The 56,652-nt window shown below is 69.2% G+C and carries 48 protein-coding genes (1 of these 48 running past the window's edge); 27 read left to right on the top strand and 21 right to left on the bottom strand.

Annotated features, from left to right (window positions below):
* The 3 genes from LZ199_RS13025 to LZ199_RS13015 form a co-directional block, all read right to left on the bottom strand.
* On the bottom strand, positions 1-70 hold the beginning of the coding sequence (locus tag LZ199_RS13025) for a ParB/RepB/Spo0J family partition protein (RefSeq protein ID WP_253993995.1). The gene continues 956 nt to the left of window position 1, outside the view; the window shows 70 of its 1,026 coding nt (coding positions 1-70); its start codon is at positions 68-70; its stop codon lies off the left edge, out of view.
* A 123-nt stretch (positions 71-193) separates the two neighbouring features.
* Positions 194-1,540, bottom strand: a complete 1,347-nt coding sequence (locus tag LZ199_RS13020; RefSeq protein WP_253993994.1) for a TldD/PmbA family protein — start codon at positions 1,538-1,540, stop codon at positions 194-196.
* A gap of 18 nt (positions 1,541-1,558) precedes the next feature.
* Complete coding sequence (locus tag LZ199_RS13015; RefSeq protein WP_253993993.1) at positions 1,559-3,040, bottom strand: TldD/PmbA family protein; 1,482 nt, start codon at positions 3,038-3,040, stop codon at positions 1,559-1,561.
* Positions 3,041-3,213: 173 nt separating this feature from the next.
* On the opposite strand from LZ199_RS13015, the gene LZ199_RS13010 reads away from it, so the two are divergent.
* From LZ199_RS13010 to LZ199_RS13000, 3 genes are read left to right on the top strand one after another with little or no spacing between them, the layout of a single operon-like run.
* Positions 3,214-5,334, top strand: a complete 2,121-nt coding sequence (locus LZ199_RS13010; RefSeq protein WP_253993992.1) for an FHA domain-containing protein — start codon at positions 3,214-3,216, stop codon at positions 5,332-5,334.
* A gap of 40 nt (positions 5,335-5,374) precedes the next feature.
* Positions 5,375-6,706: a cyclic nucleotide-binding domain-containing protein gene (locus LZ199_RS13005; protein ID WP_253993991.1), complete on the top strand. Its 1,332-nt coding sequence runs from the start codon at positions 5,375-5,377 to the stop codon at positions 6,704-6,706.
* A 7-nt stretch (positions 6,707-6,713) separates the two neighbouring features.
* On the top strand, positions 6,714-7,208 hold the full coding sequence (locus LZ199_RS13000) for a hypothetical protein (protein ID WP_253993990.1): 495 nt from the start codon (positions 6,714-6,716) through the stop codon (positions 7,206-7,208).
* 12 nt (positions 7,209-7,220) lie between these two features.
* Here LZ199_RS13000 and LZ199_RS12995 read toward each other — a convergent pair whose 3' ends face one another.
* Positions 7,221-8,801, bottom strand: a complete 1,581-nt coding sequence (locus LZ199_RS12995) for a tetratricopeptide repeat protein (protein ID WP_253993989.1) — start codon at positions 8,799-8,801, stop codon at positions 7,221-7,223.
* 92 nt (positions 8,802-8,893) lie between these two features.
* Here LZ199_RS12995 and LZ199_RS12990 point away from each other — a divergent pair, with 92 nt between their 5' ends.
* Complete coding sequence (locus LZ199_RS12990) at positions 8,894-9,865, top strand: homoserine kinase (protein WP_253993988.1); 972 nt, start codon at positions 8,894-8,896, stop codon at positions 9,863-9,865.
* Positions 9,866-9,917: 52 nt separating this feature from the next.
* Here LZ199_RS12990 and LZ199_RS12985 read toward each other — a convergent pair whose 3' ends face one another.
* The 3 genes from LZ199_RS12985 to LZ199_RS12975 form a co-directional block, all read right to left on the bottom strand.
* Entirely contained in the window at positions 9,918-10,385 is a 468-nt protein-coding gene (locus tag LZ199_RS12985; protein WP_253993987.1) for a DUF4440 domain-containing protein, read from the bottom strand.
* Positions 10,386-10,456: 71 nt separating this feature from the next.
* Positions 10,457-10,984, bottom strand: a complete 528-nt coding sequence (locus tag LZ199_RS12980; protein ID WP_253993986.1) for a DUF2505 domain-containing protein — start codon at positions 10,982-10,984, stop codon at positions 10,457-10,459.
* Between the two features lie 65 nt (positions 10,985-11,049).
* On the bottom strand, positions 11,050-13,410 hold the full coding sequence (locus LZ199_RS12975; protein ID WP_253993985.1) for a tetratricopeptide repeat protein: 2,361 nt from the start codon (positions 13,408-13,410) through the stop codon (positions 11,050-11,052).
* Positions 13,411-13,435: 25 nt separating this feature from the next.
* On the opposite strand from LZ199_RS12975, the gene plpQ reads away from it, so the two are divergent.
* The 6 genes from plpQ to LZ199_RS12945 all read left to right on the top strand — a co-directional run bounded on the left by plpQ (position 13,436) and on the right by LZ199_RS12945 (position 20,034).
* Entirely contained in the window at positions 13,436-13,837 is a 402-nt protein-coding gene (gene plpQ / locus LZ199_RS12970) for a motility regulator PlpA (protein WP_141647970.1), read from the top strand.
* Entirely contained in the window at positions 13,834-14,385 is a 552-nt protein-coding gene (locus LZ199_RS12965) for a DUF192 domain-containing protein (protein ID WP_253993984.1), read from the top strand. The genes plpQ and LZ199_RS12965 overlap by 4 nt, the downstream gene beginning before the upstream one ends.
* A gap of 32 nt (positions 14,386-14,417) precedes the next feature.
* A complete protein-coding gene (gene sitA6 / locus LZ199_RS12960) occupies positions 14,418-15,086 on the top strand; it encodes a SitA6 family polymorphic toxin lipoprotein (RefSeq protein ID WP_253993983.1) in 669 nt (222 codons plus the stop codon).
* A gap of 6 nt (positions 15,087-15,092) precedes the next feature.
* Positions 15,093-15,821: a SitI6 family double-CXXCG motif immunity protein gene (gene sitI6 / locus LZ199_RS12955; protein ID WP_253993982.1), complete on the top strand. Its 729-nt coding sequence runs from the start codon at positions 15,093-15,095 to the stop codon at positions 15,819-15,821.
* A 157-nt stretch (positions 15,822-15,978) separates the two neighbouring features.
* Positions 15,979-18,336, top strand: a complete 2,358-nt coding sequence (locus tag LZ199_RS12950; protein ID WP_267145145.1) for an alkaline phosphatase PhoX — start codon at positions 15,979-15,981, stop codon at positions 18,334-18,336.
* A 30-nt stretch (positions 18,337-18,366) separates the two neighbouring features.
* Positions 18,367-20,034, top strand: coding sequence for a hypothetical protein (locus tag LZ199_RS12945; RefSeq protein ID WP_253993981.1), 1,668 nt, complete (start codon positions 18,367-18,369; stop codon positions 20,032-20,034).
* 7 nt (positions 20,035-20,041) lie between these two features.
* Here the strand turns inward: LZ199_RS12945 and LZ199_RS12940 are convergent, their stop codons facing one another.
* Positions 20,042-21,235 carry an EAL domain-containing protein gene (locus tag LZ199_RS12940; RefSeq protein WP_253993980.1) on the bottom strand — a complete coding sequence of 398 codons (1,194 nt, stop codon included), beginning with the start codon at positions 21,233-21,235 and terminating at the stop codon, positions 20,042-20,044.
* A gap of 134 nt (positions 21,236-21,369) precedes the next feature.
* Positions 21,370-22,584: a hypothetical protein gene (locus tag LZ199_RS12935; RefSeq protein WP_253993979.1), complete on the bottom strand. Its 1,215-nt coding sequence runs from the start codon at positions 22,582-22,584 to the stop codon at positions 21,370-21,372.
* A gap of 73 nt (positions 22,585-22,657) precedes the next feature.
* Here LZ199_RS12935 and LZ199_RS12930 point away from each other — a divergent pair, with 73 nt between their 5' ends.
* Positions 22,658-23,686: a zinc-binding dehydrogenase gene (locus LZ199_RS12930; RefSeq protein WP_253993978.1), complete on the top strand. Its 1,029-nt coding sequence runs from the start codon at positions 22,658-22,660 to the stop codon at positions 23,684-23,686.
* A gap of 7 nt (positions 23,687-23,693) precedes the next feature.
* Here LZ199_RS12930 and ybaK read toward each other — a convergent pair whose 3' ends face one another.
* The 3 genes from ybaK to purE are packed head-to-tail and all read right to left on the bottom strand — an operon-like array spanning position 23,694 to position 25,811.
* Complete coding sequence (gene ybaK / locus LZ199_RS12925) at positions 23,694-24,170, bottom strand: Cys-tRNA(Pro) deacylase (RefSeq protein ID WP_253993977.1); 477 nt, start codon at positions 24,168-24,170, stop codon at positions 23,694-23,696.
* A gap of 4 nt (positions 24,171-24,174) precedes the next feature.
* Complete coding sequence (purK, locus tag LZ199_RS12920; protein ID WP_253993976.1) at positions 24,175-25,317, bottom strand: 5-(carboxyamino)imidazole ribonucleotide synthase; 1,143 nt, start codon at positions 25,315-25,317, stop codon at positions 24,175-24,177.
* Positions 25,314-25,811, bottom strand: coding sequence for a 5-(carboxyamino)imidazole ribonucleotide mutase (purE, locus tag LZ199_RS12915; RefSeq protein ID WP_141647982.1), 498 nt, complete (start codon positions 25,809-25,811; stop codon positions 25,314-25,316). The genes purK and purE overlap by 4 nt, the downstream gene beginning before the upstream one ends.
* Before the next feature lie 217 nt (positions 25,812-26,028).
* Here purE and LZ199_RS12910 point away from each other — a divergent pair, with 217 nt between their 5' ends.
* Positions 26,029-27,195, top strand: coding sequence for a hypothetical protein (locus tag LZ199_RS12910; protein WP_253993975.1), 1,167 nt, complete (start codon positions 26,029-26,031; stop codon positions 27,193-27,195).
* 108 nt (positions 27,196-27,303) lie between these two features.
* Here the strand turns inward: LZ199_RS12910 and LZ199_RS12905 are convergent, their stop codons facing one another.
* On the bottom strand, positions 27,304-28,725 hold the full coding sequence (locus LZ199_RS12905; RefSeq protein ID WP_253993974.1) for a vWA domain-containing protein: 1,422 nt from the start codon (positions 28,723-28,725) through the stop codon (positions 27,304-27,306).
* A 102-nt stretch (positions 28,726-28,827) separates the two neighbouring features.
* Positions 28,828-29,328 carry an adventurous gliding motility lipoprotein CglC gene (gene cglC / locus LZ199_RS12900; protein ID WP_253993973.1) on the bottom strand — a complete coding sequence of 167 codons (501 nt, stop codon included), beginning with the start codon at positions 29,326-29,328 and terminating at the stop codon, positions 28,828-28,830.
* Positions 29,329-29,586: 258 nt separating this feature from the next.
* Here cglC and LZ199_RS12895 point away from each other — a divergent pair, with 258 nt between their 5' ends.
* The 8 genes from LZ199_RS12895 to LZ199_RS12860 all read left to right on the top strand — a co-directional run bounded on the left by LZ199_RS12895 (position 29,587) and on the right by LZ199_RS12860 (position 39,982).
* Positions 29,587-30,411, top strand: a complete 825-nt coding sequence (locus LZ199_RS12895; protein WP_163868044.1) for an outer membrane beta-barrel domain-containing protein — start codon at positions 29,587-29,589, stop codon at positions 30,409-30,411.
* Complete coding sequence (locus tag LZ199_RS12890; protein WP_253993972.1) at positions 30,408-31,196, top strand: outer membrane beta-barrel domain-containing protein; 789 nt, start codon at positions 30,408-30,410, stop codon at positions 31,194-31,196. Before LZ199_RS12895 ends, LZ199_RS12890 begins: the two co-directional genes overlap by 4 nt.
* Entirely contained in the window at positions 31,196-33,244 is a 2,049-nt protein-coding gene (gene gltC / locus LZ199_RS12885; RefSeq protein ID WP_253994193.1) for an adventurous gliding motility protein GltC, read from the top strand. Before LZ199_RS12890 ends, gltC begins: the two co-directional genes overlap by 1 nt.
* A 109-nt stretch (positions 33,245-33,353) precedes the next feature.
* On the top strand, positions 33,354-34,634 hold the full coding sequence (locus LZ199_RS12880; RefSeq protein ID WP_253993971.1) for an MFS transporter: 1,281 nt from the start codon (positions 33,354-33,356) through the stop codon (positions 34,632-34,634).
* Between the two features lies 1 nt (position 34,635).
* On the top strand, positions 34,636-35,682 hold the full coding sequence (gene plsX, locus LZ199_RS12875; RefSeq protein ID WP_407667194.1) for a phosphate acyltransferase PlsX: 1,047 nt from the start codon (positions 34,636-34,638) through the stop codon (positions 35,680-35,682).
* On the top strand, positions 35,679-36,716 hold the full coding sequence (locus LZ199_RS12870; protein ID WP_253993969.1) for a phosphatase domain-containing protein: 1,038 nt from the start codon (positions 35,679-35,681) through the stop codon (positions 36,714-36,716). Before plsX ends, LZ199_RS12870 begins: the two co-directional genes overlap by 4 nt.
* 618 nt (positions 36,717-37,334) lie before the next feature.
* On the top strand, positions 37,335-39,056 hold the full coding sequence (gene pcnB / locus LZ199_RS12865) for a polynucleotide adenylyltransferase PcnB (protein ID WP_253993968.1): 1,722 nt from the start codon (positions 37,335-37,337) through the stop codon (positions 39,054-39,056).
* On the top strand, positions 39,053-39,982 hold the full coding sequence (locus LZ199_RS12860; RefSeq protein WP_253993967.1) for a DMT family transporter: 930 nt from the start codon (positions 39,053-39,055) through the stop codon (positions 39,980-39,982). Before pcnB ends, LZ199_RS12860 begins: the two co-directional genes overlap by 4 nt.
* 7 nt (positions 39,983-39,989) lie before the next feature.
* On the opposite strand, the gene dinB is transcribed toward LZ199_RS12860, so the two are convergent.
* Together dinB and LZ199_RS12850 are read right to left on the bottom strand one after the other, a co-directional pair.
* Complete coding sequence (gene dinB, locus LZ199_RS12855; RefSeq protein WP_253993966.1) at positions 39,990-41,198, bottom strand: DNA polymerase IV; 1,209 nt, start codon at positions 41,196-41,198, stop codon at positions 39,990-39,992.
* Between the two features lie 59 nt (positions 41,199-41,257).
* Positions 41,258-42,259, bottom strand: a complete 1,002-nt coding sequence (locus tag LZ199_RS12850) for an aldo/keto reductase (protein WP_253993965.1) — start codon at positions 42,257-42,259, stop codon at positions 41,258-41,260.
* Between the two features lie 83 nt (positions 42,260-42,342).
* Between LZ199_RS12850 and LZ199_RS12845 the strand changes: the two genes are divergently transcribed.
* Complete coding sequence (locus LZ199_RS12845; RefSeq protein ID WP_253993964.1) at positions 42,343-43,251, top strand: LysR family transcriptional regulator; 909 nt, start codon at positions 42,343-42,345, stop codon at positions 43,249-43,251.
* Between the two features lie 24 nt (positions 43,252-43,275).
* Positions 43,276-43,923: an HAD hydrolase-like protein gene (locus LZ199_RS12840; protein ID WP_253993963.1), complete on the top strand. Its 648-nt coding sequence runs from the start codon at positions 43,276-43,278 to the stop codon at positions 43,921-43,923.
* Positions 43,924-44,004: 81 nt separating this feature from the next.
* Here LZ199_RS12840 and rpsD read toward each other — a convergent pair whose 3' ends face one another.
* Positions 44,005-44,637: a 30S ribosomal protein S4 gene (rpsD, locus tag LZ199_RS12835; protein WP_163868293.1), complete on the bottom strand. Its 633-nt coding sequence runs from the start codon at positions 44,635-44,637 to the stop codon at positions 44,005-44,007.
* 529 nt (positions 44,638-45,166) lie between these two features.
* Here rpsD and LZ199_RS12830 point away from each other — a divergent pair.
* Together LZ199_RS12830 and LZ199_RS12825 are read left to right on the top strand one after the other, a co-directional pair.
* Positions 45,167-45,454, top strand: a complete 288-nt coding sequence (locus LZ199_RS12830) for a hypothetical protein (protein ID WP_253993962.1) — start codon at positions 45,167-45,169, stop codon at positions 45,452-45,454.
* Between the two features lie 223 nt (positions 45,455-45,677).
* Positions 45,678-46,286: a hypothetical protein gene (locus LZ199_RS12825; RefSeq protein WP_253993961.1), complete on the top strand. Its 609-nt coding sequence runs from the start codon at positions 45,678-45,680 to the stop codon at positions 46,284-46,286.
* An 83-nt stretch (positions 46,287-46,369) separates the two neighbouring features.
* Here LZ199_RS12825 and LZ199_RS12820 read toward each other — a convergent pair whose 3' ends face one another.
* Both LZ199_RS12820 and LZ199_RS12815 read right to left on the bottom strand, forming a co-directional pair.
* Positions 46,370-48,175 (bottom strand): M23 family metallopeptidase, encoded by a 1,806-nt coding sequence (locus LZ199_RS12820; protein ID WP_253993960.1) that lies wholly within the window; start codon positions 48,173-48,175, stop codon positions 46,370-46,372.
* A gap of 32 nt (positions 48,176-48,207) precedes the next feature.
* Complete coding sequence (locus LZ199_RS12815) at positions 48,208-49,218, bottom strand: terpene synthase family protein (protein ID WP_253993959.1); 1,011 nt, start codon at positions 49,216-49,218, stop codon at positions 48,208-48,210.
* 244 nt (positions 49,219-49,462) lie between these two features.
* Between LZ199_RS12815 and LZ199_RS12810 the strand changes: the two genes are divergently transcribed.
* Both LZ199_RS12810 and LZ199_RS12805 read left to right on the top strand, forming a co-directional pair.
* Complete coding sequence (locus LZ199_RS12810) at positions 49,463-49,876, top strand: secondary thiamine-phosphate synthase enzyme YjbQ (RefSeq protein WP_163868296.1); 414 nt, start codon at positions 49,463-49,465, stop codon at positions 49,874-49,876.
* Positions 49,877-49,997: 121 nt separating this feature from the next.
* Positions 49,998-52,031, top strand: a complete 2,034-nt coding sequence (locus LZ199_RS12805; RefSeq protein ID WP_253993958.1) for a hypothetical protein — start codon at positions 49,998-50,000, stop codon at positions 52,029-52,031.
* 249 nt (positions 52,032-52,280) lie between these two features.
* Here the strand turns inward: LZ199_RS12805 and LZ199_RS12800 are convergent, their stop codons facing one another.
* A complete protein-coding gene (locus tag LZ199_RS12800; protein ID WP_253993957.1) occupies positions 52,281-53,240 on the bottom strand; it encodes an RluA family pseudouridine synthase in 960 nt (319 codons plus the stop codon).
* The gene (locus tag LZ199_RS12795; protein WP_253993956.1) at positions 53,237-54,376 is read right to left on the bottom strand and encodes a serine/threonine-protein kinase; all 1,140 of its coding nucleotides are present in this window, start codon (positions 54,374-54,376) and stop codon (positions 53,237-53,239) included. The genes LZ199_RS12800 and LZ199_RS12795 overlap by 4 nt, the downstream gene beginning before the upstream one ends.
* A gap of 131 nt (positions 54,377-54,507) precedes the next feature.
* On the opposite strand from LZ199_RS12795, the gene LZ199_RS12790 reads away from it, so the two are divergent.
* Entirely contained in the window at positions 54,508-56,547 is a 2,040-nt protein-coding gene (locus LZ199_RS12790) for a protein kinase domain-containing protein (RefSeq protein WP_253993955.1), read from the top strand.
* Positions 56,548-56,652: the final 105 nt, after the last annotated feature.

Genomic DNA, 56,652 nt, shown 5'->3' with positions numbered 1-56,652 from the left:
GGGTGCTGGGGGTGGCCGGCTTCGCCTTCGGGGCGGCGGCCGTCTTCTTCCGTGCGGACTTCGCTGCCATGGGTGCGCCCTCCTGCGCTGCGGACGAAAGGTGTAGCCGGAGGCCCTGACATGCGCCTCCCCCACCGAGTGGGGGAGGGTGGCCTCCCGCGTCGTCCACGCTAGGGGGACGCGGGAGGTAGGGCTACTCTCCCGAGAGGGTGAGCTGCCGGAAGCGGACAGTGGGGGCGCCCACCGTGCCGCTGCGGAACTGCAAGTCGTTGCCGACGCCGTCCATGTCCTGGAGCATCTTCAGGACGTTGCCGGCCACCGTGACTTCCTGCACCGCGTGCGTCAGCTCGCCGTTCTCAATCCAGAGGCCGTTGGCGCCCGCGGACAGCTCGCCCGTGACGGGGTTGGCGCCGTGGCCGAGCAGCGACGTGACATAGAAGCCCCGGTCCACCTCGCGGATGAGCTGCTCGGGCGGGGTGGTACCCGCCTCCAGATAGAGGTTGCTGGTGCCGATGGAGGGCAGCGCGCTGTAGCCGCGCTTGGCGTTGCCCGTGGGCCGCGCCTTCGCCTTGCGCGCGGTGAAGGCGTCGTAGAGGAAGTTCGACATGACGCCCCGGTCGATGATGGGGGTGCGCCGCGTGGGCACTCCCTCTCCGTCGAAGGGCGCGGTGGCCAGGCCCCGGGGCAACAGGCCGTTGTCCACCAGCGTGACGTGCTCGCTCGCGAGCCGCTTGCCCTGGAGCGATGCCAGCATGCTGGCCTGCTGGTGCACGGCGTTGCCGCTGGCCGCCCTGGCCACGCCCGACATGAAGGACGCGGTGACGAGCGGGTCGAAGAGCACCGGCACCTGCTGTGTCTTCACGCGCTTCGCACCCAGCATCCGCACCGCGCGCCGCGTCGCCTCGCGGCCGATGGACTCCGGCGACGCCAGGTCCGAGAGGAAGCGCTTGTAGTCCAGCCAGTAGCCCTTCTGGAGCTGGCCCTCCGCGGCGGCCACCGGCAGCGCGTACAGGTACACGTACGTGCCCGAGTAGCCCCCGGTCATCCCCTCCGACGACGCGACGTACACCTCGGACACGAAGTCCCCGGCGCCCACCGCGTTGAACGTCGTCACGCGCGAGTCCTCATCACGCCCCGCCTTCTCCATCTCCAGCGCGGCCTTCACCTTCCAGTCGCCGGGGAGACTCGCCACGGCCGGGTCATACAGCTCGCCCGTGTCGCCGAAGCGGCCCAGCTCCTTCACGCCGGGCAGGCCGTTGAGCTTGTTGGGCGCGGCGGCCTCGGCCAGCTTCAGCGCCTGGTCCACGAGGAGGTCCAGGCCCGAGGGCTCGAAGTCCGACGTGAAGGCGAAGCCGAGCCGGTCCTTCACCACCACGCGCAGGCCCACGCCCTTGGACGTGGACTGGGTGAGGTCTTCAATCTGTCCCTCGCGCACGCTCACCTTGCTCTGGCGGCTCACCTCCAGGAACGCTTCGGCCTGACGGGCGCCCTTCTTCACGGCGCGCTGGACAATCTTCTTCGCGAGCTTCTGGTAGTCCATGGTGTCTGGCGCTCTCTCTCAACCGACCTGGGTTCCGCCGACGGTGACGTTGTCGATGCGCACCGTGGGCAGCCCCACGCCCACCGGCATCGACTGCCCGTTCTTCCCACACACGCCCATGCCCGGATCCGGCTGTGGATCATTCCCCACGCGGGACACGTTCTTCATCGCCTCTGGCCCCACGCCGATGAGGATGGCGTTCTTCACCGGACGACCCAGCTTGCCGTCTTCAATCTGGTACGCCTCGCTCACCTCGAAGACGAAGTTGCCGTTGCTGATGTCCACCTGCCCGCCGCCGAAGGTCGCGCAGTACAGGCCGCGCTTCACCTCCTTGAGGATGTCGTCGGGGTGGTGGTTGCCCGGCGCGAGGAACGTGTTCGTCATGCGAGGAATCGGCAGGTGCCGGAAGGACTCGCGCCGCCCGCTGCCCGTGGAGCGCTGCCCCATCAGCTTCGCGTTGAGGCTGTCGTAGAGGTAGCCCTTGAGCACGCCGTTCTCGATGAGGACCTTGCGCTCGCCCGGGGTGCCCTCGTCGTCGATGTTGATGGAGCCGCGCCCGCTGGACACCGTGCCGTCGTCGATGACGGTGACGAGCTCGGAGGCGACCTTCTGCCCCAGCTTGCCGGCGAACAGCGACGTGCCCTTGCGGATGAAGTCCGCCTCCAGGCCGTGGCCCACCGCCTCGTGCAGGAGGATGCCGCTCCAGCCGGGCGCCAGCACCACCGTCTGCGGGCCCGCCGCGCAGTCCACCGCGCCGATGGTCGCCACCGCCTGCCGCGCCGCCTCACGCCCCACGTCCTCCGGCGGGAAGGTGGCCCAGTGGGTGAACGGCACCCGGCCGCCGCCGCCGTACGAGCCCGTGCGCCGCTCGTTCTTCTTGCCCTGCGCCACCACCTGGATGGACATGCGGCACAAATCCTGGGTGTCCTCGGAGTAGCGGCCCTCCGTGTTGGCCACGGCGATTCGCCGCGTCTGGTCCACGTAGCCGCCGTTGACCTGCGTCACCCGCGAGTCGAAGGCCCGCGCCGCCTGGTCCGCGCGCGTCAGCAGGGACGCCTTGAGTGACACCTCCACGTCCGACAGCGGGGTGGGGACGCGGTAGTGGCTGGGCACCGCGACGCGGGAGACGGGGAACGCGCGCTCGGAGCCCTGGCCCTGGGCAATCATCGCCGCCGTGGAGGCAGCCCGCAGCAGCGCGGGCTCGTCCCAGTCGTCGGAGAAGGCGTAGCCGACCTTGCCGCCGGAGATGACCCGCACGCCCACGCCCTGCACCAGGCCCGTCTGGGCGCTTTTGATGCGCGACTCCTCCAGCACCACGCTGGTGCTGTGGGTGCGCTCCACGTAGACCTCCGCGAAGTCACCCCCGCGCTCCATGGCCACCGAAAGCAGCCGCTCGAGCAGCGCCTGGGGCAGCAGGGGGGCAGGCGAGGGCTGCCGGACCGCCGGGGGGGCGAGCTGGGAAGAAGGGGCGCGTCGGGTCGGCGCGGACGCTCGGGGCATTCGGGAACTCCCTCGGTGAAGCGTTGGGGGTGTGGAAACCTACATAGGAGGGGAAATCTCCCGGAGCAACGGACAATGGCCCCCGTTCTTTCCCCAGAGGCGGGCCTGTCGCATTCCCACCGTGGGTGCGCCGCTTTAAGATGCCGAGCGTTTCGGAACCTGGACCCCACCCCATGCCTGCTCGTCCTCCATCCTCTCCTCGCGCTGGCGCCGGCCGTTCCGGCGGTGACGCGGGGGCGGACTCTCCATCGGCGAAGCCGTCAGCCCAGGCTCGCCCTCCGCGCGAGGCGTCCCCCGCCGACGAGGATTTCGCCGCACCTCCTTCCGGGGATGATGGCCCCGATGGCCCCGCCAACCCGGAGCTGTACGGTGACGCGCAGCCTCCGCGCTCCCGCACGGACGAGACGCGCGTGGGCGCCGTGCCCGAGTCGCGCGAGGAGGAGTCGCGCCGCGACGACGATGACGACAACTCCGAGTCCACGCGCGCCGGGCCGCCGGTGCAGATGCTGGTGCTGGCCGGGCCGGACCGGGGGCGCAAGAAGCGCTTCCAGGGCGTGCGGATGGTGGTGGGGCGCGGCAAGGACTGCGACTTCGTGCTCGACGACCAGTCGGTGTCGCGCCGGCACCTGGAGCTCGTCTACGGCCAGGCCGGCGTGGCGATGCGGGATTTGGGCAGCATCTCCGGCACCCAGGTGAATGACCAGCGCGTGGACGAGTGCCTCCTCAAGCACGGCGACGAAATCGCCATGGGGAAGACGCGCCTGCGCTTCGTGGACGAGGCGGAGCAGATCAAGGAGATGCGCGCCCAGGCGGAGGCGCGCGAGGCGGAGGAGAAGCGCGAGCGCGAGGAGGCCGCCAAGGAGAAGGATGAAGCCCGGAAGGCGGCGGGCGCGGCGCGGGGTACGGACGTGGATCCGAATGATCCCCGGCTGAACGAGATGACCAACGCCAACTACCGGGTGCCGGAGTCCCTCCAGGACAAGGGGGCGAACAACAAGGGGAAGGGCGCCATCGCCATCCCCCGTCCCAGGCCGCCTCCCCGGAGCGCCGTCACGGGCGGTGGTGGGGCGAACTCGAAGACGAAGCTGCTCATCGGCGTGGGCGGTGGCCTGGTGGTGCTGCTGATGATGGGCCTCTTGTTGACGCCCTCGGCGCCTCCGCCTCCTCCTCCAGTCGACCCGAACATCGAGCGCGCGAAGCTCTTGATGCAGAAGGCGCGCGAGGCGGTGCGGGCGGACGACTACGCCAACGCGGTTCGGCTGGTCGAAGAGGCGGAGAAGCTGCGGCCGGGCGCGGACGAGGAAGGCCTGGGCCGGGCGGCGAGCAAGCAGCTGGAAGTCATCCAAGCCTTTGACTCCGTGCGCGCGCTGATGACGGCCAACCAGTTCGACGAGGCTCGCGCGAAGCTGGAGGCCGCGCCGCAGGGCACGGCCAAGATGGACGACATCCGTCGCAAGCTGGAGACGGAGCTGGAGGAGAAGGACGCCGCGTTTCGCATCCAGCAGATGGAGGAGGCGCTCGCGGCCAGAGACCCGGAGGCGGCCCGGCCGCTGCTGGCGAAGGTGCCGGACCTGAACCGGCCCGCCTACTCGCAGAAGCTCCTGGACCTGGAGGCGGAGCTGGCGAAGGAGTCCGCGGACGGCGCGCGCAGAGACCGCGCCAACCGCGAGCGCGCCGCGATGAACGCCAAGGAGCAGCGCAAGCTCTTCCTCGAGGAGGCCTTCACGGATGTGGAGCGCCGCTTCAACGGCGGGGACTACACGCGCGCGGTGCTCGAGTGCGACCGCGTCGTGGAGAAGTACAAGGCGGAGAAGGACGTGAAGGAGCGGGCGCGCCAGTTGAAGACGCTCATCCCCCAGTTCCAGCGCTCGCTGGATGACGCGCAGAAGAAGCTGGCGTCCAACGCGCTGGAGTCCGCGTCCAAGCCCCTGCGTCGGGCGGCGGAGCTGTACCGGCAGATTGGCTTCCAGGGCTCGCTGGGCAACACGCTGGATGAGCAGCTCGCGTCGGCGGCCCTGGCGGCGGGACAGGCCGCGCTGAAGAAGGGCGACCTGTCCGGCGCGGGGATGAACTTCCGCGAGGCCCTGCGCCTCAACCCCGGGGACCGGCGGGCCCGCGACGGCCTGGACGAGCTGCAGAAGAAGGTGGAGGAGCTCTACATGCGCGCGTATATCGAGCGCGACAGGGACCCCGCGTCCGCGGCGGTGAAGTTCAAGATTGTCATCGAGACAGCGCCCGACGGCTCGGATACGAAGCGCAAGGCCGAGATGTACCTGAGCGAGATGCAGCCGTGAGCGGCCCTGCCTCAACAACGAAGGTTCGTGGAGAGATGGGATGAGCGAGTCGTCGCTGCGTGAACTCGGAATGGACCTCATCGAGGAGCGCCAGTTCGAGCGCGCCCTCGCCGTGTTCGCGGAGGCCGTACGTCGCGTCCCCGCGGACCACCGCTCGCGGATGATGGCGGCCCGGTGTCTGGCGGAGCTGGGCGAGCGTGAGCGCGCCGTCACGTCGTACCACGCGTGCGCGGAGGGCCTGTTGCGCCGCGACTACCTGCTGTCCGCCATGGCCGCGTGCAAGCAGGCCCTGGACCTGGCTCCCAACGAGCGGCGCCTGAAGGACACGTTGATTCGCGTCCACTCGCGCGCGGTGCGCAGCGCCCCGGGCCGCGCCGCCGTGCCCCCGCCGCTGCCGCCGGAGACGCTGTACGACGGCAAGGTGGAGACGGACCTGATGGGCCTCGTCGGCGAGGAGCTGTCCAACCGCGCCATCGAGGTGCTGGCCGCGCCGGACCCGGGCGGCTCGGCGGACCCCAACAGCCGGCCCCCGCTGCCGCTGTTCGCGGACCTGGACCGCGAGGCCTTCATCGACCTGGTGGGCCGCATGGCCTGGCGCCGGGTGCGGCCCGAGGAAGTCGTGAGCCGCGAGGGCGAGCCGACCGACCACCTCTACGTGCTCGTCGCGGGCAAGGCGGAGGTGACGCGGCAGATGGACGGCGAGGCGAGGACGCTGGGCTTCCTCGGCGGCGGCTCCATCTTCGGCGAGATTGCGCTGCTGACGGGCGCGACTCCCACCGCGACGGTGGCCGCGGTGTCGGACACGGAGGTCTTCGAGATTCGCCGCGAGCACCTCAACGCGGTGGCCAAGACTCACCCGGCCGTCCCGCAGATTCTGGCGGACTTCGCGCAGCAGCGCATGGCGCGAAACCTGATGGCGACCTCGCCCATGTTCCAGACGCTGCCGGAGTCCGAGCGCGGGGCGATGCTCCAGCGCTTCGCCTTCCGCGCGCTCCAGCCGAACGAGAAGGTGCTGGTGGAGGGCGAGCACTCGCCGGGCCTGTTCCTCGTCCTGGCCGGCGAGCTGGTGGTGCAGAAGGAGGACCCGGCGGGCGGCACGGTGACGCTGGGTGTGCTGCGCGAGGGCGATGTTGCGGGGGAGATCTCCCTGCTGTCGGGCCTGCGCGCGTCCGCCACCGTGGCGGCCACGCGCAAGACGGCGGCGGCCTTCCTGGAGCGCAACGCGTTCCACGAGCTGGTCCGGACCTTCCCGCACATCCGCACGTACCTGGAGCAGCTGTCGGAGCGCCGCCTGAAGCAGATTGGCGAGGCGCTCCGGCCGCTGGAGATCATCGACGCGGACGAGCTGGTGCTCGAGCCCGAGGCGGCGTGAGGAGCACATGGTGATGTTGTCGCGTTCGAAGGTGGTGGGGGTGGCGCTGGCGCTCGTCGCGGCCGGCGCGGTGCTCTTCTTCTGGCCGCGCCGGGAGCCGGGCGTCCCGGAGGCCATCACCCGGCAGGTCATCACCATGACGCGCGCCGCGGAGCAGAAGGACATCTCCGGGGTGATGGAGGGCGTGTCCGAGCGCTTCAAGACGGACGGTGGTTGGGACAACCGGCAGGTCCGGGGCGTGCTCACGGGCCAGGTGCTGCGCGGCCAGTGGGTCCGCATCTTCACGACGAACCTGGAGGTGCACGAAGTCTCGCCCTCGCAGGGCGACTTCCAGGCCCGCTTCATCTTCGGGCGCTCCCAGGCGGACAACCTGAAGGACCTGGCGGCGGACAGCGTGCTCAACGCCTACCTCATCGAAGGCACGTTCGAGAAGGAGACGGACGGTGAGTGGCGCATCGTCCGCGCCAAGTACCGTCCGCTGGAGGCGTCGGAGTTGCTGTAGTCGAGAGCGGCGCTACTGGAGCAGGACGCCCGTCTCGTTCATCCACGCCTTGGCCATGGCGCCCTGGCCGGACGACTCCAGGCCCTTCTTCACGGTGTCGATGCGCGAGGCCAGCTCCTCGCGCGTCGCGCCTTGTGAGCGGGCGCGCACGAGGCCGAAGTAGTAGTGCTGGCAGCCCGCCGCGTACGCGTTCTGCGCGAAGAGCAGGTCACCCATGGCGGTGTACGCCTCCGGCAGCGTGCCCGCGCCCGTGTCCGGCGCCACCGTGGCCAAGAGCGCCTTCGCACCCTCGTAGTCCTTGCGCTGCACCAGCAGCGCGCCCTTGGCGTACTGCGCTCGCGCCAGGCCCACGCCCTTCGCGGCGATGGCCTTGTCATAGGCCCCGAGCGCGTCGTCCTGCCGGCCCGCGGCCTCCAGCAGTCCACCGCGCGCCAGCCAGTAGCGGCCGTCCTGCTCCAAGAGGCCCACCTTCTTGCCGTCCGCGGAGGCCACCTGGATGGCGCCGAAGGTGCCCTCGTACGCGTCGAGCAGGGCCAGCGCGCCGGTGGCGTCTCCGGAGGCCTGGAGGCTGCGCGCGCCATCCAGGTAGAGCAGGGGAGCGGTGCGTCGCTTCGCCACCGCGGCCTCGAAGGCGGCTCGCGCCTCGGGGACCTTCCGCGCCGACAGGGCCCGCGCCCGCGCGAAGAGGGCGTAGACGTCATCCGGCACCGCCTTCAGCGCGGTGTCCGCTTCCTGGAGCGCCTCGTCCGCCGCGCCTCGCGTCAGCGCCAGCTCCGCCTTCAGCGCGCCCAGTCGCGAGCGCAGCGAGGGCGTCAGCTCGACTTCCTTCTCCGACGCGGTGGTGAGCGCGCGCTGCGCCTCCTCCAGCTTCTTGCCCTGGTACACGTACGCGAGGCCGGTGCCGAGCCGCGCCATCAGGTGGTCCGGGTTGACGCTGGTGGTCTTCTCGAAGACCTCCACAGCCTGGGCGTACTGGCCCTCGTCGAGCAGGGCCTCCGCGTACGCGGTGGTGAAGCGCGTGTCCCGGTAGGCGCCCTCCGCGGCGCGAGCGAAGGCCTGCCGCGCGCCGGGCAGGTCGCCCTTCGCCTGGAGCGTGAGGGCCAGGGCCAGCGTCAGCCGGGGGCTGCTCGCGCCCTGGGTCTGGAGGTCCGCGAGGTACTTCTCGGCCTCGGCCGTCTTTCCTGCCGCGAGCAGGTGGAGGGCGCGCGCGCTGTAGCGCTCGCCGGAGCGGGAGTCGAGCTCCTCCGCGCGGGCGAGGTACTCACGCGCCTTGGTGTCGGCGCCGGGCTGGTGGTGCTCCAGCCACAGCACCGTCTGGATGTCGGCGGCCAGGGCCTGGCCGTCGCGGGCCTGGGCGTCCACCTGGAAGAGCGTCTCCAGCTCCGCCATGGCGCGAGCGAGGTCGGCGGGGTTGCCCCGGAGGGCGGCGGAGCGGGCCGCGCGCATGCGCTCCTCCGTCTCCTTTCGGACGGAGCCCCGGTGGACGAAGTAGGTGACGGCGCCCGCGAGCACCACGGCCACCACGGCCACCTGCGTCAGCGCGCTCTTCCAACCTTCGCGCCGCTTCCAGTCGCCCTGAACGTCGGTGCCCATGGACCCATCTCCCCGCGCTGGAGTTGGATGCTATTAGGTACGCCCCTCCCAGGTGTCAATGGAGCGGGCCCCGAGCATGGGAGGAGTGAGCAATGGCGGTCCACACGGCGCTGTCCCCCGACGTCTTCACTCGTGTCGCCGACACCTTCGGGCTGGGGAGTGTGCGGAGCGTGACGCCCATCCCCCAGGGCTCCATCAACACCAACCACCGGTTGGAGACGGACTCCGGCCGCTACTTCGTTCGCCACACGACGGTGCGCTCCCCGGACGACCTGCGCTTCGAGTCCGCGCTGCTCGCCCACCTGGCCGCCCACCACTTCCCCTCGCCCGTGCAGCTCCCCACCCGCGACGGAGAGACCTTCGTCGAGTTGGAGGGCGGGCGTGTCAGCGTCTTCCGCTGGCTGGCCGGTGAGGAGCTGCGCCACCCGAACCTCACCGCCGAGCACCTGGAGCGGTTGGGCACGGAGCTGGGCAAGCTGCACCGCGACACGCAGTCCTTCGGCGGCGCGCGCGCAAACCCCTACTCGCCAGACGTGGTGCGCGGGTGGCTGGCGGAGCTGTCGCGTCACCCGGACGCGACGCTGGTCGCGATTGCAGGAGAGCTGGAGCGCCTGCTCGCCACCGCCGAGTCCCAGCGCCAGGGCCTGGAGCCGCTCGGCGTCATCCACGCGGACCTCTTCACCGACAACGTGAAGTGGCTGGGCGCGAGCGTGGGCTCGTTCTTCGACTTCGAGATGGCCTGCCGGGAAGCCTACGGACTGGACGTGGTCATCACCCTGAACGCCTGGTGCTTCGACGGCGGCGCGTACCTTCCGGACCTGTGCCAGGCGCTGGTGCGCGGCTACCAGGACATCCGGCCGCTGGCGCCCGTGGAGCGGGCCAACCTCTTCGGCCACGCGCTCTTCGGGGCGGTGCGCTTCACGGCCAGCCGCATCCGCGACTACCACCTGTCCCCGCTGCCGGCGGACAAGCTGGTGCGCAAGGACTACCGGACCTACCTCACCCGGGCGCGCGCGCTGTCGACGATGGGCCCCGCGGGCTACGCGAAGCTGCTGGGGCTGTGAGCTCTCGGGGCGCAAGGCGCGCGCCCCGAAGAGCCTGGATGCCTCGGACGACTCAGATGCCGGAGAGGATCCTCCAGCGGCCATCCTCCAGCCGGAACACCATCTGCTCCAGCTCCGCCTCCTTCTGGGGGCGGGGGGTGAGGCTGGGCATGCGCCAGCTCACCTTCCAGTAGTAGATGGCGGTGGCCACGTCCTTGCCCACCTGCACGCGGCGCACGTCAATCTCCACCTTGGGCGACTGGAGCTGCGGGAAGAGCGCCTCCAGGTAGGGCACCAGGTTGGTCGCGTTCAGGTCATCCTCGGGGTCGCCGGGCGTGCCGCCGTCCTCGCGGAAGTCCTTGGACACGAGGGCCTGGATGGCGTTCGCGTCGCGTGCCTCGATGGCAGACCGGTACTGCTCCATCACTGACAAAATGGCCCGCGTATCGGAGGTGTCGTCGATTTCAGTGCCGGGGATGCGCTTCGGAGCGCAGGCGGCCAGGAGGGTCAGGGCGCAGACAGCGAGGAAGCGGATGAGCATGGCGGGGCCTTACGAAGACAATGGATGAGAAGTCAACCCATTCCCCGGGCCCCACCTGCACTCCGCGTGCCTCAGCCCTTTCGGATGACTTCGGAGATGAACCGGTTGAGCACCGGAATCTCGTTGTCGAGAATCTTGAGGCCCTCGCCCTGGATGATCTTCTCGCCGATGAGCGCCAGCGGCTTCATCAGGAAGGGCAGCTTGAGGGAGATTTCGCCGTCCATCGACCGCTCGGTCTGCCCGGCGCCCAAGTCACGGAAGCGCATGGTGCCGGTGTTCACCAGCATCTTGGAGATGGTGCCCGACGTGGGCGTGTTGGTGAACGTGAGCTCCTTGCGGCGCTTGTCGTAGGTGGACGTCTCGATGAAGGCGAACCACTCGGGCGGCACGCGCTTGGGGCCGATGCTCTCGATGACCGGCTTGGGGCGGTAGCGCACCTTGCGCTTCACCAGGTCCCCCTCCGTCTTCACTTCAATCGGCGCCAGCTCCAGCAACACGCCGTGGTGCTTGAGGAGGAACTCGAAGTACCGCTCGTCGAGGAGCGCGCGCTCCACCTCGTCCACCGTCCCCTGGATTCGCTGCCTCGTCTCGAACCGCATCGCTTCCCTCCTGATGGCCTGGCTCGTCGCCGCTGTGTGGGCTGCCTGCCTAGCGGAAAGCGCGGCTAGCGGAAAGCCTGTCGTGGCACCAGGGCTCCCCGGAAGGTCTTCTCTTCGAAATCACACCGCTCCTGCCACTCCTGGGCGGTGGCCTTGAAGGCCGTCCCGAAGTCCGGAAGGACCCCGACCTCGTGGCGCACCGCGCCGCAGTCTCCCGAGAGATAGGAAGCCTCCACCTTCACGCGCAAGGCCTCCCGGCGGAGGGCCTCCGGAAGTGAATCGTCCGCCAGCGCACGTTGCAGGTACTCGCCGGCGAGCACGGGCGAGCCGACCTGCTGGAGCCGGCGGCCCAGGAGGTAGTTGAGGTACGCGTCATGGGGCACGGCCTGGAGCGCGCGCGTCAGCATCAGCAGGCGCAGCTCCTCGCGCGTCGACTGGAAGTAGGCGTTGATGGCCTCGCGTCGCGCGGTGGAGTCCAGCGCGGCGAGCTTCACCTGGGCGGTGCGCGTCAGCTCGGGCGTGGCGTCCAGGGAGAGGACCTCGTCCAGGTACTTGCGCGCCTGCTCGGGCTGCTGGCGTCGCGCCTCCACGTCCGCGCGGGCCATGGCGACCTCGGCCGCGGTGACGGCCTGGGCCTTCACCTGATGGGCGAGCGTGGAGAGCACGGCGGTGGCCTCGTCGTAGCGCTCCAGTGAGGAGAGCGCGGCGGCTTCGCCCAGGCGGAACGAGGGCTCCTCGGGCTGGAGCGAGGCGGCGCGGGTGTAGCGCTCCAACGCGTCCTCGGGGTCACCCACGAGGGACGCGCGCGCGGACTCGGTGAGGCGGGCGACTTCGCGGGCACAGGCGCGGCTGAAGAGGCTGCCGGCGCGGAAGCGCGCGAAGGCCCGGGCGATGGCCGTGTCGTCGAGGGGCAGGGCGTCCACGTAGCGCTCCCACTCCGAGACGAGTTCATCGAGCGGGCGTCCGTACGCGTCGTCGAAGTCCGCGTGGGCGTAGAGCGCGCGCAGCTTGTCCGCGCCGTAGGTGTCCGCGAGGTACAGCAGGAAGGAGCCGGCCACGGTGTACGCGCGCGCGGGAGCGGACTGGTAGAAGCCGCGCGGTCCCATCAGCGTGCGCATGTCCGGGGCCAGCTTCTGGCGACGCATGCCGGAGGCCCACTGGTGCAGCGTGAGGTCTCCCTGCGCGGGGCCGTCCGCGGCGACGGCGAAGCCCTCGATGACGCCCATGAGGGGCCAGAGTCCCAGGCGCGTGGTGACTCGGAACGGGCCGCTGCCGGCGGGGGCGGCCATGACGTGCGCCAGCTCGTGGTGCAGGGTGGAGTGGGGGAAGGGCTTGTCCTGGATGTGCAGCTCGTAGCGCCAGGGCTTGGCGTACTGGGTGCGGCCGGCGCCCACGAGGCGCTGCTTCTCCTCCTCGTTGCGATAGAGCCACACGCGGATGCGCTCGGTGGGGGCCACGCCGAGGAATCGGTGGACCTGCATCCACCGGAACTCCATGTCGCGGGCCAGGCGGTCCACGTCCTCGCGCGCCTTGCCTCGGGGGTAGTGGAGGCGGAAGTGCTCCGTGTCGCGCACGCCGCCCAGGGTGTCCGCCAGGTAGGCGTCCGTCATGCGCGTGCGCAGCTGGGGGCCCTTCACCTCCAGGAAGAGGATGGCGGCCAGGGGGAGCACGAGTGGGACGAGGGCCCAGGGACGCAGGCCGGCGCGACGCAGGGTTCCGGTTCCGACGTCCAAGAGCGCCGCGGCGAGCCCCACCAGCACCCACGCCCACAGGAGGGTCTCCAGGCGGAACCAGCCCAGCGCGGGCGTCATCACCAAGGCCTCGTCATAGAGGGGGCCGGGCAGGTGTCCCAGGAAGTGGTTGAAGGCGAAGACCTGGGGGCCCGCGACGATGGGCCACACGGTGGGGATGAGCGACAGCAGGACGAGGAGCACGTGCAGGCCCACCCCTCGGGAGGGCCGCCGGGCCTTGAAGCCGCAGAGGACGCCCGACGCCGAGGCCAGGACGGCCGAGGGGAGGGTGAGCATGGGATAGAAACCCACCAGCTCGAAGGGGTCGCACGAGGTGCGCAGCCAGGCGAAGACGGTGGAGGCGAGGAAGGGGGGGACGAGCGCGCCGACGTTGAGGAGGACGGCGGTGCCCAGGGCGCGGCCCACCGCGGCGCCGGGGCTCTGGGGGACGGCGGCGGTGGGGAGGCGGGGCTCCTGGCCGAGAATGATGCGGCGTTCCTGGAATGCGGCGGCGACGCCTGGACCCCCGCCGAGCAGGCCCACGGCGATGGCCAGGGCCAGGCTCAGCTCGAAGCCGGGGACCCCGAAGAGGGGGAGGAGGACGAGGGCCGAGCCGCCGCCCGCCAGCAGGAGCAGGGGGGCCAGGACGGCCGGGCGGCGCGACAGAGCGCGGGCACGGTTGAGGACTTGCTCCATGGCCTCCCCTATACTCCCCAGCCGCATGTCCGAACAGAAGACAGGTCCCGAGCACCGCCAGCACGGGCGCGCGCCCATCGAGCTGAAGGTCGACTACAAGAAGCTCAACTCGTTCTTCGCGGACTACACGAAGAACATCAGCAAGGGTGGCACGTTCATCAAGACGAAGAAGCCGCTGCCCATCGGCACGCGGTTTCTCTTCAAGCTGACGGTGCCCCACCGGGAGGCGCCCTTCGAGTTGTTGGGCGAGGTGGTGTGGTCCAAGGCGGACGGCGACGAGCCGGGCATGGGCATCCGCTTCATCTACAGCAGTGATTCGCAGCGGGTGGAGTTCGAGACGGTGGTGGAGCGGCTCATGTCCGACAGCCTGGGGCCCGAGCTGACCGAGAAGCTGCTCAACAAGCCGCTGCATCCCCAGCACCCATGAAGACGACGCGTCGGCTCGCGGTCCTGCTGCTTCCATTGCTGCTGGGCGGCTGCCAGCAGGAAGCGCAGGGTCGACAGCCTTCGACGCCTCCGGCCCCCGTGCGACCGCCCGTCACCGACGTCACCGCGAAGGACTACGTGAGCCCGCCGTTGCCGCGTGCGCACGTGCGGCTCAAGGACGCGTTCGGTGGGGTGCATCGGGTGGAGGTGGAGGTGGCGGCGACGCCGGACTCGCGTCAGCGCGGGTTGATGTGGCGCACGGAGCTGGCGGAGGGGAAGGGCATGTTGTTCCTCTTCCCGACGCAGGAGATGCAGGGCTTCTGGATGCGCAACACGCTCATCTCGTTGGACATCATCTTCATCACCTCGGACCTGCACATCGCGGGAGTGGTGTCGCGCGCGGTGCCGAAGACGCTCGACTCGCGCTCGGTGGGAGCGCCGAGCCAGTACGTGCTGGAAGTGCCAGCGGGCTGGGCGGAGAAGATGGGCGTGCGCAAGGGCTCGCCGGTGGAGTTCGAGGGCGTGTCGAACATCCGCATCGTGCCGTGACTGACGGTGTAGGGCCGGTAGGATTGCGCGTCATGCGAATCCGTCCGGTGTGGTGGTGGGCCCTTTCTGTCGTGACGTGGCTCGGCTGTGCGACCGTCGCATCTCCTGCTGCGCAGGCGGACGCCGCGGTCCGCGAGTGCGACACCCCCGCGAGTGACCAGTGCGTCAAGCTTCTCTGTCTGGGAGATGCCTGCGGCTTCTATCGCTGCGAGGACGACCTCTCCGGAGACATCGAGCGGGCCCTCTTCCCGCCCGCGCGTCCACCCGCGGCGGCAGCGGCACCAGGGCAGGGGCCTCGACGGAATTGGGGAGGAGCACAGAACCTCCCGCGCGGCGCGGTCATGACGTTCCCCAACTGGAACGGTGCTCCCGAGCGCATCATCCCGCCGTCACGGCAGCTCACGCCCGGCCGATGGGAGAAGCATCACATCTTCCCGCAGGCGCAGGACCTGGCGATGTGGTTCGAAGCCCAGGGCGTGAAGATCCACGACTACACCATGCCGATTCCGCGTGACCTGCACCGGCGTATCCACGATGGAACAGGGCGAGGTGGGGCTTGGAACGACGCCTGGCGCGAGTTCATCTTCATGCACCCCTCGGCTCCGCCCGAGGCCATCTACAGGCATGCGGGAGAGCTCATCCATCGCTTCCAGCTCATCGATGGTCCCATTCAGCCCTACTATTCGCGCCCAGGAGCGTGAGGACGGATGCCCCGGATTTTCTGGCTGACCGAGGACAGGGTGGTCGCGGCGAAGTACGGTGGCGAGGTCAACGGATGGCACAAGCAGTCGCTGCCCGGCGCGCGGTGCCACGTGTGTGGCTTCACGTGGACCAGCGTCGGCCATCAATACCCCAACGTCGACCTGTCACAGCTTCCCGAGCGCCATGAGTTCGAGAGGGCTCGGCCCGAGCCCTTCCTTGAGTTCGCGCGTCTGCGTGAGCTGGTTCGTCCTCTGGCGCCTCCGCATGCGGAGTTGCCTCCTGGCACGGGCTTTGGCCCGTTGGTGGGACAGGTTTCTGGGGAGCTGGGGCCCATCACATGGGTGGGGATGCTGAAGCTTCTCCTTCGTCGGGATGCACTGGAACGCCTGGAGGCGGAAGGCGTGAGGGGGCTGTTCCCTTGTCGGACCGAGCTGCGATACCGCAAGAAGGATGCGCCTGAGATGTTGGAACTCCAGGTGGCGCCACACGGTCGGCTACATCCGGACTGCATTCCCCAGGATGTGCCGCCACCCTGTCCGACGTGCGGCCGTTACGGCATCAGTCGGCCGGACGAGCCTGTCCTGGACGCGGCGTCACTCCCTGCCGAACTGGACCTGTTTCGCGTGGGGAACTTCGCCACGATGATGATTGGCACCGAGCGCTTCATGGAAGCGGTGCGTCGGCTGGAGCTGGAGGGGATTTCTTTTCAGGAATTGCCGATGCGGGACTCGTAGCGCAGCGCCACGTTCGTTGCCCGTGCGTGACGTTGCTCGCGCGTGACGTGATGAAGAAGTGACGCACTGAACAAGCTGCCGCCACACAGCCTCCGCAGGATGCGCTCGCGCTCGTGCCCTCACGTGGCGGGCGCGAAACCCCTGGAGGAAGTGCTTCATGTCTTCACGACTGCTGCGGCTCGCGACCGGCGCGATGCTTCTGGGTAGCTCCTTGGCCATCACCGCCTGCGAGGGCGACACCGGTCCCTCAGGTCCCGCTGGCTCCAATGGACAGGATGGCTCGGACGGGCAGCCCGGCGCCCCTGGTGACGATGGCGCCCCCGGTGAGAACGGTGAGCCTGGTCCCTCGGGCCCCGGTACACAAGGCCAGCCCGGCCCCGGCGCCGTGACGCGCGCGCCCGGCGTCGAAGCCAGCACGCCGCTGTCCTCCGTCATCGCGCTCACCTTCCGTGGCGACCTGGGCACCGGCGCCACGAACCTCGCGGAGTACGTGAAGGTTCGCGTGGACCAGGTGGTCGCCGGCTCACTGCCGACGCCGATGGTCTTCCCCCTGTCCTCCGCGTCCACCGACTCCGTGCGCACGGTGCCCGGCCTGTTCTCCTCCACCGTCATCAAGTGGATGGACCCCATCACCTTCAGCAAGACGGGCCCGCGCTTCGGCGCCAACGTGGACTACATCGCGTTCTTCGGTGACGGCTGGTCCGCGCAGGACAACGCGCCCCAGTTCCGAGGGAGCAGCGCCGCCGGCTGGATGTGGATCAACCACGAGTACATCTCCGGCACGAAGCCTCGCGTCGGCACCGCGCCCATCGGCCAGCACCTGGACTTCGCGCGCTTCCTCCGCAACAGCGGCACCCTGTCCAACACCGTCACGGACGGCACCTCGTGGCAGGACGACGCCATCACCACCTACAACAAGGAATGGAAGAAGCAGGTCGGCGGCACCTGGATGCGCGTGGTGCAGGACCCCGCCACCGGCGAGTGGGCCGTGGACCGCACCGCGAGCAACCTGCGCTACGACGCCTCCAGCGCGACCCTGGCCAAGGTGGTCGGCGTGACGCTGTCCGGCGTGGACCGCGATGACTCCGGCGCCGACCTGCCCGTGGGCGTCGTCGCCGGCACGCACTCCAACTGCTCCGGTGGACAGACGCCGTGGGGCACCATCTTCACCGGCGAGGAGAACGTGCAGGGCGTCTACGGCGACCCGGAAGGCAGCCTGTGGACCGGGAAGAACGACTGGATTCCCAACGCGCCCGGCATGGTCGCCGGCGCCCCCCTCGCGCCGGACCTCTCGGCTCCCGCGTCGGGCGACATGGTCAGCTCCGACGCGCGCTCGTCGCACCGGAAGGACGGCTACGGCTACCTGACCGAAATCGACCCGGGCCAGCCCGCCGACCTCTGGTACGGCAAGGACGCGTCCAAGCCCGGCGCGGGCCACCGCAAGCTGGGCATCATGGGCCGCGCCCACTGGGAGAACGCGGCCTTCGTCGTCGACGCGAACTGGAAGCTGCTCGCGGGCCAGCCCATCGTCATCTACGGCGGTGATGACCGTCGCGGCGGTCGCATCTTCAAGTTCGTCTCCAGCCGTCCGTACACGGCGGGCATGACGAAGGCGGAGACTCGCGCGCTGTTGGACCAGGGCACGCTCTACGCCGCGCACTTCGCGGGCCTGGACAACAGCACCGGTGACACCCTGGTGGGCGGCGCGATTCCCACCGAGCAGGTGCCCGGACAGGGCCGCTGGGTGGCGCTGAGCCTCGACAGTACAGACCTCGCGCCGAACGGCGAGGCCTTCGGTCAGCCGACGATGACGGTGGGCACCGCGCTGCGCGATGCCAGCTACAACGCCATCGGCGGCTTCACCGACGACGACCAGCTGCGCAAGCTGCTGTTCACCGCGGCGAACAAGGTCGGCGTCATGGAACTCAACCGCCCCGAGGACCTCGAGTGGAACCCGAAGGACCCCAGCGGCACGCCGCTCCTGTACGTGGCCTTCACCGAGCACGGTGACCCGACGGCGCTGGACCAGCAGGGCCGCGTCGCCACCGCCACGCGGAGCCAGGAGGGCGTCTGGGGGACGAAGGCTCGCGCCGCCACCGACAACCGCGCGACGGACCGCGTCGGCTCCATCTTCGGCATTCGCGAGGCCAACACGGCGGCGCCGGGCACCTCGCGCACGTTCACCTTCTTCCGCATGTGGAAGGGCGAGACGGCGGCGACGAGCGTCACGCCCGAGTTCTCCGCGGCCAAGCCGGACAACATCGCCATCGACCGTGACGGCGGCGTGTGGTTCGGCACCGACGGCAACTTCGGTGTCAACAAGGTGGCCGACGGCATCTACTACCTGAACCAGAACCCGGCGCATCGGGAGAGCGCGTACTACCGCAAGGCCTTCCGCGTGCTGTCCATGCCGAGCGACGCGGAGGCCACCGGCCCCGCGTTCAGCCCGGACATGAAGACCCTGTTCGTCAGCGTCCAGCACCCGGGCGAGGACAGCTACAGCGTCTGGCCGTAGTCGCGCGCCCCTCCAGGAGAACGCCACCTCATGTCCATCATGTCGAAGGGAGGCGCCAGGGCTGTCCTCGCCCTGTGCCTCGCGCTGGGAAGTCTCTTTGCCTCCGCGGGAGTCGTGTGGCGACAGCGCGCCGCGCCGCGCATCCCCGAGCCTCCCTTCGACCCGCTCGCGCAAGCCCTGGCGAGCGGGAGCACCGTGGCCAACCGCGAGGCTCCCATTCCGTCCATGTGCTACACGAAGACGGAGGGCCTCTCGAACCCTTGCTGGACGTGTCACACCGGCGGCGTCGGCTTCAACGTCATGGACGACGAGTCGCTGCAGGCCGACTACGCCTTCAGCGACGTGGGCCTGCTGAACCAGTGGAGCAACCTCTTCGCGGACCGCACCGCCGCGCTGGCGGACATCTCCGACGACGAGGTGCTCCAGTACATCCGCGAGGACAACTACGCGCCCCTGCGTGAGTCGCTGCTCCAACGTCCCGGAGGCTTCAAGGGTTGGGTGCCGGACCTGGACCTCGCGCGAGGCTTCGACGCGGAGGGCTTCGCGCTAGACGGAAGCGGCTGGCGAGCGGTTCGCTACAAGCCGTTCCTCGGCACGTTCTGGCCGACGAATGGAAACACGGATGACATCTTCATCCGGCTTCCCGATGCATTCCGACGCGACGCCGAGGGAAGACTCTCGCTGGACGTGTATCGGCTCAACCTCGCCATCCTCGAAGCGGCGATGACGGTGGACCCCGCGCTGCTGGAGGTGAAGACAGCAGTGCGACGGGTGGAGCCGGTGGACGAGCGCTCGGGCGGCGTGGACGTGAATGGAGACAGCGTGCTCACGGCGGGAGTCGAGGAGGTGCGCGGCCTGCCGAAAACGTACGCGGGAGGCGCCGCGAAGGTCGCCGTGCGCAGGGACTTCTATCCGCGCGGCGTCGAGTTCCTCCACACCGTGCGGTACGTGGACCCGGATGCGCCCACGTTGTTGTCGGCGCGCATGAAGGAGGTCCGCTACTCGCGCAAGGACGAGGAATACACGGGCGAGCAGGTGATGGCCTTCTACGCGGCGGAGCAGGAGAAGAAGATGCGCAACCGGCTGCCCGCGTTTCCGGGCACGCCCGAGCTGGGCCTCATCAACGAGTTCGGCTGGCGCCTCCAGGGCTTCATCGAGGACGGGAAGGGCCGCCTGCGCGTGCAGACGCTGGAGGAGCACGCGTTCTGCATGGGCTGCCACACCAACCTGGGCGTGACGGTGGACCAGACCTTCGGCTTCCCTCGCAAGGTGCCGGGCAGGGAAGGGTGGCGCCATCAAGACCTGCGCGGCCTCCGCGATGTGCCGCAGGCGGGCCACGCGAAGCCGGAGGTGCTGACGTACTTCGAGCGGGTGAAGGGCGGTGACGAGTTTCGCGCGAACGAGGAGTTGCTCACGCGCTTCTTCCCGAGCGGCGCCGTGGATGAGAAGTCCGTGCGTCGCGCCGCGCCCGGAGGCGACAAGGACCTCGCGTGGCTGCTGACACCCTCGCGTGAGCGGGCCGTGGCGCTGGGCCGCGCGTACATGGTGCTGGTCCGCGAGCAGGGCTTCACGAAGGGCCGCGACACGCTGCTCGCGCCTCCGAGGAACGTGCTGCCTCAGGTGGAGAATGGCTCCACGGGACTGGAGGACGCGGGCCTCATCTTCGAGGACGGTCGACTCCACCTCGCGTGGGAATGAGGCGGGCCTACTTCGCCGAGTGGCGCTCCACGAACTCGCTGGCGCGCAGCAGCAACTGCTTCATCGTCACGGTGCCCAGGAACTCGCCCTGGGCATCAATCACCACCACCGGGTCGTAGACGGCCTCCGGCGCACGTGCCATCGCCAGCCCGACGAGCGCCGTCACCGCCATCTGGTCCTCGACCACCAGCGGAACCTCCCTCTGCCCATTGCCCGACGCGAGGCTTCGGCGCGTCACCAGCGCCTTGGGCCGCGCACCGTCCAGCACCACCACGTGGTCCACCTGCGGCGCATCGCGGAAGAGGTTGCTCACGACTTCGGACGGCGCCGCCGCATCCACCGTGGCGCGGCGAATCACCAGTCCGCCCACCGTGCTGTCATCCGCGGGCTCACTCAGGAGCAGCGCACGCATCGCCTCGCGACGCCGCGACTCGAATGCCTCCGTGGGACGTCCGGGCACCGGAGCGGGACGGGCCAGCAGATAGCCCTGCGCGTGACGGATGCCCAGCCGCAGCAGCACCATCATCTCCTCCCATGTCTCCACGCCCTCGGCGATGAGGATGGCATCCACGCTGGAGGAGAACGCCACCAACGACTTCACCAGGTGCTGTCGGTAGTCGTGCAGGTGGATGTCTCGCACCAACGCCTGGTCCAGCTTGATGAAGCGCGGCACGCAGTGCACCAGCGTCACCAGGCCCGAGTGCCCCGCGCCGAAGTCATCCAGCGCGAGCCCGAAGCCCTGCTCCGCGCACTCGCGCGTGAGCCGTTGGAGCAGTGCCCCATCCTCGATGACCGCCTTCTCGGTCAGCTCCAGCACCAGGTGCCGAGGCCCCAGCCCGTGTCGCTCCAGCAGCGCCAGCGTGGAGCCATCCCCGAAGCGCGGGTCGCTCAACACGTCCGGGCTCACGTTGAAGAAGAAGGGCGCGCGCCGCTGGTCCTCCGGCAACGTGGCGATGCGGCGCAGCGCGGACGTCCAGCACGCGCGCTCCAGCTCCCACGTGTAGCCGGATACCCGCGCATGCAGGAACAGCTCGTTCGGAGACTCGAGTGTTCCCTGTCCGCGCGAGAGCACCTCGTGCCCGATGACCTCGCCATCCCTCAAATCAACGATCGGTTGGAAGGCGGAAGTCACCCCGGGCTCGGAGCCGTTCCACAACCAGAGGGGAATCGGACCGGGCTGTCGGACGAGGGGGTGGGTCATGACGGGGCAAATGTTACCTGATGGTACCCACGTCTACAGTTCATGCCTGCGCACTACCGCAGCAACTCCTACTCGGCGTACGAGTGGACGGCCTCTCCAAGGCTTGGTCGCCCCTGACATCCGGGGAATCCCGCTCATGGGGCGCGAATTCGAGAAATTTCGCCCTGCGTGGAGGCCGCCTCCTCAGCGGGTTGGACGGGTGCGATGGGCTCGGGAACCTGGGCCAGGGTCGCCTGGGTGGCCACCGCGTCCAGGCTCTGACCTTCTTCCCACTGCACGGAGGACAGCGCGCGGAAGCGACGCGCGAGCGACGCCAACTCCACGGCCTTGAGCTGGGCCTGTCCGCTGCGCAGCGACAGCAGCGCCACGCGTGCGCGCTCCAGCAATGCGACCTCCGCGCGCAGCCTCGCGAGGATTCGCTCACGACGCACCTTCAGCTCGCCCAGCCGCTCGACTTCCTCCGCGAGCGAGGCCGCCGCCGCCTCCAACTGCCGCCGCGCCACCGCATCCGTGCTGGCCTTCGCGCCCCGCTCCAGCTCCTCGCGCTCCGCTTGAAGCTCGGCTTGCGCGCGCTCCTCGAGCTGCGCCTCCACACCGGCCCACTCGGAGGCCAGCTCCACCGCGTCACGGGTGATGCGCGCCAACGTGCGGGCCAGCTCCTCGCGCGCGGGCTCCCGGGGCAACAGCGCGAGCGACTGTCCACACTGGCGATACAGCGCGAGCGCGCGCTCGCACTGCGTCCGGAAGTCTCCGGCCAGTCTTGGAATCAGCTCCTCGGCGCGCGCCTCCACGGGGTCCGCCGTGAGGGCCAGGTGCGCCGCGACGGAGCTCAAGCCGACGAAGAGTCCAAGAATCGCGCCCGTCGCGCCCGCCGCGAGCAGCGCGGGCGTGGCCAGGTCCGCCAGGCGCGCGGAGAACACGCGCGCAATCTCCACGCCGCCCAGGGTGAGTCCCGCGCCCAGCAGCGCGCCGAGCCCCAGGTGCACGAGGGTGGGGCGAGCCTCCGCCACCTGTCCCTCCACGCCCTTCTCGCTCAGCCGCGCGCGCACCAGCAGCGAGCCCGCCGCCGCCGCGCTGCACGCCACCGTCCACGCGGGCGCCATCCCCAGCGCATACGGCACCGCCGTCAGCACCACTCCCAGCCCCCCCAGGAGGATGCGGTCCCACCGGTCTCCCTGCGCACAGGCCAGCACCACCGCCGCGGGAACGAGCCAGGCCAGGGGAAGTGGCAGGCCGATTCTCGCGGTGACGAGCTGGAGCAGGCCCGCGCCGGCCCCCGCGGCGAGGGCACGCGTGACGGTGCGCTCAAAGGCTTCTCGGTGGTGCAACTGCAAAATGGTGGCGTTCATCGACGCTCCGAACCCGGAGGAAGGCCAAGGGGGCTCCCCCTTTCACGCGCGGCCGAATTAAAAGGTCTGCCGGATGAAAGCCCCCCCTGTCCCCGTGGTGATGCGAGCGCTGGTCCTCAAGGCCTATGACGGGCGGCCGGAGTCCCTCCAGGTGGAGCGCCGAGCCGTGCCCCGGCCCACCACGAAGCAGGTGCTGGTGCGGATGGCGGCGTCGCCCATCAACCCGGCGGATCTCCAGTTCGTGCGGGGCCAGTACGGGCTGCGCAACGAGCTGCCGACGGTGCCGGGCTTCGAGGGCAGCGGCACGGTGGTGGCCGCGGGCGGCCTGGCGGGGCAGCTCCTGGTGGGGCGCCGCGTGGCGTGCGTCGCGCCCGTGGGAGGTGACGGCCTGTGGGCCGAGTACGCGGTGGTGCCGCTCCAGCAGTGCATTCCCCTGCGCGCGCACATCACCTTCGAGCAGGGCGCCAGCCTCTTCGTCAATCCCTTCACCGCGTGGGTGCTGATGGAGCGCGCCAAGGAAGGCGAGCACGCGGCGCTGGCACAGACGGGCGCGGCGAGCAGCGTGGGGCGGATGCTGGGCGCGCTGGCGCGACGGCGGGGCGTGCCCATGGTGCACGTGGTGCGGCGCGCGGAGCAGGTGGAGCTGTTGCGCGGGCTGGGCGCGGAGCACGTGCTGAGCAGCGACGAGCCGGAGTTCCAGGAGCGCCTGCGCCTCATGTGTCACGAACTCAAGGTGACGCTCGCCTTCGACGCGGTGGCGGGGCGGCTGACGGGCCAGTTGTTGAGCGCGCTGCCGGAGGGCGGACGCGTGACGGTGTATGGCGCGCTGTCGGAGCAGGAGTGCCGCTTCGACCCGGGCGACGTCATCTTCGGGCGCAAGACGGTGGACGGCTTCGCGCTCTCGGAGTGGGCTCGCCGGGGCTTTGGCCGCGAGCAGCTCAAGGCGCTGATGGGCGTGCCGTCGCTGGTGGGACGCGAGCTGGAGACGCCCGTGCGCGCGCGGCTGCCGCTGGAGTCGGCGGGGGAGGCGGTGCGCATCGCCTCGGCGGACATGACGTCCGGCAAGGTGCTCTTCATGCCCGAGCAGGGGTCGATGGTGTGAAGGCCGCTCAGGCCTTGTCGCGGGAGATGGGGCCGACCTTCGCCTTCGTCACCCGCAGATAGTCCGCGGGCGCCAGCACCAGCTGCGTGCCGCGCACGCCCGCTGAGACGGCCACCTCGTCGAACAGCTCCAGCGTCTCGTCGACGTAGACGGGATAGTCCTTCTTGCCGCCGATGGCCGTGCAGCCGCCGCGCACGTAGCCGGTGAGGGGCTGAAGCTCCTTGAGCGGCACGGTGTCCACCTTGCGGTCTCCGCTCAGTCGCGCCAGCGCCTTGAGGTCCAGCTCCGCGTTGCCGGGCACCACCGCCATCAGCACGCCGGTGCGGTCGCCTCGCGCGACGAGCGTCTTGAAGACCTGCTCCGGGGGCATGCCCACCTTGGCGGCCACCGACTCCGCGGAGAGGTCCTCCGGGTCCACCTCGTAGTCGCGCAGCGAGTACTTCACGCCCAACGAGTCGAGCAGCCGCGCGGCGTTCGTCTTCATGACCTCAGACTCCGAGCACCGCGGCCGCGGCCTTCACCCGTGCGAGCGCGTCCTCGGGCGAGATGCCCACCGCGGACAGGTGCCCCATCTTCCGACCCTTGCGCGCGTCGCGCTTTCCGTACAGGTGCAGCCGCACGCCGGGCAGCGCCAGCGCGTCCTCGAACCGGGGCCCTCCTTCGCGCAGCCACAAATCCCCGAGCAGGTTGACGATGGCCGCCGGACGCACCACCTCCACCGAGCCCAGGGGCAGGTTGCACGCCGCGCGCACCGCCTGCTCGAACTGCGACGTGAGGCAGGCGACCTCCGTCGAGTGGAAGCTGTTGTGCGGACGCGGCGCCAGCTCGTTCACCAGCACGGTGCCGTCGCGCAGCAGGAACAGCTCCAGCACCAGCAGGCCCTCCACTTGAAGCGCCTGGGTGATGTCGCGCGCCAGCTCCGTGGCGCGCTCGGCGACATGGGCCGGCAGCGGGCCGGGCAGCAGCGACCACGCGAGGATGCGCTCCTCGTGGTGGTTGAAGGCGGGCGGATACACCGCCAGCTCTCCCTTCGGGCTGCGAGCGACGAGCACCGACAGCTCCGACTGGAGGTCCAGCGCGGCCTCCACCACGACGGAGCGCTCACCCAATTCGCGCCACGCGGCGGGGGCCTCGGCGGGCGTCTTCACCTCCACCTGACCGCGACCGTCGTAGCCACCCTCGCTGGACTTCACGAAGCACCGGCCGCCCAGCGCCTGGATGGCCTGGGCCAGCTCGTCCGCCGAGTGCGCCTCGCGCCACGGCCCCACGGGGAAGCCGCCCTTGGCGAGCCAGCCCTTCTGTCGACCGCGATGCTGGATGACATGCAGCACGGACGCGCCCGGACGCATGGGCGTGTGCCGCGCCACTGCCTCCAGCGTGGCCAGCGGCACCTTCTCGATTTCGAGCGTCACGGTGTCGCAGCCCTTCGCCAGCTCCTCGGCGGCGGCGATGTCCGCGAAGGACGCGGTGAGGCAGCGGTCGACGACGTTGCGTGCGGGGCACGTCGCGTCCGGGTCCAACGCCTGCACCTGGAAGCCGAGCGTGCGCGCGGCCAGCGCCATCATCCGCCCGAGCTGCCCCCCGCCGAGGATTCCAATCGTCCCACCAGGGAGCACCACGCGTGGGCTCATGACAGCTCCCGGTGCGCCATGACCTCGTCGGTGCGCGCCTTGCGCCACGCGGCCAGCCGCTCACGCACCTCCGGGTACTTCAGCGCGAGGATGGCCGCGGCGTGCAGGGCGGCGTTGGCCGCGCCCGGCTTGCCGATGGCCTGCGTCCCCACGGGCACGCCCTTGGGCATCTGGACGATGGAGAGCAGCGCGTCGATGCCGTTGAGCAGCGTGGTGGGCATGGGCACGCCGATGACGGGCAGGAGCGTCTTCGCGGAGACCATGCCCGGCAGGTGGGCCGCGCCACCCGCGGCGGCGATGATGAGCGACAGGCCCCGCGACTCGGCGGTGGACGCGTACTCCATCATCCAGTCCGGCGTGCGATGCGCGGAGACCACCCGCACCTCGTGGGGGATGCCCAGCTCCTTCAGCACGTCGATGCCCGGCTGCAGGTACTCCAGGTCACTCTTGCCGCCCATGATGACCCCGACCCAAGGGGTGTTGCCGCTCGCCATTCGGTCCACGCTTTCGTGCCTCCAGCCGAAGGCGGGAGGAACGCGGAGATAGGGCCGGGCGATTCCGACGGTCAACCTGGAAGTCACCCCGCGCGCCCGCGCGCTCGGCTGGCTACTTGCAATTCAGTTATGTCAGATTATTCCGATGGAAATCCCCCGCCATCGTGTCGTCGTTCATCGAGCGTTCGTTCTCGGACTTCTCTGTGTCCTGGGAGGCATGGGTTGTCAGGCCTTGGTCGACGACGCCGAACCGCCCGCGCACGCGGAGGGCGCGGTGCTGTCGCCCCTCGACACCTCCCCTGTGTTCACGAGCTTCCATGGGGTGGTCTTCAGCGCGAGCGGCCCCATCCCGGGGATGCACTGCATCGCCATCAACGAGCCCGGCGACCCGCATGGCTGGGATGACAACTACCTGTGCTCGCCCGTGGACCTCGGCTTCGTCTGGCGCAACGACGACTACGTGCCCGAACTGCGCTGCACCCACGTGAGGGAGCCCGCGGAGCGCTCCGGTACGGGGTGGATCGACAACTATCTGTGCATCCCCCACGACTCGCCGCTCACCATCACCTGGTCCAGCGCGGGGCCTCTGCTGGGCAAGGAGTGCGTCAGCTTCAACGAGCCCCAGGACCCTAACGGGTGGAGCGACAACTACCTCTGCCTGGAGGCGCCCCTGGTGATGTCCTTCAGCGCGTCGGGCCCCATCGCCGGGATGAGCTGCACGCTGATGGATGAGTTGGCCGACCTCTCGGGCGGGTGGGGGAACAACTACCTCTGCACCAACAAGGACATCGGCATGCGCTGGAGCATGAGCGGGCCGATATCAGGCATGCGCTGCACCCAGATTCACGAGACCACGGAGCCGGCGGGGAACACGTGGCACGACAACTACCTGTGCGTGCCTCCGGAGGCGGAGGCGATGTTCTCCTATTCGGAGGCGGGGCCGCTCCCGGGCCGGCTCTGCACCCAGTTGCTGGAGGCGGAGGACCCCTATACCTGGGACGACAACTACCTCTGCTTCCACGAGGTGCCGGTGGGGCTTCAGTTCTCCGCCACCGGGGCCATTCCGGGGAAGGCGTGTACGGCCCTCCTGGAGACGTCGGATACGGCGGGCACGTGGAACGACAACTTCCTGTGCGCCAACCGCGACGTCGGCCTGCGCTGGAGCCTGGGCGGGCCGATCTCCGGCATGCGCTGCACCCGCATCTACATGCCCTCGGAGCCCGCGTCGACAGGGTGGGATGACAACTACCTCTGCGTGCCGCCGACCTCCGCCCTGCGGTTCACCTGGTCGCCGATGGGCCGCTACGCCAACATGATCTCCGTGCCCTTCGCGGAGCCGTCGGATCAACACGCGTACTGGATGGATTCGTACCTCTGCTACTAGCCGCCCCCTGAAATGAAACACCCCGCTTCCATCCGGCGCTCGTGAGCACCGTGCGGAAGCGGGGTGGTGTGTGTCGAGCCCGCGTGAGACGCGCGGGCCTCGGGTCCGTCAGTAGGTCGAGCCCACCTTGCCGAAGCCGCGCAGGGCCTTCACCTTGGACTTCTTCGCGGCGGAGCGGACCTCTTCGTCGCTGCCGGCGCTCTCGTACTCGTCCAGCGTGGCCTGCTGCTCGGCCAGGTCCGAGGCCACCGCCGCCGGGCTCGCCACCGCGCTCGCCTCGTTGAACATCGCCTGGTTCTGCTGGATGTAGCCCTTGGCCTCCTCGCGGCGGCCGTCGCGCAGGGCCTCGGCGGCCTTCTGGAGGTTCTGCGCGCTGCGCGCCCGCACCGCGTACACCGTGGCGTCCTTGTCCTGCTTCGCGACAATCTCCTCCTGCCGGTCCGTCACCACCGCGGACAGCGCGGCGCCGTTCTCCACGCCCACGTTGCGGATGAGGTCGGTGTAGTTGAGCGTCAGGTCCGTCACCCGCACCGTCTGGCCCACCGAGTCGCCCGTCGTCGACAGGCGCACGACGACGCGCTCCAACTGGCCGGCGGAGAAGTTCGGCAGCGACACCATCACCTGGTTGCCGGACTGCCGCGCGTTGTAGCCCAGCACCTCGCCCAGCACCGTGCCCGTGGGCAGCGTGAAGGTGAGCGTCACGTCCCGCGCCACCGTGGTGGAGGCCTGCTGGAGGTCCTTCTGGAAGAGCGCCGCCAGCTGGCCCGCGTCCTCGAGGTAGCCGTAGGCACCCGCGCCGTACTCGGCGAAGCCCTGCATCAGGTCCTCGTTGAAGTCGGTGCCCACGCCGATGGCGCTCACCGTGATGCCCGTGGCGCGCAGCTCGCGCACCTGCCGCGTCAGGCCCTCGTCGTCGGTGATGCCCTCGGTGGGCTGGCCGTCGCTCAAGAGGATGAGGCGGTTGACGCCGAAGCCCTCCTGCGCGGTGGAGAGCTGGTAGCGGCCCGCGGACAGGCCCGCGGAGATGTTGGTGCCGCCGTCATCCCAGATGCCGTCCACGTACTGGAGCATCCGCTCGCGCTGCGCGGCCGTGGCCTGCGCCGACGGCAGGCTCTTCACGTCCGAGCCGTAGTGGACGATGGCCAGCCGGTCCTCGTCCCGCAGCAGCCCCACCAGGTGCCGCGCGGCCTGCTTCGCCTGCGCCAGCTTGTAGCCGCTCATGGACCCCGAGCGGTCGATGACCAGCGCCAGATTCACCGGGCGGCGCTTGGAGCCGGGGACCTCGGCGCCCATCAGGTCCACCGTGGCGAAGACCTCCGAGCTGCCCGCGGGCACATACGGATGCGACAGGCGGCTCGTCATCGTCAGCGAGCCGGGCGTGCCTTGCACGGGGAGGGGAGGCGTCGGAGGCGGCGTCTTCACCGCGACGACGGGCTCCGTCCTCGGGCGGGTCACCTGGGGCAGGCCCAACACCAGGGCGGTGAGGGCCAGGCCACCGGCCAGGGACAGGAAGAGGACCGTACGATTCATGAGGCAGGGCTCCTTGCGCGGACGACGCGGGCCCTGCCTTTACGAATCAAGCGCGGGAAAAGGTCTAGCCCCCGCGCACGAAAGTGTCACCCACCCCGCGCGTCAGATGTTCCCGGCGCAGAAGAAGGGCGAGTTGTTCTCGCCGAAGGTCCGTCGGTAGAAGCCCTCATCCGCGGAACGCAGCGCGTCGAGCGTGTCCTGGTCCAGCAGCAGCGAACGGCAGGCCATCCGGCCCGGGAGGTTCGGCTCCACGTCGGACGTGTCCTTCACCTCGCACGCGTTGGAGCCCTCGACGCAGGGCTTGCTGCAGTAGCCCATCGCCGCCGCCGTCAGGTCCACCTCGCCCTCCGCGGTGCGCGCGCGGGGGTAGTCCTGATCCCGCACACAGATGAGGTCCTCGCACTCCAATGAGCCGAAGGAGATGAAGTCCTGGCGGTCCGCCACTTCGCTCTCCAGCACGGGCATGGTCTTGGTCGGCGAGTTCTCCTCGGGCAGCGCCTTCCGGACCAGGGTGCACGGCTTGCCAATCTCGCTGCTGACCTTGCATCCCCCGAGCAACAGCGCGGTGGACACGAGGAAGGCGGCTCGCAGGGACATCTTCATGAGACCTCGACAAAGGGGGAGGGGGCACGGGGGGGCCCGCGACCAGCCCTTCCAGGGTAGCACAGCACCTGGGGCTGCCAACGCTCGCGCGGCGCGGTGTCCAGTCTAGAATTGTGCAGGAATACCGGAGAGATACAGAGTAGACAGGCACGCAGGGGCGGTTGCCGCTCGGGAATACGGCCGATAGGATGGCGAAGCGAAGAGTCGCGCTGAACCCCCGGTGGAGTCTTTCCCCCCCTCCCCCACGGAGCCCCCGGTTTGAATCGCCACACGTTGCTGCTCGCGCTGTGCCTGGTGCCCGCACTGGCACCCGCGCAGAGCCAGGAGGGCATGGGACTCGACCTCACGGAAGAGACCCAGCCCAAGTCCGAAGAATCACCCACGCCACCGCCGGCGGAGGAGGCCGCGCCCGCGAGCACAGCCACCCGCCCCGTCGAAGAGGAGGCTCCACCTCCCGAGGCCTTGCCCCCGCTGACCGACATCACCCAGGAGGACCGGGTGAAGAGCGTCCAGCGGAAGGTGTACCGGAAGCAGGGACGGTTCGAGCTGACGCCGCTCATCAGCGTCTCCGTCAATGATCCGTTCTACTCCAAGGTGGGAGCGTCCCTGCGCGGCGCGTACTACCTGGCGGACACGCTGGCCATCTCCGCGCGCGGCTCGCTGATGCAGGTGGTGCCGTCCGACGACGTGCGCACCGCCAAGCGCACCTTCAACAGCAAGATCTACAACTCGGTGCCCGAGTGGTCCGCCATGGGCGACGTGGAGTGGAGCCCGCTGTACGGCAAGGTGGCCTTCCTCAACTCCATCCTGCACTTCGACGGCTACCTGCTGGCGGGCGCGGGCGTGGTGAAGACGGAGACCTCGTCGCTGCCGGGGCGCGGCCTCAACCCCGCCGCGGACCTGGGCCTGGGCATGCGCTTCGTGGCGCAGGACTTCATCGCGGTGAACGTGGCGCTCATCAACACCTCCTATGTGGATCAGCCCCTGGGCAGCGCCAAGGGGGCCATCCAGAACGTCATGACCCTCAACGCCGGCATCTCGCTGTTCCTGCCCTTCCGTTCGACGGGGAGGGACGCGGAATGAAGCCCGTCTTCCGTTGGCTGTTGACCCTCTGTCTCGTCATGCCCGTGCTGGCGAGCGCGCAGACCACGACTTCCGAAGAGGAGGAGGCCGGCGACGTCTCCGAGGTGGACAAGGACCGGCTCGGCCCCCTGCGTGAGCGCGTGCGGCCCGTGTCCGGGCACGTGTTCCTGAAGAAGGGGCGCTTCGAGTTCAGCCCGTCCGCGACGCTGTCGCTGCGCGACGCCTTCTTCACCAAGTACATCTTCGGCGGCGTGCTCACCTACCACCCCGTGGAGACGATTGGCGTCAGCCTGCGGGCGGGCTACGCGCTCAACGCGGTGTCGGGCGCGGCGCAGATCTGCACCTTCTCCGACGGCACGGACGGCTCCACGCGCGGCTGCTCCTCTCCCACCAAGGGGGAGTTGGACGGGCGGGCTCCCGGCCAGCTCAAGCTCATGGGCGGCGTGGACCTCCAGTGGGCGCCCATCTACGGGAAGCTGTCGCTCCTGGCGGAGAAGTTCGTCCACTTCGACCTGTACGGCGTGGTCGGCGCTTCCGTCATCCAGTACCGGGGACCGGACCTGGATGACACCACGGGCCTGCTGGCCAAGGACTACATGACCCCCGGCGGCAACGTGGGCGTGGGCCTTCGCTTCTTCTTCAACCGCTGGGTGACGCTGCGCACGGAGGTGCGCGACCTCATCTACGTGGAGAAGGGCCGCACCGACAACTACCTGCGCAACCAACTGCTGTTCGAGCTGGGCGTGTCCTTCTTCTTCCCGTCGTCCAACCCCGAGTCACGATGATGCTGCGCTCCTTCAGGCTCATCCGCTTCGCCGTCCTCGGGCTCGCGCTCGTGTGGACGGCCCCTTCGTTCGCCCAGAACTTCGAGGGACTGGACCTGGGTGGTCAGTCCAAGTCCAAGAAGAAGAAGAAGGGCGCCTCCTCCTCCAAGTCCTCCAAGAAGAAGAAGCCGACGCGCGGCGCGAAGGGCAAGACGGCCCCCGCGCCCGTGGAGGAGGACGGCCCGGATGAAGCGGCCCTCACTCCCGCTCCGACCCCCGGGACTGCTCCCGCCGCCGTGACGAGCCCCGCCGCGTCCACCGACGCGACGCCCGCGCCGGCCCCCACGCCCACGCCGCCCCCGGCTCCGGCCAACAACGGCGGCTTCGGGATGGACCTCACGCAGGAGGCGCCCAAGACGCCCGCGCCCACCATGTCCTTCGACGCGGTGGACGTGTCCGGCAAGACGGCGGACCGCCAGCGGCTGGACATCACCGTCAGCCTCTTCAAGAACGACGAGTACGAGAAGGCCGCCATGTCGGCGCACGAGCTCCTGGCGGACCCGAAGCTCGCGGGTCTGCACACCGAGGCGCGCTACGTGCTGGCCAAGTCGCTCTACCGCATGGGCATGTACCACTCGTCGCTGGGCGAGTTCTCCAAGCTGCTCGCGCTGGGGCCCTCCACCAAGTTCTTCAAGACCAGCCTGGAGTGGCTGTTCTTCATCAGCCGCAAGACGAAGAACGAGACGGTCATCCTCGACGAGATTGCCCGTCACGCGAACCAGGAGTTCCCTGAGAAGTACCGCAACGAGTTCCGCTACCTGCTGGCGCGCTACCACTTCGTGCGCGGTCGCGCCCTGGACCAGGTGGGCCAGAACGCGGACGCGGACAAGAGCTTCGCGGAGGTGCAGCGGCTGACGCTGCTGATTCCCAAGACGGACCCGTTCTACCCGCGCGCGCGGTACCTGGACGGCCTGGCCTCGTTCCGCAACGGCAGCCGTCAGAAGGACGCGGCGGCCAAGCGCGGCGCCGGGGAGATGCTGGCCTCGGTGGAGGCGATGAAGGAAGTGGTGCGCCTCACCCGTCCCATGGCCGGCAAGTCCGCCGACCAGGCCAAGGCGGACAAGTCCCTGCGCGAGCTGGCGTTCATGCAGCTGGCCCGGACGCACTACGGCATGCAGCAGAACCGCTTCGCGCTGTTCTACCTGGGCAAGGTGGAGCGCGGAAACACGCAGTGGCTGGAGTCGCTCTTCGAGGCGAGCTGGGCCAACTACCGCGTGGGCCAGTTCGAGCAGGCGCTGGGCAATCTCATCACCCTGTCGTCGCCCTTCTTCCGCGAGGAGTACTTCCCGGAGGCGCTCATCCTCAAGGCGGTCATCTATTACGAGAACTGCCGCTACCGCGAGTCCAACATCATCCTCCAGGACTTCGAGCGCACGTACCTGCCGGTCCATGACCAGCTCGAGTCGCTGGTGAAGAAGAACATGGAAGCGGGCGAGTACTACACGGTGCTCGCGGAGGTGCAGAAGAAGAACAAGGACGGCCTGGAGAAGAACGAGACGGACATCATCCTGGAGCGCATCCTGCGTCTGGCCCTCACGGACCAGGACCTGCGCAAGACGAACGACTCCATCCTCGAGCTGGAAGGGGAGATGGACGCGTTCGCCAGCCGCGGTGACACCTTCAAGTACTCCGAGCTCTCCAAGAGCCTCCTGGAGGAGCTGAAGGTCCACCGCACCGAGCTCATCTCCAAGGCGGGCATCATGGCCAAGGGCAAGCTGGAGACGGAGCTCGTCGCGCTCAAGCAGCTGCTGGCCAACGGCCTGCGCATCAAGTTCGAGACGACGACGAAGGAGAAGGAGTTCCTCGAGGACCAGCTCAAGGCGGGCGGGCGCACGTCCATCGTCAAGAAGTACAAGTTCTCGGTGGCGGTGCCGGATGACGAGCTCTACTGGCCGTACGAGGGTGAGTACTGGCGCGACGAGCTGGGCACGTACCAGTACACGCTGACCAAGGGCTGCATCGACCGCGACACGGCGAACCGCAACGTGCAGTCCGCCGAGGCGATGTAGTCGGGAGCGTCAAATCGTCGCGGGGCGCGGAGTTGCCGCGCCTTTCAGACCGCCGGGGCGCTATCTTCCGCGCTCCGGCGGTTTTTCATTTCCAGCAAGGGAGCTACGGGTGAGCCGGACGGCGTCACTGCGCGTCGTCTTCGGAATCGTGTCCCTGGACCTCATCGGGTTCGGCATCCTGATTCCGCAGCTGGGCGTGTACGGAGTGAAGTTCGGTGCCTCGCCCTTCACGGTGGGGCTGCTCATCTCCGTCTATTCGCTGATGCAGCTGGTGGCGGCGCCGGTGCTCGGTCGGCTGAGTGACAGGTACGGGCGCAGGCCGGTGCTGCTGCTCAGTCAGGTGGGCTCGCTGTTGGGCTACCTGCTCTTCGCCCTGGCGGACTCGCTGCCGCTGCTCTTCCTGGCGCGCGTCATCGACGGCATCTCCGGCGGCAACATCGCCACCGCGCAGGCCGTCGTCGCGGACATCACCCGTCCTGAGGAGCGCGCGCGGGGCATGGGCGTCATCGGAGCGGCCTTCGGGCTGGGCTTCGTGCTGGGGCCCGCGCTGGGCGGCTTCCTGGGTGCCTGGGGCGGCAACCTGGCCATTGGCCTGTTCGCGGCGGGGCTGGTGGCCGTCAACCTGGCCTGCACCTGGTTCTTCCTCCCGGAGTCGCGGGTGGAGGGCGGGCCGGAGGGGCATGTGCGCACGCTGAAGGGCGCCGTCCAGGCGCTGCGGCTGCCCGTCGTCGCGCGCTGCCTGGTGCTGATGCTGCTGTTCACCACCGCGTTCTCACAGATGGAGGGGACGTTCTCCGTCTACCTGCTGACGCGCTTCCTCTCCCTGGGCCCGGTGGCGCTGGAGGGAGGCCTGTTCCTGCACCCGGTGGTGACGGACGCGGCGGTGCTGCGCGAGGCGAGCCTTCGCGCGGGCTGGCTCTTCGCCGTCGTGGGCGTGCTCAGCGCGCTGGTGCAGGGCGGGGTGGTGCGCCGGCTGGTGGGCGGGGAGGGCGGCGGGGGCTCGGGGCGCGAGGCCCAGGTGGCCATGGCGGGCTTCGCCTTCACGGCGTTGGGCCTGGCGCTCCTGCCGGTGGCTCCCACCTACGGGTGGCTGTTTCCCGTCATGGGGCTGTTGGCGGTGGGCTCGGCCCTGACGAACCCGTGCCTGTCCGCGCTGGTCTCCCTGCATGCGCCTCCCCAACGACTCGGTGCGGCGCTGGGGGGCTTCCAGGCGGCGGGCTCCCTGGGGCGGATTTTGGGGCCGGCGCTGGGCGGGTGGCTCTTCACCCGTTTGGGACCGGGGGCGCCCTACGGGACGGCGGCGGGAATGCTGGTGGTGGGAGTGGTGGTGGCGGCCAGCCTCGTGACCCAAGCGAGAATGGCAGGCGCGAGGGCCGGACAAAGGTCGTAAGATGGGGGCCATGGTGGTCAAACAGCCGCAGCCCGTGACGATTGCCTTCGACGTGATGGGGACGGACCATGGGCCCGCGGAGGTCGTGCGCGGCGCCGCGCAGCTCTCCCTGGACTCACCCCACATCCATGCGTTGCTCGTGGGGGACCGCACCCTCATCGACAACGCGCTCGCGGAGACGAAGCACAACGGCGAGCGCATCTCCGTCCAGCACGCGGCGGACTTCGTCGGCATGGACGAGAAACCCGGCGAGGCGCTGGCGCGCAAGCCCAACGCCTCCGTGGCGGTGGCCGCGCGCCTGGTCGCGGAGGGCGAGGCGCAGGCGCTGGTGTCCGCGGGCAACACGGGCGCGGGCGTGCTGGCGTGCGCGCGTCACTTCCAGCTCATCCCCGGCGTGCGCCGCGCGGCGCTGGCCACGGTGTATCCGACGCGCTCGGTGCGAGGCGCCAAGGAGGACCCGTTCTCCCTCATCCTCGACGTGGGGGCGACGGTGGAGGCCACGGCCGATGACCTGGTGACGTTCGCCGTCATGGGCTCGCAGTACGCGCGCATCATCTCCCGCAACGAGCGGCCCAAGGTGGCGCTGTTGTCCAACGGCATCGAGCCGCAGAAGGGCCCGCCCCGGGTGGTGGAGGCGCATGCGCGGCTGTCGGAGATGAAGGACATCAACTTCATCGGCAACGTGGAGGGCATCGACATTCCCAAGGGGACCGCGGACGTCATCGTCACCGACGGCTTCACGGGCAACGTGTGCCTGAAGATGTTGGAGGGCGTGCACGAGACCGTGGTGGAGCTGGCCCAGTACGCCTACAAGGAGAGCCTGCGCTGGCGCGCGGGCCTGGCCATGCTGTCCAGCGGGATTCAGCGCATCAAGGACATCACCGACTGGAACCAGTACGGCGGTGCGCCCATCCTCGGGTTCGACCGCATCTTCATCAAGGCGCACGGGCGCTCGAAGGCGCGCGCCATCGCCAACGCGGGCAAGGTGGCCGCCAAGGTGGTGGCGAACAACCTTGGGAGCTCCATCCGGGAAGGTCTTCAGAAGTGAGTCTGCCGGACCGCATCGACCCGCGACCGCCGCGGCGCATCTACCGCTGGGACCTGGACAAGACGTACCTCCAGACGGACTTCGATTCGCTCAAGGACCTGCTGCGCACCGCCTTCCAGAAGGCGCACGAGAAGGTCGCCATCCCAGGCGCGAGCGCGCTCATCCGCGAGCTGTCGGAGAACGGCGACTCGCGGTTGTGCATCGTCTCCGGCAGCCCCAAGCAGATGCGCGCCGTGCTGGAGGAGAAGCTCAAGCTGGACGGCGTGCGCTGGGACGAGTTCGTCCTCAAGGACAACATCGGCAACCTCCTGCGCGGGCGCTTCCGCGCGCTGCGCGGACAGGTGGGCTACAAGCTGCCGGCGATTCTGGAGAGCCGGGTGAAGGCGCCCGCGGAGGCCGAAGAGGTCCTCTTCGGTGACGACGCGGAGGCGGATGCGTTCATCTACTCGCTCTTCGCGGACCTGATTGCCGGCCGCGTGGACGAGCGCGTGCTGTCCCAGGTGCTGGAGGCGGGCGGCGTCTACCCGGACGACGCGGAGCGCGTGCGCGCGGCGTGGAAGCAGATTCCGGTGGCGGACCCGGTGCGGCGCATCTTCATCCACCTGGACAAGCTGACGCCGCCCGCGCACTTCACGGCGTACGGGCCTCGCGTCGTCCCCATCTTCAACTACTTCCAGGCCGCGCTGGTGCTGCTGGCGGACGGACACCTGTCCGCGCCGCAGGTGCTGAAAATCGCGGTGGAGATGGTGCAGACGGCGGGGCACAACATCATCACCCTCTCCAACTCCTTCCAGGACCTGCTGCGCCGGGGCCTGCCGCTCCAGCAGGCGGCGGTGGCGCTGTCGCAGGCGCTGGAGGGGCCCAACAAGCTGCTCGCCGCGATGCGTCCGATGCCGGACATCCTCGCCGCGTTCAGCAAGCGGCTCGTCGCGCTGGGCACGCCGCCGCCCCCGCCGCCCGTACAGGCCGTGGACTACGTCTCCCTCATCCACCACGCCCTGCCGCGCAACCACAAGGGCCGCACCAAGCCGTAGCCGTGAGCTTCGGGGTCTCCGGACGTCCGCGTCTCGGAGCCTGGAATCCGGGCATATGGCCAGCGGGGAGGTTGGACGCTCGGTCCTGGAGCAGACGACCAGGCGGGTGGGGCCGAGCCCAGGCCCGTCACGGCGCCGCCCGGGCGGGCTGGTGTGCGGCGGTTGGGCAGTTTCCAGAACGTTTCTGGCGTCTCCAGTGTTGATACGAAACAGAGTCTCCCGGGAGAGCGGGTCCCTGCCGCCGGCTTCCGGCCATGGGGTCGATACTCGTGGCGGACTCTTTTTCACCGCCTGGAGCGAGCCTGGAACTGGATGCCCTTCGACGCTTCCCCGAATGCACGTTCGACCCCCTTTTCGCTGGAAAAGGGACGGGTGGGGTGGAAGCGCTCCACCTGTCCGGTGGACCCGCAGAAAGGGCGCTACACCCCCCCAGGGCGGATGCGCTATAGACGGCTGCCCCTGAAGCGCCCCTGTCGGGACGTCCACGGTGATGACGCGAGTTTTGACTGAAACGCCGCCTGCCGGCGGTCCGCTGCCACCTGCGCCCGATTCGACGCGCGCGAGGTTGCCTCATCCGAGGCGGCAGTGGGCTCCGAGCGCGGTGCTCAAGAGGTTTCCATGTCTTCCAATCTGGAGCTGACGACTGCCCCCTCGGAACAGGCGAGTGCCCCCGAGTCCGTGGCCGAATCGGCCCCCTCCGACGAAGTGTCCCCCCAGCTCCCTGTTTCCACCGAGGCAGCCTCCGAAACGAATGGCCGGTTGAGCCCGTCCGAGGACGAGGCCGACGACGACGAGTCCGATGACGACGACGAGGTCGACGCGCTCGACGCCGTCTTCGACGAGACGGGCCTGGCCGCCGCGGAGGTGCTCGCCGCCGCCGAGGCGCAGGACGCCGCCGAGGCCGCCGAGGATGACATCGAGCAGGTGCCCACGGTGCTCGAGCCCGAGCCCGACCCGACCCCCTACGAGCGCGCGCTGCACGCGCCCCACGTGCGGTCCACCGGCGAGCCGGCGGAAATCGACCCGGACGAGCTGGATCCGGACGCGCTGAAGGTGGTGCTGCGGCTGCACCAGCACGGCCATCAGGCGTACCTGGTGGGCGGCTGCGTGCGCGATTTGCTCCTGGGCAAGAAGCCCAAGGACTTCGACGTGGCCACCAGCGCCCACCCGGGCGAGGTGCGCGCCATCTTCCGCAACTGCCGGCTCATCGGCAGGCGCTTCCGGCTGGCGCACGTCTACTTCAAGGGTGGGAAGATCATCGAGGTCTCCACCTTCCGGGCGAACCCGACGGAGCTGGAGGCCGCGGCGCCTTCCGTGCCCGAGGAGGAGGGCGAGGCCGGGGGCGATGACCTGCTCATCACCCACGACAACGTCTTCGGCACCGCGCAGCAGGACGCGCGCCGCCGCGACTTCACCATCAACGGCCTCTTCTACGACGTGAGCGAAGGACGGGTCATCGACTACGTCCGCGGCCGGCGTGACTTGGACGAGCGGTTCATCCGCACCATCGGCGACCCGGAAGTGCGCATGCGCGAGGACCCGGTGCGCATCCTTCGCGCCGTGCGCTTCGCCGCGAAGCTGGACCTGGACATCGAGTCGCGCACATACGCGGCCATGGAGGGCGCGGTGGAGGACCTGCCGCGCTGCGCGCCCGCGCGCCTCCTGGAGGAGACCTTCCGGCTCATCCGGGGCGGTGTGTCCGCGCCAGCCCTGAAGCTGCTCGACGCGCTGGATGCGATGAAGTTCCTGCTGCCTCCGGTGAACGCGTACCTGAAGCAGCACGGCAAGGAAGGTGAGAAGACCTTCTACTCCTTCGCCCAGGCGCTGGACCGCCGGGTGGCCGCGGGAGAGCCGCTCGACGACGCCATTTTGCTGGCGGCGCTGCTGGTGCCCATCAGCCACTCGGGTCCGCCGGCCGAGCCGCAGGAGGGCGGTCGTCCCTCCGTGTCGCAGGTGGTGGAGGAGCTGCTCGCCGGCTTCGTCCAGTCGGCCCGGCTGCCCCGCCGCATCGCCGAGCGCTGCCGCATGCTGCTGCTCGCGCAGCGCACGCTGTCCGGTGAGCGCCGTCGCAAGAGCGCCGCCTTCCGGCGTCACCCCCTCTTCGGCGAGGCCCTCACCGTGTTCGAGATGACGGTGGAGGCCACCGGCGAGCACCGGGAGCAGCTCGACGCGTGGAAGGCCGGCGAGGTGCCGACGCCGCGTCCCGAGGCCTCCGACAGCGAGGGCTCCGAGGCCGGCGGCCAGCGCAAGCGCCGTCGTCGTCGTCGTCGTCGTCGTTCCGGTGGAGAGGGCTCCGCTTCGGCGGGTTCTTCATCCGGCTCCGGCGCCGGCGAGGCGTGAGCCCGCGCGTCGAGGCGGAGGTCCCCCGGGCGCGTATCTACGGGGGACTGGTGCTGGGGGTGGTGGCCGTCTCCTGGGCCGCGCCACTCATCCGCTTCGCGGAGGCGCCGTCGCTGGCCATCTCCGCGTGGCGCCTCACGTTCGCCTCGGTGCCGCTGCTGGCGCTGGCGCTGCTTCGGAGTCGCTCCGAGCTGACATCGCTCTCCGCGAAGACGTGGGGCTGGCTGGTGCTGTCTGGCCTCGCGCTGGCGCTGCACTTCGCGACGTGGATTGCGTCGCTCCAGTACACCACCGTGGCCAGCTCGGTGGCGCTCGTCACCACGCAGCCCGTGTGGGTGACGCTGTTCGCGTGGCTCGCCCTGGGGGAGCGCGTGGGCGCCCGGGGACTCGCCGCGCTCGTGCTGTGTCTGGCGGGCAGTGTCCTCATCGGCGCTCGGGACTTCGCGGCCGGGGGCACGGCGCTCTGGGGAGATTTGCTCGCGGTGGCCGGCGCCGTCATGGCGGGCGTGTACTTCGTGGTGGGCCGCCGCGTGCGCGAGTCCATGTCGCTGGGCACGTACGTGGGCATCGTCTACTCCGTGGCGGCGGTGGCGCTGATGCTGGCGCATGGCTTCGTCGACTCGCCGCTGACGGGCTTCACGCCGAGCACCTGGATGGTGCTGGTGGGGCTGGCCCTGGTGCCGCAGCTCATCGGCCACTCGCTGCTCAACGCCTCCGTGCGCCACCTCTCCGCGCCCTTCGTCGCGGTGGCCTCGCTGGGCGAGCCCGTGCTGTCCACGCTGTGGGCGGTGCCGCTCCTGGGCGAGAAGCCGGACTGGGTGCAGCTGGTGGGCGGAGGCCTGGCGCTGGTGGGCGTGCTGGTGATGTCCCGGGACGAGGCCGCGCGTCAGCCGCCGCCTCCGGACATGGTGCCCGCCGCGGATTGAGCCTGGCTCAGCGCCTGGGCTTGTCCTTGTCCACGGGACGCTCGGAGCGGTGCTCGTCTCCACCCGGGGCGTCGCTGCCCGCGATGTCCGCGGTGGTGATGGCCTTGCTGCCGAAGCGCTCCGCGATTTTGTCCAACGCCGCGTTCAGCTTCGCCGTCCGGGGCGGCGCGGCGGGGAAGAGGCCGAGCTGCGGAGGCACGTCGTCCAGCTGCACGCTCACCCCGGTGAGGCGGATGGGCTTGCCCTCGTGGGAGCGCTCCATCAGCTCCAGCGCGGTGCGATAGAGCGTCTGCCCGTCATCCGTCGCCTCGCGCAGCGTGGTGCGGCGGGTGAGGAGCGTGAAGTCCGCGAGCTTCAGCTTGAGAACCACGACGCGGCCCTTCACCCCCGCGCGTCGCAGCCGTCGCGCCACGCGCAGCGCCTGCGCATGGATGTGGGGCTTGAGCGCCTCCACGCCCGCGAGGTCCTCCTCGAAGGTGTCCTCGGCGCCCACGCTCTTGGCCGCGCGGTCCGGCACCACCTCGCGCATGTCGATGCCCTGTGACAGCTCCCACAGGTGCCGCCCGCTGGTGCCCAGCCGCTGCTCCAGCCACTCCACGTTCTTCGACGCCACGTCGCCAATCGTCTTCAGCCCCGAGCGCTGGAGGGACTCCTCCGTCTTCGGCCCCACGCCCCACAGCCGAGACACCGGGAGGCCCGCGAGGAAGGCCATCGTCTCCTCCGCGCGCACCTCCCGCTGCCCGTTGGGCTTGGCCAGGTCCGAGGCGATCTTCGCCACGAACTTCACCGTGGAGATGCCCGCGGACGACGGCAGCTTCAGCTCATCCGAGATGTCCTTGCGGATGCGCCGCGCGATGTCCGCGGGAGAGCCGAACAGGCCCACCGACGCCGTGACGTCCAGGAAGGCTTCGTCCAGGGACAGGGGCTCGATGAGCGGGGTGTAGCGCTCGAAGATGGCGAAGACCTGCTCGCTCGCCTCCGCATACGCGGCGAAGCGGGGCTTCACGATGAGCGCATGCGGCGCGGCCTTCACCGCGCGCGCCATGGGCATGGCGCTGCGCACGCCAAAGGGCCTGACTTCATAGGACGCGGCGACAACGACGCCCCGTTGGGCATGCCCGCCCACGATGACGGGTTTGCCCTTCAGGGCCGGGTTGTCCCGCTGCTCCACGGACGCATAGAAGGCGTCCATGTCCACGTGGATGATGGCTCGCATGCACCCACCACTCTAACGGCTCTGTCTGACGTTGCAGGGCCTCCAAATGGGCGCGGGCGCTACCGCCGCTCGCTGTCCAGCAAGCGCATCTGCTCGGGCCCATAGCGTTCACCGGAGAAGGTCGCGAGCGCCTCCAGCGCGGCGACGTCCGAGCTCGCCAGGGGCCGATTCAAGGCCTCCAGCGCGTCGTCGAGCTGACGGATGTTCTTCACGCCGATGACGGGAACGAACCCGGGCTGTCGGGCCAGCACCCACGCGACGGCGAGCTGTGCGGGCGACAGCTGCCGCTCGCGCGCGAAGCGCTGGAGTGAACCCACCACGTCCTCGTTCTTCTCGCGGTGCTCTCCGCTGAAGCGGGGCATGTGGGCGCGGAAGTCACCGGCGCCCGTGGGCTTTCTCCCGGTCAGCAGGCCCCGGGAGAAGACGCCGTAGAGCGTCGCGCTGATGCCCAGCTCCCGGAGGGTGGGGAAGATGTCCGCCTCGGGGCCTCGGCTCGCGAGGGAGTACTCGATTTGCAGGTCGACGATGGGGTGGACGCGGTGCGCGCGGCGGAGGGTTTCGGAGCCGACCTCCGAGAGGCCGATGTGGCGGACGTACCCCGCCTTCACCAGGTCCGAAATCGCGCCGATGGTCTCCTCGATGGGGACGTTCGGGTCCAACCGCGCGGGGCGATAGATGTCGATGACGTCGACGCCCAGTCGCTTGAGTGAATACGTGGCGAAGTTCTTCACGGCGGCCGGGCGCAGGTCCATGCCGAGCCAGCTCCCATCTGGCCCCCGCAGCGCACCGAACTTCACGGAGAGCTGGACCTGCTCCCGGCGCCCGGAGATGGCGCGCCCCACGAGCAGCTCGTTGTGCCCCATGCCGTAGAAGTCACCCGTGTCGAGCAGCGTGACGCCTCGCTCGGTGGCCGCGTGCAGGGTGCGGAGGCTCTCCTCGTCGCTGGTGGTGCCGTACATGCCGGACATGCCCATGCAGCCCAGGCCGAGCGGGAAGACCTGGGGCCCCGTGTCACCCAGCTTCACCCTGTGCGGTGTCTGCCTTGCTTCGTGCGTGCTCATCGCGTCTCCCTTTGTCTTCGTGGACGTGACAAGGATTCGCGAATCGCCATCCTGAAATCCAATCAATAGGATGCAACCCGGACATGAACGCCATCTATGAGAAGTCGCTGGACCTGAACCTGCTGCGCGTCTTCGTCGTGGTGGCGGAGCTGGGCAGCGTCACCGCGGCGGCCGCTCGGCTCTACCTCACGCAGCCGGCCGTGAGCGCGGCGCTCAGGCGCCTCACGTCGGCGGTGGGCTCTCCGCTGTTCGTCAGGGATGGGCGAGGCCTGGCCTTGAGCGCGCGAGGGCAGCGCCTGCTGGCCACGGCGAGGCCCCACCTGGAGGCGCTGGTCGAGGCCGCGCTCGCACCCGCGGCGTTCGACCCCCGGACGAGTGAGCGCACGGTGCGCATCGGCCTCTCCGACGCGAGCGAGTCCTGGCTCCTGCCGCGACTGCTCCAGTTGCTTGCGAGCGAGGCGCCGCGCCTGCGACTCATCGTGTTGCCGGTGCAGTTCCGCACCGTGGGGGCGCTGTTGAGCGCGTCGGCGGTGGACCTGGCGGTGACGGTGGCGGACGAGCTGCCGTCGGGCATGCAGCGGCGCGAGCTGTTCACCGAGCACTTCACGTGTCTGCATGATGCGAGGCGGCTTCGCCTGGGCAAGACGCTCACGCTGGAGCGCTACCTGGAGCAGGAGCACGTCATCGTCTCGTACAACGGGGACCTGCGCGGCGTTGTCGAGGACCTGTACGGCATCCAGCGGCGGGTGAGGGTGTCGATTCCCAGTTTCCATGGCCTGGGCGCCATCCTGGAGGACAGCACGCTGGTCGCCACGGTGCCGGGCATGGTCGCTCGGGATGTGATGGCGCTGCGTCCATTCCTTCGAGCGATGAAGCCGCCCTTCTCGATGGGGGGCGCGCCCATGGAGCTGCTCTGGCGGAGCGCCTCCGAGGATGACGACGCCATCCGCTTCGTCCGGGAGGCGGTGGTCTCCCTGACGCGGCGCCTGTGAGGTGCGCCAGGAGGTGTTTCTGGTATGAACGGGCGGCGCCTCATGCCCCCCTATCGCCTGGTCATCTTCGACTTCGACGGCACCCTGGCGGACTCGCTGCCGTGGTTCCGGTCCGTCTTCAACGACATGGCCGACCGCTTCGGCTTCTCGCGGCTGACGCCGACGGAGTTCGAGGCGATGCGCGGCATGTCCGGGCGCGAGCTCATGGCGCGCACCAAGGTGCCCATGTGGCGGCTGCCCGCCATCGTCAAGTACATGCGCAAGGAGAAGCTGTCCGCCGCCGCCACCACGCCGTTGTTCCCGGGCGTGCCGGAGCTGCTCGGAGCGCTGAAGGACGCCGGCGTCACGGTGGCCATCATCAGCTCGGACAGCGAGGCGTCGGTGCGGGCGGTGCTGGGGCCTCTCGCGGCCTCCGTGACGCACTTCGACTGTGGCGCCGCCATCTTCGGCAAGGCCGCCAAGTTCCGCCGCATGCTGAAGCGCACCCAGGTGCCACCGGGCGAGGCCCTGTCGGTGGGGGATGAGATTCGCGACCTGGAGGCCGCGCGAGAGGCGCGCCTTCCGTCCGCCGCGGTGGGGTGGGGCTACACGCTGCCGGAGGCGCTGGCGCGGCACGCTCCCACGCACATGGTGCACTCCCTCGCGGAGCTGCGCTCGGTGCTGCTGCCTTGAGCGGAGGGCGGTGCTCGACACCGCGAATGGGCGGCCCGGAGGCTGGACCCATTCGCGGCATGCCTTGGAGGGGCTCGAGCTCTAGCTGCGCTGCGCGTAGTACTCGACGATGAACGGCTCGTTCACATCGACGGGAATCTCCTCGCGCTCCGGGGTGCGCACGAAGCGCAGTCCCTCTCCGTCACCGAGCACCTGCACGTAGGCGGGCACGTTGCGCCCCTTCATCCGCTCGAACGACTCGCGGACGATGAGCAGCTTCTGGTGGGCGGGGTGGTAGCGAACCTCGCTGCCCGGCTTGACGCGGAAGCTGGGGATGTCCGTGGCGGCGCCGTTCACCTGGAAGTACCCATGGCGGACGAACTGACGGGCCTGGCGGATGCTCGTGGCCAGCCCCGCGCGCAGCACCAGCGCGTCCAGGCGGCTCTCCAGCAACTGCAACAGCACCGTGCCCGTGTTGCCCGGCGAGCGGCGCGCTTCCATGAACGCGCGGCGGCACTGCTTCTCCAGCAGGCCGTAGTAGAGCTTCAGCTTCTGCTTCTCCCGCAGCCGCCGGGAGAAGTCGCTGTTGCCCATGCGCGCCGTGGCGCCGTGCTGGCCGGGCGGGTAGGGACGCCGCAGCACCGGGTCCTTGTCGGGGTCCTTCGCGGTGATTCGCGAGAGAGGAATCCCCAGTCGCCGGCACATCTTTCCCCTCGGTCCCAAGTCACGTGCCACGTCTTCCCTCCGTATCCGGCTCGATGCTGTCGAGCTCAGTTGAAATTGATAATCACTATCAATATCAGGATCAGTACCGTGAACCGAGGCCTCGGGTCAAGCCCACCGTGCGAGTTCGGTGCGCAGCGGGCTCACGGAGGGTGTCTCCCGCGAGCCGTAGGGAGGGGGATGCCGGAGCCGACGCGGAGCGGAAGGGAGGCCGTCTGCGTGGAGACGGACCACGGCCCCATGTGGAGCGAAGCAGGCTGTCAGCGCGGACGCGGACCATGGGCCCCATGTGGAACGGAGAGGGTTGTCAGCGCGGAGGCGGACCCTGGGCCCCATGTGGAACGGGAGGTCTGTCGGCGTGGTGGTGGCCCGGGCCCTCGTGGACCGGAAGGGTCCCTGGGTGCGGTGGTTGGCGCGAGCGGGCCGGCGTGGCGCGGGCGCCGAGCGCGGGGATGAGGTCCAAGTTGACGGCTTTCAGCCGGCGTGTGGGAAGGGCAGACTCCCAGGTCTATCTTTGACGCGCGGTGAAAGGAGTGTCGGCATGAGGCCTGTCTGGGTTTTCCTGGGTGCTTTGCTGTTGGGCGGTCTGCTGGGCTGTGGCCCCGAACTCGTCGAGGTCGCGGAAGAGTCCGAGTTGGAGGCCGAGGTCAGCTCCACGGGGCTTCCTCCTCGCGTCTGCGGAGATGGCATCTGCGTCGTCAGCGAGAAGGTGGGCTGTCCCCAGGATTGCCCACCCGTTTGCGGCGACCACCTCTGCTGCTGGGAGACCATGCAGGAATGTCCCGAGGACTGCTCCTTGGGAAACCTGCCGTACTGCTACAGGAATTGAGCCGCGCATGACGCGCTCCGGCGTGGGCCTGGAGCGCGCATGACCCGCGAGCCCTGGCGGTGGTCAAACGAGACACCTGGTGCTTCTCGACGCCTGGAGATGAGAGCTGGCGCTGGCAAATTATGGCGCCGGTGTGTTGCATTCTGCTTCGACGGTCTGTGTTGTGAGCCGTTGCGGGAGAGCGATAGAGTCACGTGCCTTTTCCCCAACGGAGTCGTTCACCATGACTGTCTTCAAGCGTCTTGCCTTGGCTTGCGCCGCTGTGTCTCTCTCCGCCTGTGGTGGAGGTCTTCCCGAAGGCTCCGCGCCGCAGGACTCGCTGGACGAGCAGCAGGCCGCGCTGACCACCAGCTCCTTCGGAGGCTGTTCGTTCACCATCTCCTCGGCCATCATTCCTGGAGAGCTGCCTCCGCGCTATGCCATCACCCTGACGCGCTCCGCCTCGGGCACGTGTCCGTATGCCGCGGGCAGCGTGGAACTGGGCCGCTCCTACAACACGCCGCACATCGCCGTGCTGGGGACGGGCGTGGGCCTGGCGACGGCCTACTCGACGAAAGGCTCCCCGAGCGGTAGCGCCAACACGCAGTGCAGGGTGAACCACATCGACGCGGCCACGCTCGCGAAGGTGCGTGACGACACCATCGTGGTGAACTTCGGCGCGGGCAACGTCCCGGTCTGCAACCTGGACAAGACGGACGCCGGCGCCACGCTGGTCGTCTACGGCACGAAGACGGGCCCGCTCCCGGGCGAGACGGGGAGCGGCAGCAACTACGTGGCCACGTATTACAACTACTTCACCAGCACCACGCCGCCCGTCTACTACGCCTACTGAAGACGGCTTTCAGGCCCGCGGAGCAGCACCTCCGCGGGCCGTCGGTCTCCTTCCAGCGGCCCGGTGTCCTGGGCACTCGAAGCTCAAGGACAGTTCTTGCCGAACACGGCCGTGAAGGACGCGCCGTTGTTGTAGATCTGGAGCTTCTTCATCCGGTAGCCCTGGGCCGACTCCGTCCCATGGAGCGACTGGTACTGGGACATGGCGGCGTCCACGTAGGCGTGCGTCAGGCAACCGCTGGCGTTGTTGGCGGTGTACGAGAAGCGCGGCGGATTGTGCGTCGGGTCGGCGACCAGGTTCTCCACGTGCATTCCCTGCCCAGGGAGCGCGGCCAGCTCCGACACCGCCTGGGCCTCTGACAGCCCGTAGCGCAGGTAACGCACGTCCAGGTCATGGCTGCTGAAGAGGACGGCGTAGTACTGCACGCCATTCTCCCGGTACGGGAAGAAGTCCTCCACGCGCCAGCCCAGGTTCAGCACATACACCTGGTAGAACGAGTCCAGGCTCGCCTGCGTCAGCCGATGCTCGAAGTGGGCCTGCTCCCCCGCGCGCAGCTTGCCGTACGTCGTGTTGTAGCGAGCCTGACCGGAGGAGTTGATGCGGATGCGGGTCTCCCGAGGCACGTAATTGGATTGCCGCCACAGGTCCACCTGCGTGTTGAACCCTGCGCTGTCCAGGCCCGCCTGCACACCGAAGGCGGTGTCGGTGGAGTACTGGTAGGAGCCCGCGACGCGCAGCACGGAGTCCTGCTCGTAGAAGGTCAGCGTCTCCGGGCGGTAGCTCATGCCCCGGTAGTACTCGGGCTGCTCGGTGAAGGTCTCCCACGTGGCGCCGTGGAAGTCCGGGTAGTGGGGCATCCACAGGCGCGGATAGAAGGTGTCCTGGAAGCCGGTGTAGCAGCCGGTGGAGACCTTCTCGTAGACACCGAAGGGGTCCACCTCCACGGCCACCAGCGGCTGGGTCGGCATGGGCATGCCGATGTAGACATGCAAGTGATTGTTGGCGTGATTGCTCGCGGGCTTGCCGTCCGCGGCGAGCGAGCCGGGCGTGAGTGTGTTGCCGGATTTGGCGATCTTCTGCCCGCTGGAGACCCACTGGCCCAGGGTGACGGGGATGGCATCCGCCTCCGTGCCCCAGGAGGGGTGGTTGGGATAGTTGTGCGCCATCAGCTGGTAGCGCGCACACTCGTCGTCCCCGGAGGGGCACGTCATCGCCTTGACGGCGGCCACGTCATGGGCGCGGCCGTCTCGCAGGTGCATGTAGAAGCTGTAGAGCTTCTTGCCGTTGGCGCCGGTGTGCTCGATGACGATGGTGTTGCCGCCACCCCCCGGCGGGCCGTCGAAGTAGATGCCGATGACCTTGCCTTCGGCGATGGCCAGCACGTCGAAGCTGGAGTCCTTGTCCGCCGGCGTGTTGGCGCGGCTGATGTCGAGCCCTCGGTGGATGCCGCCGCCGTTGTAGCGCCAGCCGTGGCCCAGTCTGACTTCGGTGCCGGAGATGACCGGCGAGTTCGCGGTGAAGGGCAGCCGCAGCGGGAGGGGCGCGCGGATGCCGCGCAGGAACGCCTGGGCGTCCGCCGCGACGGGGAACGCGGTGGAGGGGCCCCGCAGGTGCGTCAAGAGCCGCCCCTGGAGGTCCGTGCGCAGCGCGGAGGCGGGAAGGGCGTTGATGGCCTCGCGCCACTCCTCCAGCGCGCCTCCTGACGCTGTCGACAGGGACTCAGGGCCGGTGGTGTCCGGAGTCACGCAGGCGTCCGCGATGTCGCTTACCAGCGCGGGCTGCTCCTGGGTCCCTTCAGGGAGGGGAGTCGAGGCCTCGGGTGGACCGCCACAGGCGGAGAGGAGCACGGCGGACAGCAGGGGCAAGGACCAGGGTTTACGTGACGTCATGCCCCCCCAACGAAACTCGCCGGCGAATCCCCTCACCCCGACGCGTGGAGCACGCCGCTGTCGTTGGCGTCCTGCTCCAGGAACTGCTGGGAGTAGCGCTGTGTGTCCAGGTCCACCCAGTCCTGATAGCCCCGCATCCATTCGCGCATCCCGGTGATGAAGCCTCGGAGCCTCTTGCTGGCGTGGGGCTCCACCTGGCTGGCTTCCTGTTGGAACGCGTCAATCTCCGCGCGGACCTTCTCGAAGGTGTAGTCGATGCCCTCCTGGAGCGTGTGCCCCTGGGCGGCATGGAGGATGACCATGTTGCGGTACTGCCCGGGTTGCCGTGCCTCCATGGGCAGGCTCTGCATGTCGTTGCTCCAGCAGACGACGTTGTTGGTGTGCAGGCGCAGGCCGAGGACTTCGGGGCGGTGGAACTCGTCCGCGGGGAGCGGCCCCGCATTGGCGGTGTCGATCAAGTCGATGCAGGGGTTCATTCCGCTGGTGTAGCGGCGAATCGCCTCATACGGCCGGATGGCGGAAGAGGGCTCCTCCACGAGGTGGCTCACGATTTGAAGTCCGGCGGTGGAGGCCCACATCCGCATGCCATGGGCGAAACGCTCGAAGTGCTCCCCGGAGAGTCGGTGGCGCAGTCGCTGGCAGATTTCCAGCCACGCCGTCTCGCCAAAGACGGGCGAAGCACCCAGGCGATTGTGGTCCAGGACGTCCAGCATCGCCGTGAGGTTCGGGAGTGTCTCGCGACTGATGGTCTCCACCCGGTCCACGAAGAGGTCGTCGGTGATGAAGAACCAGGTGAAGTAATCCGCGATGATTTGAAGCAGCTCCCGGTCGGCGTGCGGATAGCAACGGGCCGCGAGCCAGCCGTACTTCGTCCGCGTGATGCGTGCCAGATACTGCTCGGAGGGGATGAGGCCGTGCCTCGCCGCCCACTGCCTGGCTTCCTGCTCCAGGGGCTCGACGTCGGGTGCGCACTCGCCAGCCCAGGGGAAGGTGATGGTGGGAATTCGGAGCTGTTCCAGTTGGGCGGAGCGATTCTCGAGCACGGTGTACCTCCCATGGCTCTCGGCATGAGTCCGCACGAGTTCGTGACGTCGGGCCGGATTCGCGCGTCGCGAATGCCGTGCCTGCGCGGGGGGGGCGCCGAAGAAGGATGTCATTTGTATGATGGAGACGCCGGAGGGCTTGCGCAACGTTGTATGTATTTGTCGTCGTTGCTGTCGGGCGAGAGAGGCATTGCGGGGGAGGAGGACTGTTCCGCTGAGCCCGCAGGCGTCTATCCTGCAGGGCATGAAGACCCTGACCGAGTACCTGTGGTTCGAGACGAAAGAGCGGCGCGAGCTGGTCCGCCTCACCGACACCGTGGCCTCGCTGGTTCGCAAGAGTGGCATCCAGGAGGGCATGGTCCTGGTCTCCGCCATGCACATCACCGCGGGCGTCTTCGTCAACGATGACGAGTCCGGCCTCCATGAAGACATCTGGGAGTGGCTCCAGAAGCTCGCGCCGTTCGGGCCTGACTACCGCCACCATGGCACCGGAGAGGACAACGGCGACGCGCACCTCAAGTCGATGCTGGTCCACCATCAGGTCATCATCCCCATCACCACCGGGAAGCTGGACCTGGGGCCGTGGCAGCAGGTGTTCTACGCGGAGTTTGACGGACAGCGTCGCAAGCGCGTCATCGTGAAGGTGATGGGCGAATAGCGCCGCTCGGATGCGGCGCGGCGGGTCCGCTCGCTGACAGTCCCGTCGCCAGAGCGTCTCCGGTGCGGGCGACGCGTTCCTGCTTTCTGCTTGAATCCGGCTCTCACCCCTGGGAGCCCTCATGCGAGCGTGTCGTGCAGCGACGTCTGCCGTTGCCGGTGTGTTGTTCGTCTTCTCCTCCGTGTTCCTGGGCTGCACGGGAGGAGGGGCGGAGGAGCTTCCCGAGCCACTCGAGGGCGTCGTCCTGGAGCGACAGGGCCGGGGGTTGGTGGATGGCAGCAACATCACCGAGTACGCCGCATCGTGTCGCGCGGAGCTGGGGCGACTGACGGACGCCACGTTCAACTGCCGGGACGGGACGCTGCTGCACACCACCAACACGCCCGACGGCGCGGACTGCGACAAGCCGGTGTGGCTCGATTTGGGAGGGAAGTACTGCGTCGACAACGCACGCCTCTTGAAGCTGAAGACGAGCAATCCGAACACCGAGGCGCGGGTCATCTGTCGCCGCTACAAGGCGGGGCTGGACACGTCGGAGAGCTTTCAGGACGTCGCCATCGTCGTCGCCAACAAGACGTCAGGAGCCACGTGCTACTTCCAGGCGTTGAGTGGCTCGGGGCCGGACCTCAATGGCAAGAACGTGCCCAACCCGATGGCGGACCCGGCCTCCGCGGATGTGGCGGAGCGCACCGCCGCCACCGCGGCCAAGGCGTTCTACATCAGCCCCCAGCGACTCCGGGACAACTCCAGTCTGCACTGCTCGAAGTGCCATGACAGTGACCCCTGGATGCACTCGCCCTACATCGACCAGGTGGCGGCGAGCGCGGATGGGCTGCCCACGGGCTTCAAGAAGGGGAAGTACAAGCTCGTCGAAGAGGCCTATCTCACGAACGGAGGGAGTGGCTGGCCCAAGCCGGAGACAGTCACCACGGCGCGGGTGAAGGATGGTGCTGGGGATGTCCGCAATCAGGAGTGCACCGCCTGTCACCGCATCGGCACGAAGAACACGTGCTCGGATTGGCTCCCCAAGTCCGTCGACAAGAAGCCCATTCCCGGGCGCAACGCGGCGAATGGCATGTGGCCGAAGAGTCACTGGATGCCGGAAGTCCTCCCCGCCACGAAGGCGGAGTTCCACACGCTCTATGACAACCACATCAAGGCGATCCAATGCTGCTGCTCCACGCCGTGGAAGCTGGGCTGCTCCACGTTAACCGACTTGACGGACCTGACGAAGAAGCGCCAGGGGACGGGCGCGGCGGGGTTCATGCCCGGGGCGCAGAAGTGCGTGGATGGAACGACGGGAGTGGTGGCGCTCGGGGTCAGCATCGCGCCCATCGTCGTCGCCGCGCGAGGCTATGGAGAGAGCTCCTGCACGTCACCTTTCACCGCACCGCTCTGTGCGAGCTTCTCCATCGAGCGCACGGATGTGGAGGGGAACATCACCACGCTCACGGAGGGACCCAACGGCGACCCGTTGATGGCGTGTGCCAGTCATTCCCAGTCGCCGTATCCGGGGCCTCACGAGTCGTCCCTGAACGTGGAGCCAGGGGACCTGGTGACGCTCTCCACGCCGCAGCGGTATGCCTACGCGGACAACCATGACCTGCTCGAGTTCGTCGGGTGGCAGGTCTCGGAGAGCTGCCCCTGTGCGGATGGCGGAAGCACAACTTGTCAGTTCCGCACGCGCGGCAGTCGCCACTGGTTTGGAGCGGATGCCGAGCTGCCGGAGGTGACGTATGAAGGTGACCCGGAGAGCTTTCATTGTCAGGCGCTCTATCAGCGCACGGGCGTCTGTCTGGCTCCCGACGCGGGCGTGGATGCCGGCACGGACGCGGGCGTCGATGCCGGATACGACGGAGGGCTGAGTGATGCGGGCTGGGATGGCGGCGTGCACGATGCGGGGAGCGACGCGGGAGTCGCTGACGCCGGGAACGACGCGGGAGTTGCCGACGCCGGAGTCGCCGACGCAGGGCGCGACGCGGGAGTCGCCGACGCAGGGCGCGACGCGGGAGTCGCCGACGCGGGAGTCGCCGACGCAGGGCGCGACGCAGGAGTCGCCGACGCGGGAGTCGCCGACGCGGGAGTCGCCGACGCCGGGCGCGATACGGGAGTCTCCGACGCGGGAATCGCTGCCGCTGGGGTGACGCGCCTGTGATGGCGGGGTGAGTGTCCTTGCTCCGTTGGGTGTGGGTGGCCCCATTCCGACTGAGGACTGCGAGGCGACCGAGGAGCAGGAACCCACGGAGCCCGAGAAGCCTTGACCCAGGAGGTGTCTGATTAACCGCATGGGCTGGTGCGCATGTTGAGTGGCGCCGGCCCGTTTGTCCTCATGCTGGAGCCCTCGGGGGCGTCTGCCAACGAGGTCCGCACCATGCTCAAGACGCTGGAGAGGTAACCCGCCCCCTCAGCTCGCCGGGCTCTCACCCTCGCCACGAGGCAGCTGCAATCCCAGCCGCTCCAGCTCCGCGCGCAGCTCCTGGGGCAGGGGGCTCGTCACGTGCATCGGCTTCTTCGTCTCCGGATGAGTCAACCCGAGCGCCCGCGCATGCAGGAAGAAGCGCCCCAGCTCCGGCGCCTCGCGCCCGCCGTAGAGCGTGTCTCCGACGATGGGCGCTCCAATGCCCGCCATGTGCGCGCGCACCTGATGCAACACCCCCGTGAGGATGCGCACCTCCACCAGGCTGTGCTCGCCCGCGCGCCCCAGCACGCGGAAGCGCGACACCGCCTCGCGCGCGTCCTCGGCACCGTGCGGTGCGGGCTCCACCCGGTCCGGGTGCCGTGGGTGGTGGCGCAGCGGCAGCTCGATGTCGCCCTCGTCCACCAACGGCCCCGTCACCAGCGCGAGGTAGCGCTTGTCCACCGCCCGCTCACCGAACGCCGCGCGGACCGCCTCCCACGCCGTGCGCGAGCGCGCCGCCAGCACCACGCCCGACGTCTCCACGTCCAGCCGGTGGCACAGCCCACCCTCACGCGGGTCCACGGACGCCTGCGCGCACTCGGGGTAGCGCGCCACCAGCGCGTTGGCCACCGTGCCCGTCTCTCCCGACTGGAGCGGATGCGAGGCCCGGCCCGCGGGCTTGTCCACGAACACCAGCGCGGCGTCCTCGTGCAAGACGACGAGCGGGAACTCCTCGTCCGGCACCGCCTCGCGCGTCTCCTCCTCCACCACCACGGAGATCTGCTGCCCGGCCACCAACGTCAGGCCCTTCTTCGCCGCCCGGTGGTTCACCTTCACCGCGCCCGCATCGAAGAGTCGCTTGAGGCGCGCGCGCGACAGGCCCAGCGCCTCGCCCACGAAGAGGTCCACCCGCTGGCCCGCCTTGTCGGCGTCCACGGTGAAGGTGTGCAGCTTGGAGGGATTCACTCGGAAAGAGCCTCGTAGACTTCCTCGGCCGTCTGGAACCGGTCGTCCGGCTCCTTGCGGATGAGGCGGTGGGCCACGCGTGCGAACTGCGGGTCCCCATGAAGGTTCAGCGCCAGCACCGGCGGAGGCTCCGTCTCCAACACCTGCCGCCACAGCTCGTGCGGCGTCTTCGCATCGAAGGGGGGCCGCCCGCTGAGCAGCTCATAGAGGATGACGCCCAGACTGTACAGGTCCGAGCGCCCATCCAACGGCTCCCCGAGAATCTGCTCGGGCGCCATGTAGCGGTACGTGCCGACCAGCTTCCCGGCTTCCGTAATCGCCACGTCGTCCGCGAGGAACTTGGCCAGCCCGAAGTCCATCAGCCGCACCTGCCGGTCCTCGTCCACCATGACGTTGGACGGCTTGAGGTCGCGGTGCACCAGCCCATGCCCGTGGATGTAGGCCAGCGCTTCACACAGCTGGAGCATGGTGTCCTTCAGCCGCCCCATGCGCTCCGGACGGTTGAGGTCCTCCTCGCGCGGCGCCCGGCCGTCGTCCACCGCCTTGCGAGGCGAGGGCAGGGGCGCATCGAACCCGTCCATCGAGTCGTCCGAGCCGGAGCCCGAGCCCAGCTCGTCCTCTCCCGCGCCATAGGACTCCAGGTCCTCGCTGGGCGGCTCCTCGTTGAAGGCGTTCATGCTGAACAGCCCCTCCGTGGCGGAGCGGGAGTCACCCATCGCGTCCGCGTTGGAGATGCTGTCACTGCCAGGGCCGAAGTCCTCGTCCGCCGTGCGCCGCACCGTCAGCAGGCTGCGCGGCGTGTTGACGCTGATGGGCGACATCAAATCGTCACCCCGGATGTCCAGGTAGTGGCGCAGCGTGAGCCCTTCAATCAGCTCCATGGCCAGGTAGGGCCAGCCCTGGTGCACCCCGGCCTCGAAGACCTTCACCACGTTGGGGTGGGACAGGTCCGCCAGCGTCTCGAATTCGCGCGCGAGTCGTCGCGCCGCGCGCTCGTCCAGCGCGGGGCCGGCCGAGAGCAGCTTGAGCGCGACTTCGTCGTTGCTGCGGCGGTCCAGGGCCCGGTACACGGTGCCGGCCCCGCCGCTGCCGAGCGTCTCCAGGACGCGGTAGGGACCGATGACCTTCGGGGGCATGCGTGGCGCGGATCCTACGGACCCCGTCGCGTCACGGTCAAACTGGATGATGCCTGGTTGCATGGTCCTGGGGAGGACAGTGGCGCGGGCATTTCACTTTTCCAGGGAAACCTGGGAGAACCCTTCATCAAATGCAAGTCGGGAAGTATCAACTCGTCCGGAAGCTTGCCTCGGGGGGCATGGCGGAGGTCTTCCTCGCCAAGGCCGCGGGCCCCATGGGCTTCGAGAAGACGCTCGTGCTGAAGCGGATCCTTCCGCACCTGGCGGAAGACCCGGCGTTCGTGGAGATGTTCCTGGGGGAGGCGCGGCTGGCGGCGCAGCTGGAGCACCCGAACATCGTCCAGATTTTCGACTTCGGCGAGGCGGACGGCAGCTACTTCCTGGCGATGGAGTTCATCGACGGGCCCACGCTGCGGCGGCTGGTGAAGCGCGCGGCGGAGCAGTCGTTGCCGCCGATGATGTGCGCGAAGCTGGTGTCGCTCGCGGCGGAGGGCCTGGCCTTCGCGCACGACTTCTCTGACGCGGCGACGGGGGTGCCCCTGGGGCTCATCCACCGCGACGTGAGTCCGGACAACATCTTGGTGTCGCGGCAGGGCGCGGTGAAGGTGGTGGACTTCGGGGTGGCGAAGGTCGCCGGCCAGGGGCACCGCACGCAGACGGGCATGGTGAAGGGGAAGGTCGCGTACATGCCTCCGGAGCAGCTCCGGGCGCTGTCGGTGGACAAGCGGGTGGATGTGTACGCGCTGGGCGTGGTGCTGTACGAGCTGCTGACGGGGAAGCGTCCCTTCGACGCGACGACCGAGGCGAGTACGATGCAGGCCATCCTGTTCGAGCCGTTCGTCCCGGTGGTGGAGCGCAGGCCGGACGTGCCGGTGGCGCTCCAGAAGATTCTCGAGCTGGCGCTGGCGAAGGAGCGCGACAGGCGCTACCCGGACTGCCGCGCGCTGCAGGCGGACCTGGAGCGCTTCCTGCTGACGTCCGGCGAGTCCGTGGGGGCGTACCAGCTCTCGCAGTTCGTGGCGAAGCTGGGGGCGGAGGGTGTGTCGGGGCCGGTGGTGCCTTCGCCTGTGCCCGTGGCGGGTGCTACGCCGGTGAAGCCTGGGAGCGCGCCGAAGTCCATGGCGGCGCCCCCGCCTCCGCCCGTGGACTCGACGTCGCCCACGACGCCGATGCCGCTGTCGATGCGCGGGGTGGCGGACGAGGTGCGTCCGCAGGCTCCGGCGAATGAAGGAAGCAAGGGCGCGGAGGCTCCTGAGCGGGCGGCGAAGGCGGCGGCGGGGGCGCGGCGCAAGCCGGCACCGCGTCCGATGTTGCCGGCGCAAGCGGGAGTGGCGTCCGAGGCGCACGGCACGGGTGGGGATTGGAGCCCGTCGCGCATCGCTGGGGCGCAGGCGCCCGCGCGGCAGTCACCGGAGTCCGAGCGGGATGCGGAGGAGCGTGTCCCGACGAATGGCGGTGGGTCGGACGAGGACGCCATCGCCACGGGTGCGCAGGTGCGTGCTCCGAAGGCGCGCAAGGCGTCGGCGGGGCTCCTCGCGGCGCTCGTGGGAGCGGCGGTGCTGGGGGTGGGGGGCGTGGCGCTGGTGTCCATTCGGGGCGAGCAGCCCATTGTCGTGGTGCCTCCTCCGCTTCCCCTGGCGAAGAAGCCCGACGCGAAGCTCCCGCCGACGACGGAGCGGGTTGAAAAGGTGAAGCCTTCTCCAGCGCCGGAGCGGGTCGCGGGCGGGGATGCGCCGGTGGTGGCACGGGTGCCCCCGGTGGTGGAGGTGAAGAAGGCGGACCCTCCGGCCACCGCGCCTGTGCCGTCGCCGGAGGTCGTGGCCGAGAAGCCCGTGGAGAAGGCTCCGCCGGCCGTCGTGCCCGCCGCTGATGCTCCAGTCGTGCCCGCGCCGCAAGAGGCGAAGCCTGTCGCGAAGAGCGCGGCTCCGCGCCCGCGCGCACCCGCGAAGGTGGTGGCCACGGGCATGTTGGAGTTCCGCATCCGCCCTTATGCGACGGTCTACCTGAATGGGAAAGACATCGGGAATACGCCGATGGCGCCCGTCTCGGTGCCTGAAGGCAAGCACACCATCAGGCTCGTCAATCCCGAGCTGAAGAGAGACGAGACGCAAAAGTTCGAAGTGAAGGCGGGGCAGAACAACACCTTCAAGTTCAACTTCAACACGGATTGAGACAAGGCGTTCCCTCTCAGGCGGGACTTCGAGGAGAAGAACTCCTCGGAGAGCGGTCGGATTGCCCAGTCCGTACTACTGCTTCACATGGTAGTGACTCATTCA

It is taken from the genome of Myxococcus qinghaiensis, from assembly GCF_024198215.1.
Classification (GTDB): Bacteria; Myxococcota; Myxococcia; order Myxococcales; family Myxococcaceae; genus Myxococcus; species Myxococcus qinghaiensis.
This window is presented reverse-complemented; position numbering and strand designations above follow the sequence as displayed.

Bases quoted from the DNA above. Each gene is read 5' to 3' on its own strand.
- LZ199_RS13020 (WP_253993994.1), bottom strand. From the start codon at position 1,540: ATGGACTACCAGAAGCTCGCGAAGAAGATTGTCCAGCGCGCCGTGAAG.
- LZ199_RS13015 (WP_253993993.1), bottom strand. From the start codon at position 3,040: ATGCCCCGAGCGTCCGCGCCGACCCGACGCGCCCCTTCTTCCCAGCTC.
- LZ199_RS13010 (WP_253993992.1), top strand. From the start codon at position 3,214: ATGCCTGCTCGTCCTCCATCCTCTCCTCGCGCTGGCGCCGGCCGTTCC.
- LZ199_RS13005 (WP_253993991.1), top strand. From the start codon at position 5,375: ATGAGCGAGTCGTCGCTGCGTGAACTCGGAATGGACCTCATCGAGGAG.
- LZ199_RS13000 (WP_253993990.1), top strand. From the start codon at position 6,714: ATGGTGATGTTGTCGCGTTCGAAGGTGGTGGGGGTGGCGCTGGCGCTC.
- LZ199_RS12995 (WP_253993989.1), bottom strand. From the start codon at position 8,801: ATGGGCACCGACGTTCAGGGCGACTGGAAGCGGCGCGAAGGTTGGAAG.
- LZ199_RS12990 (WP_253993988.1), top strand. From the start codon at position 8,894: ATGGCGGTCCACACGGCGCTGTCCCCCGACGTCTTCACTCGTGTCGCC.
- LZ199_RS12985 (WP_253993987.1), bottom strand. From the start codon at position 10,385: ATGCTCATCCGCTTCCTCGCTGTCTGCGCCCTGACCCTCCTGGCCGCC.
- LZ199_RS12980 (WP_253993986.1), bottom strand. From the start codon at position 10,984: ATGCGGTTCGAGACGAGGCAGCGAATCCAGGGGACGGTGGACGAGGTG.
- LZ199_RS12975 (WP_253993985.1), bottom strand. From the start codon at position 13,410: ATGGAGCAAGTCCTCAACCGTGCCCGCGCTCTGTCGCGCCGCCCGGCC.
- plpQ (WP_141647970.1), top strand. From the start codon at position 13,436: ATGTCCGAACAGAAGACAGGTCCCGAGCACCGCCAGCACGGGCGCGCG.
- LZ199_RS12965 (WP_253993984.1), top strand. From the start codon at position 13,834: ATGAAGACGACGCGTCGGCTCGCGGTCCTGCTGCTTCCATTGCTGCTG.
- sitA6 (WP_253993983.1), top strand. From the start codon at position 14,418: ATGCGAATCCGTCCGGTGTGGTGGTGGGCCCTTTCTGTCGTGACGTGG.
- sitI6 (WP_253993982.1), top strand. From the start codon at position 15,093: ATGCCCCGGATTTTCTGGCTGACCGAGGACAGGGTGGTCGCGGCGAAG.
- LZ199_RS12950 (WP_267145145.1), top strand. From the start codon at position 15,979: ATGTCTTCACGACTGCTGCGGCTCGCGACCGGCGCGATGCTTCTGGGT.
- LZ199_RS12945 (WP_253993981.1), top strand. From the start codon at position 18,367: ATGTCCATCATGTCGAAGGGAGGCGCCAGGGCTGTCCTCGCCCTGTGC.
- LZ199_RS12940 (WP_253993980.1), bottom strand. From the start codon at position 21,235: ATGACCCACCCCCTCGTCCGACAGCCCGGTCCGATTCCCCTCTGGTTG.
- LZ199_RS12935 (WP_253993979.1), bottom strand. From the start codon at position 22,584: ATGAACGCCACCATTTTGCAGTTGCACCACCGAGAAGCCTTTGAGCGC.
- LZ199_RS12930 (WP_253993978.1), top strand. From the start codon at position 22,658: ATGAAAGCCCCCCCTGTCCCCGTGGTGATGCGAGCGCTGGTCCTCAAG.
- ybaK (WP_253993977.1), bottom strand. From the start codon at position 24,170: ATGAAGACGAACGCCGCGCGGCTGCTCGACTCGTTGGGCGTGAAGTAC.
- purK (WP_253993976.1), bottom strand. From the start codon at position 25,317: ATGAGCCCACGCGTGGTGCTCCCTGGTGGGACGATTGGAATCCTCGGC.
- purE (WP_141647982.1), bottom strand. From the start codon at position 25,811: ATGGCGAGCGGCAACACCCCTTGGGTCGGGGTCATCATGGGCGGCAAG.
- LZ199_RS12910 (WP_253993975.1), top strand. From the start codon at position 26,029: ATGGGTTGTCAGGCCTTGGTCGACGACGCCGAACCGCCCGCGCACGCG.
- LZ199_RS12905 (WP_253993974.1), bottom strand. From the start codon at position 28,725: ATGAATCGTACGGTCCTCTTCCTGTCCCTGGCCGGTGGCCTGGCCCTC.
- cglC (WP_253993973.1), bottom strand. From the start codon at position 29,328: ATGAAGATGTCCCTGCGAGCCGCCTTCCTCGTGTCCACCGCGCTGTTG.
- LZ199_RS12890 (WP_253993972.1), top strand. From the start codon at position 30,408: ATGAAGCCCGTCTTCCGTTGGCTGTTGACCCTCTGTCTCGTCATGCCC.
- gltC (WP_253994193.1), top strand. From the start codon at position 31,196: ATGCTGCGCTCCTTCAGGCTCATCCGCTTCGCCGTCCTCGGGCTCGCG.
- plsX (WP_407667194.1), top strand. From the start codon at position 34,636: ATGGGGGCCATGGTGGTCAAACAGCCGCAGCCCGTGACGATTGCCTTC.
- pcnB (WP_253993968.1), top strand. From the start codon at position 37,335: ATGTCTTCCAATCTGGAGCTGACGACTGCCCCCTCGGAACAGGCGAGT.
- dinB (WP_253993966.1), bottom strand. From the start codon at position 41,198: ATGCGAGCCATCATCCACGTGGACATGGACGCCTTCTATGCGTCCGTG.
- LZ199_RS12850 (WP_253993965.1), bottom strand. From the start codon at position 42,259: ATGAGCACGCACGAAGCAAGGCAGACACCGCACAGGGTGAAGCTGGGT.
- LZ199_RS12845 (WP_253993964.1), top strand. From the start codon at position 42,343: ATGAACGCCATCTATGAGAAGTCGCTGGACCTGAACCTGCTGCGCGTC.
- LZ199_RS12840 (WP_253993963.1), top strand. From the start codon at position 43,276: ATGAACGGGCGGCGCCTCATGCCCCCCTATCGCCTGGTCATCTTCGAC.
- LZ199_RS12830 (WP_253993962.1), top strand. From the start codon at position 45,167: ATGAGGCCTGTCTGGGTTTTCCTGGGTGCTTTGCTGTTGGGCGGTCTG.
- LZ199_RS12825 (WP_253993961.1), top strand. From the start codon at position 45,678: ATGACTGTCTTCAAGCGTCTTGCCTTGGCTTGCGCCGCTGTGTCTCTC.
- LZ199_RS12820 (WP_253993960.1), bottom strand. From the start codon at position 48,175: ATGACGTCACGTAAACCCTGGTCCTTGCCCCTGCTGTCCGCCGTGCTC.
- LZ199_RS12810 (WP_163868296.1), top strand. From the start codon at position 49,463: ATGAAGACCCTGACCGAGTACCTGTGGTTCGAGACGAAAGAGCGGCGC.
- LZ199_RS12805 (WP_253993958.1), top strand. From the start codon at position 49,998: ATGCGAGCGTGTCGTGCAGCGACGTCTGCCGTTGCCGGTGTGTTGTTC.
- LZ199_RS12795 (WP_253993956.1), bottom strand. From the start codon at position 54,376: ATGCCCCCGAAGGTCATCGGTCCCTACCGCGTCCTGGAGACGCTCGGC.
- LZ199_RS12790 (WP_253993955.1), top strand. From the start codon at position 54,508: ATGCAAGTCGGGAAGTATCAACTCGTCCGGAAGCTTGCCTCGGGGGGC.